42 protein-coding genes are annotated in these 43,461 nt (G+C 71.0%); 27 read left to right on the top strand and 15 right to left on the bottom strand.

The window, feature by feature from the left end; translation table 11 throughout:
* Window positions 1-240: 240 nt before the first annotated feature.
* The gene (locus tag ACVCAH_RS31495; protein ID WP_447139881.1) at window positions 241-675 is read left to right on the top strand and encodes a methyltransferase domain-containing protein; all 435 of its coding nucleotides are present in this window, start codon (window positions 241-243) and stop codon (window positions 673-675) included.
* Window positions 676-850: 175 nt separating this feature from the next.
* Window positions 851-2,428: an alkaline phosphatase D family protein gene (locus ACVCAH_RS31490; protein ID WP_447139880.1), complete on the top strand. Its 1,578-nt coding sequence runs from the start codon at window positions 851-853 to the stop codon at window positions 2,426-2,428.
* A gap of 161 nt (window positions 2,429-2,589) precedes the next feature.
* Here ACVCAH_RS31490 and ACVCAH_RS31485 read toward each other — a convergent pair whose 3' ends face one another.
* From ACVCAH_RS31485 to ACVCAH_RS31450, 8 genes are all read right to left on the bottom strand, one after another.
* Window positions 2,590-3,735: an IniB N-terminal domain-containing protein gene (locus tag ACVCAH_RS31485; RefSeq protein ID WP_447139879.1), complete on the bottom strand. Its 1,146-nt coding sequence runs from the start codon at window positions 3,733-3,735 to the stop codon at window positions 2,590-2,592.
* Between the two features lie 186 nt (window positions 3,736-3,921).
* Window positions 3,922-4,980, bottom strand: coding sequence for a S8 family serine peptidase (locus ACVCAH_RS31480; protein ID WP_447139878.1), 1,059 nt, complete (start codon window positions 4,978-4,980; stop codon window positions 3,922-3,924).
* 191 nt (window positions 4,981-5,171) lie between these two features.
* Complete coding sequence (locus ACVCAH_RS31475) at window positions 5,172-6,185, bottom strand: radical SAM/SPASM domain-containing protein (RefSeq protein ID WP_447139877.1); 1,014 nt, start codon at window positions 6,183-6,185, stop codon at window positions 5,172-5,174.
* Window positions 6,186-6,299: 114 nt separating this feature from the next.
* Window positions 6,300-7,199 (bottom strand): Gfo/Idh/MocA family protein, encoded by a 900-nt coding sequence (locus ACVCAH_RS31470; RefSeq protein ID WP_447139876.1) that lies wholly within the window; start codon window positions 7,197-7,199, stop codon window positions 6,300-6,302.
* Between the two features lie 64 nt (window positions 7,200-7,263).
* The gene (locus tag ACVCAH_RS31465; RefSeq protein WP_447139875.1) at window positions 7,264-8,430 is read right to left on the bottom strand and encodes an ROK family protein; all 1,167 of its coding nucleotides are present in this window, start codon (window positions 8,428-8,430) and stop codon (window positions 7,264-7,266) included.
* Window positions 8,431-8,434: 4 nt separating this feature from the next.
* Complete coding sequence (locus ACVCAH_RS31460) at window positions 8,435-9,301, bottom strand: carbohydrate ABC transporter permease (protein ID WP_447139874.1); 867 nt, start codon at window positions 9,299-9,301, stop codon at window positions 8,435-8,437.
* On the bottom strand, window positions 9,301-10,311 hold the full coding sequence (locus tag ACVCAH_RS31455) for a carbohydrate ABC transporter permease (RefSeq protein WP_447139873.1): 1,011 nt from the start codon (window positions 10,309-10,311) through the stop codon (window positions 9,301-9,303). Before ACVCAH_RS31455 ends, ACVCAH_RS31460 begins: the two co-directional genes overlap by 1 nt.
* Before the next feature lie 2 nt (window positions 10,312-10,313).
* On the bottom strand, window positions 10,314-11,720 hold the full coding sequence (locus ACVCAH_RS31450; RefSeq protein WP_447139872.1) for an ABC transporter substrate-binding protein: 1,407 nt from the start codon (window positions 11,718-11,720) through the stop codon (window positions 10,314-10,316).
* A gap of 208 nt (window positions 11,721-11,928) precedes the next feature.
* Between ACVCAH_RS31450 and ACVCAH_RS31445 the strand changes: the two genes are divergently transcribed.
* The 8 genes from ACVCAH_RS31445 to ACVCAH_RS31410 all read left to right on the top strand — a co-directional run bounded on the left by ACVCAH_RS31445 (window position 11,929) and on the right by ACVCAH_RS31410 (window position 22,045).
* Complete coding sequence (locus ACVCAH_RS31445; protein ID WP_447139871.1) at window positions 11,929-12,942, top strand: zinc-dependent alcohol dehydrogenase; 1,014 nt, start codon at window positions 11,929-11,931, stop codon at window positions 12,940-12,942.
* The gene (locus ACVCAH_RS31440) at window positions 12,939-13,757 is read left to right on the top strand and encodes a sugar phosphate isomerase/epimerase family protein (protein ID WP_447139870.1); all 819 of its coding nucleotides are present in this window, start codon (window positions 12,939-12,941) and stop codon (window positions 13,755-13,757) included. Before ACVCAH_RS31445 ends, ACVCAH_RS31440 begins: the two co-directional genes overlap by 4 nt.
* On the top strand, window positions 13,754-15,079 hold the full coding sequence (locus ACVCAH_RS31435; RefSeq protein ID WP_447139869.1) for an MGH1-like glycoside hydrolase domain-containing protein: 1,326 nt from the start codon (window positions 13,754-13,756) through the stop codon (window positions 15,077-15,079). Before ACVCAH_RS31440 ends, ACVCAH_RS31435 begins: the two co-directional genes overlap by 4 nt.
* Complete coding sequence (locus tag ACVCAH_RS31430) at window positions 15,076-16,884, top strand: amylo-alpha-1,6-glucosidase (RefSeq protein WP_447139868.1); 1,809 nt, start codon at window positions 15,076-15,078, stop codon at window positions 16,882-16,884. Before ACVCAH_RS31435 ends, ACVCAH_RS31430 begins: the two co-directional genes overlap by 4 nt.
* Before the next feature lie 62 nt (window positions 16,885-16,946).
* On the top strand, window positions 16,947-18,263 hold the full coding sequence (locus ACVCAH_RS31425; protein WP_447139867.1) for a family 43 glycosylhydrolase: 1,317 nt from the start codon (window positions 16,947-16,949) through the stop codon (window positions 18,261-18,263).
* A gap of 202 nt (window positions 18,264-18,465) precedes the next feature.
* Window positions 18,466-19,860, top strand: coding sequence for an N-acetylmuramoyl-L-alanine amidase (locus ACVCAH_RS31420; RefSeq protein ID WP_447139866.1), 1,395 nt, complete (start codon window positions 18,466-18,468; stop codon window positions 19,858-19,860).
* A 20-nt stretch (window positions 19,861-19,880) separates the two neighbouring features.
* Window positions 19,881-20,813: a golvesin C-terminal-like domain-containing protein gene (locus ACVCAH_RS31415; RefSeq protein ID WP_447139865.1), complete on the top strand. Its 933-nt coding sequence runs from the start codon at window positions 19,881-19,883 to the stop codon at window positions 20,811-20,813.
* A 158-nt stretch (window positions 20,814-20,971) separates the two neighbouring features.
* The gene (locus tag ACVCAH_RS31410; protein WP_447139864.1) at window positions 20,972-22,045 is read left to right on the top strand and encodes a hypothetical protein; all 1,074 of its coding nucleotides are present in this window, start codon (window positions 20,972-20,974) and stop codon (window positions 22,043-22,045) included.
* Between the two features lie 78 nt (window positions 22,046-22,123).
* Here ACVCAH_RS31410 and ACVCAH_RS31405 read toward each other — a convergent pair whose 3' ends face one another.
* Complete coding sequence (locus tag ACVCAH_RS31405; protein ID WP_447139863.1) at window positions 22,124-22,309, bottom strand: ribonuclease; 186 nt, start codon at window positions 22,307-22,309, stop codon at window positions 22,124-22,126.
* Window positions 22,310-22,429: 120 nt separating this feature from the next.
* On the opposite strand from ACVCAH_RS31405, the gene ACVCAH_RS31400 reads away from it, so the two are divergent.
* The 5 genes from ACVCAH_RS31400 to ACVCAH_RS31380 all read left to right on the top strand — a co-directional run bounded on the left by ACVCAH_RS31400 (window position 22,430) and on the right by ACVCAH_RS31380 (window position 27,668).
* Window positions 22,430-23,674, top strand: coding sequence for a MalY/PatB family protein (locus ACVCAH_RS31400; protein WP_447139862.1), 1,245 nt, complete (start codon window positions 22,430-22,432; stop codon window positions 23,672-23,674).
* 99 nt (window positions 23,675-23,773) lie between these two features.
* On the top strand, window positions 23,774-24,259 hold the full coding sequence (locus tag ACVCAH_RS31395) for a hypothetical protein (RefSeq protein ID WP_447139861.1): 486 nt from the start codon (window positions 23,774-23,776) through the stop codon (window positions 24,257-24,259).
* A gap of 714 nt (window positions 24,260-24,973) precedes the next feature.
* The gene (locus tag ACVCAH_RS31390) at window positions 24,974-26,404 is read left to right on the top strand and encodes a PQQ-dependent sugar dehydrogenase (RefSeq protein WP_447139860.1); all 1,431 of its coding nucleotides are present in this window, start codon (window positions 24,974-24,976) and stop codon (window positions 26,402-26,404) included.
* Window positions 26,401-26,964: a hypothetical protein gene (locus ACVCAH_RS31385; protein ID WP_447139859.1), complete on the top strand. Its 564-nt coding sequence runs from the start codon at window positions 26,401-26,403 to the stop codon at window positions 26,962-26,964. The genes ACVCAH_RS31390 and ACVCAH_RS31385 overlap by 4 nt, the downstream gene beginning before the upstream one ends.
* Entirely contained in the window at window positions 26,961-27,668 is a 708-nt protein-coding gene (locus ACVCAH_RS31380; protein ID WP_447139858.1) for a TVP38/TMEM64 family protein, read from the top strand. The genes ACVCAH_RS31385 and ACVCAH_RS31380 overlap by 4 nt, the downstream gene beginning before the upstream one ends.
* 37 nt (window positions 27,669-27,705) lie before the next feature.
* Here ACVCAH_RS31380 and ACVCAH_RS31375 read toward each other — a convergent pair whose 3' ends face one another.
* Both ACVCAH_RS31375 and nhaA read right to left on the bottom strand, forming a co-directional pair.
* Window positions 27,706-28,380 (bottom strand): alpha/beta fold hydrolase, encoded by a 675-nt coding sequence (locus tag ACVCAH_RS31375; protein WP_447139857.1) that lies wholly within the window; start codon window positions 28,378-28,380, stop codon window positions 27,706-27,708.
* A 74-nt stretch (window positions 28,381-28,454) separates the two neighbouring features.
* The gene (gene nhaA / locus ACVCAH_RS31370; protein WP_447139856.1) at window positions 28,455-30,398 is read right to left on the bottom strand and encodes a Na+/H+ antiporter NhaA; all 1,944 of its coding nucleotides are present in this window, start codon (window positions 30,396-30,398) and stop codon (window positions 28,455-28,457) included.
* Window positions 30,399-30,645: 247 nt separating this feature from the next.
* On the opposite strand from nhaA, the gene ACVCAH_RS31365 reads away from it, so the two are divergent.
* The gene (locus tag ACVCAH_RS31365) at window positions 30,646-31,065 is read left to right on the top strand and encodes a hypothetical protein (protein ID WP_447139855.1); all 420 of its coding nucleotides are present in this window, start codon (window positions 30,646-30,648) and stop codon (window positions 31,063-31,065) included.
* Here the strand turns inward: ACVCAH_RS31365 and ACVCAH_RS31360 are convergent, their stop codons facing one another.
* Window positions 31,066-31,326 carry a hypothetical protein gene (locus ACVCAH_RS31360; RefSeq protein WP_447139854.1) on the bottom strand — a complete coding sequence of 87 codons (261 nt, stop codon included), beginning with the start codon at window positions 31,324-31,326 and terminating at the stop codon, window positions 31,066-31,068.
* 458 nt (window positions 31,327-31,784) lie between these two features.
* Here ACVCAH_RS31360 and ACVCAH_RS31355 point away from each other — a divergent pair, with 458 nt between their 5' ends.
* The gene (locus ACVCAH_RS31355) at window positions 31,785-32,165 is read left to right on the top strand and encodes an MmcQ/YjbR family DNA-binding protein (protein WP_447139853.1); all 381 of its coding nucleotides are present in this window, start codon (window positions 31,785-31,787) and stop codon (window positions 32,163-32,165) included.
* A 42-nt stretch (window positions 32,166-32,207) separates the two neighbouring features.
* Here the strand turns inward: ACVCAH_RS31355 and ACVCAH_RS31350 are convergent, their stop codons facing one another.
* Entirely contained in the window at window positions 32,208-32,744 is a 537-nt protein-coding gene (locus tag ACVCAH_RS31350; protein WP_447139852.1) for a GNAT family N-acetyltransferase, read from the bottom strand.
* A 179-nt stretch (window positions 32,745-32,923) separates the two neighbouring features.
* On the opposite strand from ACVCAH_RS31350, the gene ACVCAH_RS31345 reads away from it, so the two are divergent.
* On the top strand, window positions 32,924-33,271 hold the full coding sequence (locus ACVCAH_RS31345) for a hypothetical protein (protein WP_447139851.1): 348 nt from the start codon (window positions 32,924-32,926) through the stop codon (window positions 33,269-33,271).
* Between the two features lie 76 nt (window positions 33,272-33,347).
* Here the strand turns inward: ACVCAH_RS31345 and ACVCAH_RS31340 are convergent, their stop codons facing one another.
* Window positions 33,348-34,313, bottom strand: a complete 966-nt coding sequence (locus ACVCAH_RS31340; RefSeq protein ID WP_447139850.1) for a GNAT family N-acetyltransferase — start codon at window positions 34,311-34,313, stop codon at window positions 33,348-33,350.
* A gap of 136 nt (window positions 34,314-34,449) precedes the next feature.
* On the opposite strand from ACVCAH_RS31340, the gene ACVCAH_RS31335 reads away from it, so the two are divergent.
* From ACVCAH_RS31335 to ACVCAH_RS31310, 6 genes are all read left to right on the top strand, one after another.
* On the top strand, window positions 34,450-35,433 hold the full coding sequence (locus tag ACVCAH_RS31335; RefSeq protein WP_447139849.1) for a hypothetical protein: 984 nt from the start codon (window positions 34,450-34,452) through the stop codon (window positions 35,431-35,433).
* 141 nt (window positions 35,434-35,574) lie between these two features.
* Window positions 35,575-36,618 carry a hypothetical protein gene (locus tag ACVCAH_RS31330; RefSeq protein ID WP_447139848.1) on the top strand — a complete coding sequence of 348 codons (1,044 nt, stop codon included), beginning with the start codon at window positions 35,575-35,577 and terminating at the stop codon, window positions 36,616-36,618.
* 316 nt (window positions 36,619-36,934) lie between these two features.
* The gene (locus ACVCAH_RS31325; RefSeq protein WP_447139847.1) at window positions 36,935-37,393 is read left to right on the top strand and encodes an SRPBCC domain-containing protein; all 459 of its coding nucleotides are present in this window, start codon (window positions 36,935-36,937) and stop codon (window positions 37,391-37,393) included.
* On the top strand, window positions 37,390-37,740 hold the full coding sequence (locus tag ACVCAH_RS31320; protein ID WP_447139846.1) for an ArsR/SmtB family transcription factor: 351 nt from the start codon (window positions 37,390-37,392) through the stop codon (window positions 37,738-37,740). The genes ACVCAH_RS31325 and ACVCAH_RS31320 overlap by 4 nt, the downstream gene beginning before the upstream one ends.
* Window position 37,741: 1 nt before the next feature.
* Window positions 37,742-38,185: an SRPBCC family protein gene (locus tag ACVCAH_RS31315; protein WP_447139845.1), complete on the top strand. Its 444-nt coding sequence runs from the start codon at window positions 37,742-37,744 to the stop codon at window positions 38,183-38,185.
* Window positions 38,186-38,344: 159 nt separating this feature from the next.
* On the top strand, window positions 38,345-38,485 hold the full coding sequence (locus tag ACVCAH_RS31310) for a hypothetical protein (RefSeq protein ID WP_447139844.1): 141 nt from the start codon (window positions 38,345-38,347) through the stop codon (window positions 38,483-38,485).
* A 558-nt stretch (window positions 38,486-39,043) separates the two neighbouring features.
* Here the strand turns inward: ACVCAH_RS31310 and ACVCAH_RS31305 are convergent.
* Window positions 39,044-39,337: a hypothetical protein gene (locus ACVCAH_RS31305; RefSeq protein WP_447139843.1), complete on the bottom strand. Its 294-nt coding sequence runs from the start codon at window positions 39,335-39,337 to the stop codon at window positions 39,044-39,046.
* Between the two features lie 1,266 nt (window positions 39,338-40,603).
* Here ACVCAH_RS31305 and ACVCAH_RS31300 point away from each other — a divergent pair.
* The 3 genes from ACVCAH_RS31300 to ACVCAH_RS31290 all read left to right on the top strand — a co-directional run bounded on the left by ACVCAH_RS31300 (window position 40,604) and on the right by ACVCAH_RS31290 (window position 43,435).
* Entirely contained in the window at window positions 40,604-40,846 is a 243-nt protein-coding gene (locus ACVCAH_RS31300; RefSeq protein ID WP_447139842.1) for an FIMAH domain-containing protein, read from the top strand.
* A gap of 86 nt (window positions 40,847-40,932) precedes the next feature.
* Window positions 40,933-42,507 (top strand): protein kinase domain-containing protein, encoded by a 1,575-nt coding sequence (locus ACVCAH_RS31295; RefSeq protein WP_447139841.1) that lies wholly within the window; start codon window positions 40,933-40,935, stop codon window positions 42,505-42,507.
* Window positions 42,508-42,865: 358 nt separating this feature from the next.
* On the top strand, window positions 42,866-43,435 hold the full coding sequence (locus tag ACVCAH_RS31290) for an SMI1/KNR4 family protein (RefSeq protein ID WP_447139840.1): 570 nt from the start codon (window positions 42,866-42,868) through the stop codon (window positions 43,433-43,435).
* Window positions 43,436-43,461 lie beyond the last annotated feature (26 nt).

Raw genomic sequence — 43,461 nt, 5'->3', positions numbered from 1 at the left:
TCCTGTGCCATGTGCGCGAACTGCCCGGGCAGCGAGAAGGTCTGGAACATGACCAGGATCCCGAACAGCAGGACGAGAAAAATCCGGAGAAGGGCTACCGCCCGATGCTCAACCACCACCCATCGACTATCACTCGGTACCTATCGAATGTCAATAGGTGGCGCAGGCGATGGCCGACACGTCCGACGATCCGCCCCTCCGCCCACCCAAAGACCGCCCGTCGTCCCTATCCTTCGCCTCATGCCGGCACGTCTCTCGCCCCGCCTCGCCGCGGTTGTGAACGCGCTCCCCCTCCGGCCGTACTCCCGCGTCCTGGAAATCGGCTGCGGGCCCGGGGCCGCCGCACGAGCGGTCGCGGCGCGACTCACCACCGGCCACATCCTGGCCATCGACAGATCCGCGACCGCCGTCGCCCAGGCGGAAGCCGCCGCGGTCGACGAGATCACGTCCGGCCGCATGAGCGTCCGCCAGGTCTCGGCCGAGGACCTCGTCCTCGGGGATCAGGAGGAGCCGTACGACATCGTCTTCGCCGTCCGCGTCGGCGCCCTCGACGGGCGGCATCCCGAGGTCGGTCAGCGCGTGCTGCGGCGTCTCGCCGTAGCGACCACGCCAGACGCCCGGCTCTTCGTCGACGGCGGCGATCCGCTGCGGGAACTACCCATCCCGCGACCCTGAGCCGGCGGGTGGTCCGCCGCCGAGTACAGGACGGCAGGCATTCGCATCGTCAGTGGAGCGAGTGCCCCGGCCACGAGCAGCCTTGTTCATCGCGTGTTCCAGCGGGTGTCAGGTCGGGCGGCTGGGATGAGGGAGCACGAAGGCACCACTGACCACTGTCCGGAAGGCATCCCCCATGTCGCAGTCCCCTCTGATGCTGCCCCGCCGTCACTTCCTCGCCCTGGGCGGTGTCGCCGCGGGCGCGGCGATCCTCGCCGCCGAACCGGCTTCGGCATCCGCCGTCTCGAACGACCGCGTCAGCCTGCCGGGCTACGTGTTCACGCTCGGCGTCGCGTCCGGCGATCCGACGCCCGACGGCGTCGTGCTCTGGACCCGCCTGGCGCCGGACCCGCTGGCCCTCGACGGGCGCGGGGGCATGCCTGGCCGTGCCGTCAACGTGCGGTGGGAGATGGCGGAGGACGAGAACTTCCGCCGGGTGGTACGTCGCGGCGTTCGACGTGCCACGGCCGAGTGGGCGCACTCGGTGCACGTCGAGGTGCACGGCCTGCGACCGGACCGCGCGTACTGGTACCGGTTCCGGATCGCGGACCAGGTCAGTCCGGTGGGGCGCACCCGCACGGCGCCCCGTCCCGGCACCGCGCTCGAGTCGCTGACCTTCGCGTTCGCGAGCTGCCAGGCCTACGCCGACGGCTACTTCACGGCTTTCGCGCACATGGCCCGCGAGGACCTGGACCTGGTCGTCCACCTCGGCGACTACATCTACGAGGGCAGCAACGCGGGGTCGATCGGCCGCGCGCACCTTCCGGCGGCCGAGACGTTCTCCCTGACGGACTACCGGATCCGGTACTCCCAGTACAAGCTCGACCCGGCGCTGCAGGCGGCGCACGCCGCCGCGCCCTGGGTGGTCGCCCCGGACGACCACGACGTGGAGAACAACTGGGCCGGTGACCACTCGCAACCGGACACCGAACCGGACCAGGACCCGGCCGTGTTCCGGCTCCGCCGGGCCGCCGCCTACCAGGCGTACTACGAGAACCTGCCGCTGCGCGCGTCGTCGATGCCCACGGGCCCGGAGATGCAGGTCTACCGGCGGCTGCGGTTCGGCGATCTGCTGCAGCTCGACGTGCTCGACACCCGGCGGTTCCGTGACCAGCAGCTCACCGACCAGTCGCTCCGCTGGGACCCGAACCGGCAGATGCTCGGCGCCGAGCAGGAGGCCTGGCTGCTGGCCGGGCTCGCCTCCTCCGCGGCGCGGTGGAACGTGCTCGGCAACCAGGTCTTCGCCATGGAGGCCGACCACACCGACGGCGAGCCCGAGAGGTTCGGCCTGGACACCTGGGACGGGTACGCCGCCGCGCGCCAGCGGCTCTTCGACGGCGTGGCCGAGCGAGGTGTCGAGAACTTCCTCATCATCACCGGCGACGCTCACCGCAGCGTCGCCGCCGACCTCAAGCTGGACTTCTCCGATCCGGGCTCCCGCACGATCGGCACGGAGTTCCTCGGGACATCGATCAGCTCGGGCGGCAACGGGGCGGACATGGACAAGCTCGGCGTCACCTGGCTGGCCGAGAACCCGCACATGAAGTTCCACAACTCCCAGCGCGGGTACCAGGTCTGCCACCTCGGCCGCGGCGAGATGCGTACCGACTACCGGGTCGTGCCGTTCGTCAACCTTCCGGGCGCCCCGGTCTCGACGCGGGCCAGCGTCCATGTGGAGAGCGGGACGCCCGGCGTGGCGCACGTGTCGGCGTGACCTGAAGGCCTTCCTCTCGGTCGGGCCGACCGATGCCTCCGGCGAAGGACATCGACGCGAGGCTGAGAGCGCGGCGCATGCGCAGGCAGGGGATCGCGCCGATGGCGCGCGATCCCCTGCCTGGGCCCCCGAGCCGACGACCGGCTCGACGTTGCCCGCGGTCAGGCTCCCAGGAAACCACTGTCCACGGCGGCGTGCGCGTCGCCGTGGACACCGACGTCACCCGTCACGCTGCCGATGCCGGGCACCGCACCGCCGAGGTCGGTCACGCCGCCAGCCAGGCCGGTGGCACCGTGCACGGTGCCGCCGACGTCCCCGGTCACGCCACCGACACCAAGCCCACCCACCGTGCCGTCCAGCGTGCCGCCGAGGTCGCCCGTCACGCCGCCCGCCAGGTCGCTGACACCATGCACCGTGCTGCCGAGGTCGCCGGTCACGCCGCCCGCCAGGTCGCTGACACCGTGCACCGTGCCGCCGAGGTCGCTGGTCACCCCGCCCGCGAGGCCGGCCACGCCGTGCACCGTGCCACCCACGGCTCCACTGACGCCACCGACCGCAAGCCCATTCACGGCGCCATCCACGGCGCCGCCGACGTCTCCCGTCACCCCGCCGGCGAAGCCGACGGCGCCGTGCACCGTGCCCCCGGCGTCCCCAGCGACGCCACCGATTCCGAGCCCACCGACGGCGCCATCCAGAGCGCCGGTCAGACCCACGCTGTCGAGGGTGACGGCCGGATCCGCGGCCACGCCGGTGAGGCCGAGCCCGCCGAGGGTGCTGGCGACGGTGCCGGTCACGCCGGTGGAGCCGAGTCCGTCAACGGCGGCGCCCGGGCTGACGCCGAGAGCTCCTCCGGTAGGCAGGGAGGTGAGGCCCTGCACAGTGAAGTCGTCGGCGACCAGCGGAAGGGCTTCCTGCACGTCAATCGGGGTGACGTCGGAAAGGCCCACGTTGTCCAGCGCGGCTTGCGGGTCCGCGTCGTACGCCGCGCGGGCCTCGACGTCCGTGAGCAGGCCGAGGACGAACTCCTGCAGGCTCAGCGGCGACACCAGGCCGGCGGTCACGCCCATGTCGGCGGTCCACCCTGCGCTGGCGGCGGGATCCACGCTGGTGGTCGCGGTCGTGTCGGCACTCACCTCCGCGTTGCTGGTCCGGTCGGCGGCGGAGGTCGAGTTCACCTCGGCGGTCACATTCGAGCTGGCACTTACGCTCATGTTGCCGGTCTCCTCGCTACGTGTGATTGGGACGTGGCCTGGACAAGTTCGACCGAGTCCGTGATCGACCGTAGGTTGGACAGCGGCGTCGGACATCGGGGCTGTGCCCCCGGCTTGTTCGCCCGGGTTAGGGCCCGGGTGGCGCCCGGCGTTAGGGGTTTACGGGGTCTCGCGCCGAAGCCCCCGTCAGCGCCGTGTTGAACCGGCCCGGACGGACAATGCGGGGCTGACGCGAAGCGGGGCGGCGCCCACCGGCCGCCGCCCCGCGTCGTCCGGCCGGTGTCAGGTGCGGGGCGCTGCCACGGCGGCCTCGGCGTCGACGACGCCCCAGCCGTAGAGCGGCGTGTAGACGCCGCGCAGCCCGACGACCGGGGTGCGCGCGGTGGACATCAGGACCGAGTACACGTTGTCAAGGCTGCGGTTCTGTGCGAAGAGCAGGGCCGCGACGCCTGACACGTACGGCGTGGCCATCGACGTGCCGGCGTAGGCGTCGTAGTCGCCCTGCCCGCAGGTGGCCGAGCCGGTGCCCCGCGGGACGCTGGACCACACATCGTCGTCGCAGTTGACCAGGCCGGCCCCGCCGGGAGCGGCGACCGCCCTCAGGTCCGCTTTCACGCCCAGGTTCGAGTACCACGCCTTCACCCCGTTCCGATCCGTCGCGGCGACGCAGAGGGCGCCGGGCTCCCAGGCCGGGGTGTCGCAGAGCGGAGCGGTCTCGTTGCCGGCGGCGGCGATCACGGCGACGCCCTTCCCCTGCGCATACGCGATCGCCTCGGTCGCCTCCGACTCGAGCCCGGTGAGGGTCAGGACCTGGGAGCCCGGCAGCGCACCGAGGCTCAGGTTGACGACCTTCGCGCCGTGGTCGGCCGCGTAGCGGATACCCGCGGCGATGTCGGCGAAGCTGCCGCTGCCCGCCTCCAACACCTTGATTGGCATGATCTTCGCGTCGGGGGCGACTCCGGCGACGCCAACCCCGTTGCCGGTGGCCGCCGCGGCGATGGCCGCCACATGGGTGCCGTGTTCGTCGCTGGCGTCGGGCTGGCCGTTCGGGCCCCGCCAGTCGCCGTTACCGCAGGAGGTCGGCCCGCAGTCGACGAAGGTGGCGCCGGGCACGAGCTTGGACGCCAGATCCGGGTGGTTGAGGTCGACGCCGGTGTCCACGACCGCGATCACCACACCGGCCCCCGTACTGGTCCGCCAGGCCTGCTCGGCGCGAATCTGCCCCAAGCCCCACTGCTTGTCGTACAACGGATCATTGACAGCCGCCTGCGCGGGCGTCGCGGCGACGGCCACGACAGCGGTGGCCACCGCGGCGCCGACGAGTATCCGGGCGATCGACATGAGACCTCTCCTCAAGATGCGACGACACTTCATCTATAGATCGGTCGTCATGCCCGAATCGCAACAGCGTCCGCACGCCGTCCTCAATGGACGCAGACCGCGCGGGTAGCACGGTGGGTACGCGGCACCGACGAGCACCTGCGGCAGCACGCGGCTGCCCGGTGAGAAAGGTCGGTGGGTCAGTCGGTGGGTCAGAAGGTGCGCCGGTACAGCGAGCAGCCGCGGCACACCTCGGGCGGGTCGTCACCGGAGAGGCGCCGGCGGAACTCGCGGTACGGCTCGCCGTACCAGATCTGCGGGAAGCTCTGCTCGGTCAGCCGGCCCATGGCCACCCGGTCGTCACCCATCACCATGCAGCACGGCTGGACCACCCCGGCGCTGGTGATGTACGTGGCGTCCCACGGCCAGGAACAGGCCCGCTCCGGTGGCCCTCCGGATGCGGTGAGCCCGCCGACACCCGGCAGCCGCAACCGCACCCCGTGTTCACGCGCCACCCGGCTCGCCTCGGCGAAGGCGGTGGCGGCTCGGCCGGCATCGCGGTCGGTCCACAGCGCCTGGTCCACGGTGAATCGTCGGATGTCGTCGTAGCGGCCGGCCGGGTCGGTGTCGGAGAAGCTGTGGGAGAGGTTCTGCACGTGCAGTTCGTCCACCCCGATCCGGGCGAGCAGGCGTACCAGGTCCGGCAGCTCGGCGACGTTGTCCCGCATCGCTACGAACACCACCCGGATCCACGGGGTGGCGCTGCCGGTGGCCCGTCTGACCTGGACCAGCCCGGCGAGATTCGCCACCACGGTGGCGAAGTCCGCACCGTCACGGACCGCCTCATAGGCGGCCGCACCGGCCCCGTCCAGCGAGACGTGCAGCCAGTCGACGCCGCTGTCCACCAGTTCCTTCGCCCGGCGCCGGCTGAGCAGGGTGGCGTTGGTGTTGAACCCGACCGTGATCCGCCGGGCGACCGCCGTCCGGATCATCTCCATCAGGTACGGCGACAGCAGCGGCTCCCCCAGCCCCTGCAGCGTCAACCGGCTCAGCCCGGGCACCTCGCCCACCAGCCGGTGGAACAGCTCCGGTCGCAGCGCGCCGGCCAGCTTGTTCACCGGCGGCCGGTACCGCACCAGACACATCACGCACCGCAGGTTGCAGGCCGACGTGACCTCCAGCTGCAGATGCGACGGCAGCGGAGGATCAGCGTTGTCAGCCGGCATGCCACCGGATGCCCCCAACGTTCCCGACGAAACCAGCGTGTCCGATCCCCTCACGCCGTGGTCAGGGCTTCGTCGACTGCAACCCCGCCCAGGTGGTGTGTCCGGCCACGTCGCTCACCCGGCCGCCGTGCGTGCCGCCGTTTCGAGCAGCTCCTGGAGCAGCAATCCGCGGCGCGCATCGAGCGGGTGCGGCGTTCTGCTGCGGACGGCGGCCGCGAACTCGGCGCGTACGATCGGCCAGCACTCTGCGTGGTCCACGGTGGCGAAGTCGAGGCTCATCGCCCCGGTGGCCCCGAAGAGCTCGATGCCGGCGCGGGACGACGGTACGCCCACCACGCCGGAGAGCGAGAGCTGGCTGACCGCCCCGCTCTCGTGTCGGCAGGTCAGCTCCACCCACCGCCGGGGATCGCCGCAGGCGCGCAGCTCGGTGATCCGGCCGAGCGCGGCGTCGGCGAGGTCGAGCAGGTGCGGACCGAGGTCGTGCAGGGCGCCGTACGTCATCCGCCAGCCGGTGGCGAACGGGCCACCGAGGAACGCGCCGTGCAGGTAGCCGGCGCGGGCGCCGATGGCCGGGAACTCTCGCGCGGCGGTGAGGAACGCGCGGGTGCGGGGGTGGTAGCGCTTGGTCAGTACGACCTGGCTGACCACGCCGGCGTTGTCGACGGCGTCGGCAAGTCGGCGGGCGTCGTCGAGGTCGAGTGCGAGGGGCTTCTCCAGCAGCAGCGCCTTGCCGGCCTTCGCGGCGCGGACGGCGAGCGCGGCCTGGACGTCGGGCGGCACGGCGAACGCGACCGCCTCGCATCGGTCGAGCAGGTCCTCGTAGGAGCTGGCGGCGACGGTGCCGAGTGTCGCGGCGAGCTCGGCCGCGGCCTCCGGCCGGCGCGTCCACACGGCGGCCAGCCGCGTCTCCGGCCCGGCGGCGAGGATCGGGCCGTGCATGGTCGCTGCCCAGGGCCCCGCCCCGACCAGCCCCACGGTGACCGGACCGACGTTCGGGGTCGTCTCGCGTTCCACGGCTCGTTTCCTTCGTGAGGGCGGCACGCCACGCTGCACCGGACGCGGTGGCGGACAGGATGGGTCAGGCTGGCGCGGCGCCGAGGGCGGCGTCGACGGTCTCGGGGGCGTACACCTGCTCGATGACCATCGCGTGCGCGCCGGTCAGCACCGCCCGGTCGCCGAGCTGACTGGTGGTGACCTCGAGGCGGCGGGTCGAGCGGGGCAGCGCGCTCTGGTAGAGCATCTCGCGCACACCGGTCACGAAATGCAGGTCGGCCAGGTCGCCGGCGATGACCAGCACACCGGGGTTGAGCAGGCAGACCACGGTCGCGAGCACCTCGCCGACCAGCTTGCCCGCGGTACGGGCCATGTGCACCGCCTCCGCGTGTCCGGAGCGGATCCGCTCGACCAACTCGGCCCCGGACGAGGTGGGCGTACCGGCGGCGGTGAGGCGCTGGGCCAGCGCGAGCCCGCTGGCCACCGCCGCGAGACAGCCGTAGAGGCCGCACTGGCAGCGGGCCTGCGGATAGTCGTGCAGTCGGATGTGGCCGATGTCGCCGGCGCCGCCGTCGATGCCGCGGTAGACCTGGCCGTCGACGACGACGCCCGCCCCGATCCCGGTCGCGACCTTGACCAGCACCAGCGTCGGGCAGTCGGGGTAGTGCACGGTCTGCTCCCCCAACGCCATCAGGTTGGCGTCGTTGTCGAGGTAGACCGGCCGGTTCCAGGTGTTGCGCAGTCGCTCGGCGACGGGGTAGCCGTCCCAGCCCGGCATGATCGGTGGTTGGGTCACCATGCCGGCCTCGAACTCGACCGGGCCGGGCACACCGACGCCGATCCCGCGCACCTGCGTGGGTTCCCAGCCGGCCTTCGGAAGCAGCCGGGCGAAGGCGGCGTCGACCCAGCCCAGCACCGCCTCCGGGCCGACGCCGATCTTGATCAGCTCGTGCTCCTCGGCGAGCACCTGCCCGCTGAGGTCGACGACGGCGGCCCGGGCGTGGTTGGCGCCGAGGTCGGCCACCATCAGCACGCCGTGGCCGGTGTCGAGTTCCAGTAGCTCCGCCGGCCGGCCGCCGGTCGACCCTTCCACGCCGGAGGCGCGTAGGTAACCGGCGGCCCGCAGCGCGTCGATGCGCTGCGTGACGGTCGAGCGGGACAGCCCGGTGTAGGTCTGCAGCTCCGACCGGGTGCGGGCGCGGCCCGTCCGGACCAGCCACAGCAGGTGGCCGGCGGAGCTCTGGTTACCCACCGGCCTAGCCCTTGTCGGCACCAGCGGTCAGTCCCTCCGTCAGCAGCCGCTCAGCAGCGAAGAAGATGATCACGATCGGCAGTGTCAGGACCACCGACCCGGCCATCAACACCGTCTTGCTCACCTCGATGCCACCGGAAAGCTGGGCGAGTCCGAGTGAGACTGTCCAGTCCGCCCGGTCCTCGACCAGGAAGAGCAGGGCAAACAGGAACTCGTTCCAAGCTATCATGAACACGTATAGGGCATTGGCCATCACCGCTGGCGCGGCCAGGGGCAGCACCACCTTGCGGATCGTCTGGAGCCGGGTGTAGCCGTCGACGGCGGCGGCCTCCTCGAGACTCTCCGGGATGGTCGCCAGGTAGTTGCGCAGCATGTAGATCGAGACTGGCACGGTCTGCGCGATGTAGACGATGGTCAGGCCGGCGAGCGAGCCGCGCAGCCCGAGCCGGGTGAAGAGCACGAACAGCGGAATCGCCAGCAGGATGGACGGGAACAGGTAGACCGCCAGAAACAAGAAGTGCACCTGACGCCGGCCGGTGAAGCGGAGCCGGCTGACCGCGTACGAGCCGGGGATCGACACGAGCAGGGTGAGCACGGTCGCGGCGGCCGACACCAGCGCCGAGTTGGCGAGGAAGCGCAGGAAGCCCTGGCCGCCGGCGCCGGCCGGGGTGAGCACCTCCCGGTACGTCTCGAACGTCCACTCCGACGGGCCGGCCCAGAGCTGGCCGGGGTTGGCCAGCACCTCCTCGATCGGCCGCACCGACAGCAGCAGCATGTAGCCGAACGGGAACAGGGTCACCACGACCAGCACGGCGATGACCACCCAGCGCAGGACGCCGAACAGTCGCTTCTCGAACGTGTGGCGGTCCATCACGCCTCCTCCCCCTCGATCCGCGGTGCGAAGAATCGCAGGTAGATCACGAGCACCACGACGAGTCCCGCGGCGAGCACCAGTGCCTGCGCGGCCGCCGCGCCGATGTCGAAGCGCGCGGTGAGGAACTCGTAGACCCGGACGCTGACCACCTCGGTGCCGGCGCCTCCGCCGGTGAGCAGGTAGACGTCGTCGAACTTGTTGAAGGTCATGACGAACCTCAGCACGCACAGCAACGCGATGACCGGCGCGAGCTGCGGCAGCAGGATGCGGCGGAACGTCTGGGTCGGCGCCGCCCCGTCGACCAGGGCAGCCTCCTCCAGCTCACCGGGTACCGCCTGGAGCCGGGCGAGCAGGAACAGGAACGCGAAGGGGAAGTAGCGCCACGCCTCGAACGCGATGACGGTCAGGAGCGCCATCGGCAGGTCGACGTCGAGCCCGAACAGCGAGAGGGTGTACTCCCGCTGGCTGAGGAACGCGATCGGCTGGTCCCAGCCGAGGAACCGGGTGCCCCAGTTGTTGGCCAGGCCGAACTGTGGGCTGAGCAGGATCTCCCAGACGAACGTCACGGCCACGACCGGCGCGACGTACGGGAGCAGGACCGACGCCCGCACGAGGGTGCGGCCCCGGAAGCGCCCGCGCAGCGCGAGCGCGGCGATCAGCCCGAAGAGGACGGACAGGGCAGTGCTGCCCACGGTGTAGACCAGCGTCGTCCACAGCGACGACCAGAAGCCCGGCGAGGTCAGCACCAGTTCGAGGTTGGCGAGGGTGTACTGGCCGAACACACCGGCGCGGCGCACGTTGATCAGCCGGATCCGCTGGAAGGCCAGCATGACCGTCCAGAGGATCGGCAGGATGACCACGGCGATGACGATGATCAGGGTCGGGGAGAGGTAGGCCAGGCCCGCGCGGTTCTCCCGCTGCCTGCGGGTCAGCGGTCGCCGGGGGCCGGTGGGCCGGCGGCGGCGCTCCCGCGCCTCCGCCGGCCTCGGCTCGTGGGTGGTGACCATCGCTATCCGACGGACTTCTGGATGGTACGGACGTCCTCGGCGGCCCGCTTGGCGGCCGCGGCGGCGTCGAACTCGCCGTTGGTGAGCGCGTTAACCGCCTTCGGCACGGGAAGCTCGCCGAGCGTGGCGCCGACCAGCGCTCCCTGCTTCTGGGGGAAGCCCCAGCGCTGGAAGGTGTCGGGGCTCTTCGACACCGCGGCCAGCACGTCGGCCGGGTAGACGTCGCCGAGCGGCTTCTTGGTGTCGACACCCGCGGGCAGAGCGTTCCACGCGGTGGTGAACTTCGCCGGATCGCTCTTGTCACCCTTGCGCACCGGGAACTTGCCCTCCGGAGCGATGCCGAGCCACTGCGCGTAGCCCTCGTTCATCATGAACTGGGTGAACCGGCGGGCGTTGGCGGTGTCCTTGCCGGTGTTGGTGATCGCCCAACTGGTGATCTCGCCGAAGCCCTGCGGCTGGCCGCTCGGGCCGCCGACCGCGGTCACGATGCCCGTGTTCTTCGCGAGGAAGGCCGGGTCCTGCTTGCACTGCGGGCACGTCGGCAGCGCGTCGTTGCGCAGCGCGGCCATCTCGTCGAGCAGGAACGAGGACCAGACGACCATCGCGGACTTACCGGAGAAGTAGGTGGCCCGGGTGGTGTCGACGTCCTGCGCGCCCGGCACCGACCAGTTCTTCACCAGGTCGCCGTAGAGCTGGAAGGTCTCGACGCACTGGGGTGAGTCGAGGGTGACGTTCTTCGCGTCGTCGACCAGTTGGCAGCCGTTGCCGAGCGCGAAGTTCTCGAAGGTCTGCGCGGTGAACGCGTCGTTGGGCACGGTCGCGATGGCCATGCCGGCCATCCCGCCGGTGTTGAGCTTCTGCGCCGCCTGGCGGATCTTGTCGAAGGTGTCCGGTGCCTGCAGGCCGGCCTTGTCGAACAGGTCCTTGCGGTAGAACAGCAGCTGCGCCCAGCCGTCGGACGGGACGGCGAGCTGCTTGCCGTCCTGGGTGGTGAGTTCGAGCGCCCGGGTGGAGAACGTCTCGCGGCCGAGCTCGTCGACGACCGACTTGGCCGCCGTGGTGTCGAGCAGGTCGTTGGAGGCCATCTGCGCCACGGAGGCCAGCGGCAGCGCGCCGACCACATCGGGCAGGGTGCCGGCTGCCGCCGCGGAGGTGACGAGGCTGGTGAACTGGTTCTCGTCGGTTGCGACGATCTTGACCTTGATCCCGGTCTGCTGGGTGAACTTGTCGGCGATCGCCTGGGTCGCCTGGACGCGGTCGGTCTGGTTCTCCAGGCTCCACACGGTCAGGGTGCCGTCGCCACCGCTGCCCTCGTCGTCGCCGCACCCCGCCAGCGCCGGCATGGCCAGCAGGCCCGCCGCGACGCCGCCCGCGAGCCATCGCCGGCTCCGAGCGTTTCTGATCTTCACGAGACTTCCCTCCGTGATGTGTCGATGACCATGCACTGTGAACTCGTTACGGCCAGATTTCAGCAGTACTTATACTTGATTGCAAGACATAACTCGGTAACATCCTCGGCTGAAGTGGCGCGTTCCGGCGCGCGTCCATACCCAACCGTTGGGGTGAAAGGCCAGAGTGTCGCAAATAGTCCAGTTCACTTCGCCGCGCCGCGTCGAGGTGATCGAACAGCCCAGCACGGAACTCAAGCCAGGCCAGGTCAGGGTTCGCACCAGCTTCTCCGGCATCTCCGCCGGCACCGAACTGACGGCCTACCGCGGCACCAATCCCTACCTGAACAGGACCTGGGACCCCGACCTCCGGCTGTTCGTCGAGGGAACCAGCGGCCTGACGTACCCGGTTGCCGGACTCGGCTACTCCGAGGTCGGCGAGGTCGTCGAGGTCGCACCCGACCTCGCCGCCGCCGACGATCCGGCGATCCCGCGAGTTGGCCAGCAGGTCTGGGGCATCTGGGGGCATCGCGGCGAGGCCGTGCTGCCGGTCGACCGGTTGCGCGGCTGCGTCCTGCCCGACGGCCTCGACCCGGTCGCGGCGACCTTCGCCCGGGTCGGCGCGGTCGCGCTCAACGCCGTGCTCGCCGCCGACATCCACCTCGGCGAGGTGGTCGCCGTCTTCGGTCAGGGCGTGCTCGGCCTGCTCACCACCCGGCTGGTCCAGCTGAGCGGCGCCACCGCGGTCGCCGTCGACACCGTGCCGTCGCGGTTGGACAAGGCGCGCGAGTACGGAGCCGCGGCCACCGTCAACGCCGCCACCGAAGCAGTCGCGCAGCAGCTGCGCCGGCTCACCGAGGGCCGCGGTGCCGACGTCGCGATCGAGATCAGCGGCTCCTACCACGCGTTGCACGACGCGATCCGCTCCGTCACCGTCGACGGCCGGGTCGTCTCCGCCGGCTTCTACCAGGGCGACGGGGTCGGCCTGCGGCTCGGCGACGAGTTTCACCACAACCGGGTGCGACTCGTGTCCTCCCAGATCGGCGGCGTGCCACCGCACCTGGCGGGCCGGTGGAACCAGGCCCGACTCAACCACACGTTCCTCCGGCTCGCCCTCGACCGCCAGGTCGACCCGGTCGGGCTGGTCACCCATGTCATCCCGGTGGAAGAGGCGGCGGAAGCCTTCGACATGCTCGACCGCCGGCCCGAAGAGGCACTCCAGGTGGTGTTGAAGTTCTCATGATCAAGATTTCCTGCCAGGAGCAGCTGTTGCCCGGCGCGACGCTCCAGCACAAGTGGGAGTTCGCCCAGCGGGCCGGCTACGACGCGATCGAGGTGCGGGGCCGGGGTGACTTCGCCTTCCGCGACCGGCTGCCCGAGCTGCGCGGCGCCGCCCGCGACGGGGTGCCGATGCCATCGGTTTGCGTGGAGATGCTGCACTTCTTCGGCGCCTTCGACGCGGACCTGCGCCGCGACGCGATCGCGCAGCTGAAGTCCCAGCTGTCGGTCATCGCGGAGATCGGTGGGCCGGGCGCGGTCGCGTGCACGCCGGCCTCGTACGGCATGTTCTCCCGCCGCCTGCCCCCGTTTGAGCCGCCCCGTAGCGAGCAGGACGACCGCGCGATCCTCGTCGAGGGTCTCACCGAGCTGGGTGAGCACGCCGCCCGCGAGGGAGTGGTGCTCGCCCTCGAACCGCTCAACCGCTACGAGGACCACATGGTCAACCGGCTCGAGCAGGCGGTCGAGCTGATCACCGCGGTCGGGCTCCCCTCGGTCAAGGTGCTCGCCGACACGTACCACATGAACATCGAGGAGGACGAGCCCACCTCCGCCCTGGTCATGGCCGCCCCCCACCTCGGGCACGTACAGGTCAGTGACTCCAACCGCTTCCAGCCCGGCGCCGGTCACCTGGACTGGGCGGCGCTGCTGGGCACCCTGGACGCGATCGGCTACGACGGTCACCTCGCCGTCGAGTGCCGGCTGCGCGGCGAGCCGGTCGCAGCCGTCGCCGGCATCCCCGGTTTCCTGCGCCGCAACGCGGTGGGCGTCGCCGTATGACCATCGCACCCACCATCGAGGCGGGCACCCGTCACGCGGCGTCCGACCACCGTGGCCTCGACCGGGCCGCCCGACGGGTCTTGGTGACGAACTGGCGGCTGCGCGCCACCGTGCCGGCCACCAAGCTCTATCCGCACCAGTGGAGCTGGGACTCGGCGTTCATCGCGATCGGGCTGCGCCACCTGTCCCCCACCCGCGCGCAACAGGAACTCGAGTCGCTGTTCGGCGCCCAGTGGCGCGACGGCCGGGTACCGCACATCGTCTTCGATCCCGACGTCCCGCGGGACGCCTACTTCCCCGGACCGGGCTTCTGGCGCTCGGGATCGGCGAACGCGGCGGGCGTGCCCACCTCCGGGATCGTGCAGCCGCCCGCGCACGCCCTCGCGACTTGGGCCACGTACCGCGCCGACCCGGCGGTCGCGCACATCCGCGGCTTCCTGCCGCGGATGTACCCGCGACTCGCCCGCTGGCACCACTACCTGCTCACCCGACGCGACCTGGGCGGCGCCGGCCTCGCCTCGATCGTGCACCCGTGGGAGTCCGGGATGGACAACAGCCCGGCATGGGACGGCCCGCTGTCGCGGATCGAGCCGGTGCCGCCCGGTTCGTTCACCCGGCGCGACCTGGCACACGCGCCGGCGGCCGAACGGCCGACCGACCTCGACTACGGCCGCTACATCAGGCTGGCGAGCGACTACCGTGACGCCGGGTATGCCGACTCGCCGTCGGTGCACGCCTTCGCGATCGAGGACCCGCTGTACAACGCGCTGCTGATCGCCGGCGAACACGCACTCGCCGACATCGCCGCGGCGATCGGGCGCGACCCGGCACCGCACCGCGCCACGGCCGAGCGTCTCACCTCCGCCCTGGTGTCCCGGCTTTACGACCCGGCCGCCGGCATGTTCTTCCCGCGCGACGTGCACACCGGCGAACTCGTCCGCTCCTGGTCGATCACGGGCCTGATGCCGATGATCGTGCCGGGACTGCCGGTGGCCCGGGAACTCGTCGACACCGCGCTGGGCAGCCGCTTCCGGCTCCGCGAGGCGTGCCCGTTGCCGTCCTACGACCTGACCGCACCCGACCACGCACCCGGCCAGTACTGGCGGGGACCGGGCTGGGTCAACACGAGCTGGCTGTTCTGGCACGGGCTGCGCCTGCACGGCGAGACGGCCCTCGCCGACGACCTGCGGGAGCGGCTCCTGCACCGGGTGCGCAAGACCGGGTTCCGCGAGTATCTCGACCCACTGACCGGCACCGGACACGGCAGCGACGGATTCAGCTGGACAGCCGCGCTGGCCCTCGACCTGATCCGCGCCGCATGAGCCCCTCGGTCACGGTTGCCGGGTCCACCTGCGTGCTGGCGGCGGCGCCCGGCGCCGATCTCGGAGCAGACCGGCTCGACGGGCTGTTCGTCGACGACTGCCGGCACCTGTCGGTACTGGCGCTGCGGGCGCAGGGCCAGCCACTGCGGACCCTGCGCTCCACCGGCACCATGGCGGTGGCCATCCCGGACACTCCGCGCGGATCCAACCCGCCGTTCGCCCTGCACCGGCGCCGCGAGGTGACCGCAGGCCGGCTGGTCGAGACCCTGACACTGCAGTCGTACGTCGACGAGCCGCAGACCGTACGCCTGGGATACCGCCTCGCCGCCGACTTCGCCGACCAGTTCGAGCTGCGCTCCGACCGGGTCTTCGACAAGTCCGACGCGGTGCGGAGCGCAACGGTCGACGGCGACCGCCTGATCCTCGGCTACGAGCGGCGCGGCTTCCGGCGCAGCACCACGGTGGCCGCGACGCCGCTGGCCCGGCTGAGCGCCGACGGCGCGCAGTGGACGCTGACGCTGGCGCCCCACGGCTCGACGTCCGTCACGCTCACCGTGGACGCCGGGCGGCCCGCGCCGCCCATGGACGCGCCCCCGCCGATGCCGCACGTGGCCCGCGACGACCTGGCCCGCGCCGTCCGACGCGGCCTCGCGGACCTCGACGCCCTCCGCGTCACGGTGCCCGGGCTGCCGGCCGGCGCCTACGTACCCGCCGCCGGCGCACCCTGGTTCCTCACCGTCTTCGGCCGCGACAGCCTCATCTCCTCGCTGTTCGCCCTGCCGTACCGGCCGGAGCTCGCCGCCGGCACGCTGCGGGCGCTCGGCGCCTGCCTCGGCAGCCGCACCGACCCGGCCCGGGTGGAGGAACCCGGCAAGGTGGTGCACGAACTGCGCTTCGGCGAGCTGGCGACACTCGGCGACGTGCCGTACGGCCGCTACTACGGCACCGTCGACGCGACCCCGTTGTTCCTGGCACTGCTGGCGGCCCACCACGAGCTGACCGGCGACGACGCCCTCAGCAAGGACCTGGAGGGCCCGGCCCGGGCCGCCGCCGGCTGGGTGTGCGGGCAGCTCGACGCGCGCGGCTACCTGACCTACCGCACGGACGGACCGGGTCTGGTGCACCAGTGCTGGAAGGACTCGGCCGACTCGATCGCCTTCCGGGACGGCACCCCGGCCGCCGGACCGATCGCCGTGTCGGAGGCGCAGGGGTACGCCTACCGCGGGTTGCTCGGCACCGCCCGGCTCGCCGAGCGGGTGTGGGGCGACGCCGGCTGGGCGGCGGAGCTGACCGCCCGCGCCCACACGCTGCGGGCGCGGTTCGCGGCCGACTTCCGGCTGCCCGACGGATTCGTGGCACTGGCCCTGGACGGCTCCGGCCGAGCCGTCGACGCGCTCGCCTCCAACGCCGGACACGTGCTGTGGTCGGGCATCCTCGCCGACGACTGGGCCACGGCGGTCGCCCGGCGGCTGGCCGAGGACGACTTCTTCTCCGGCTGGGGGGTGCGCACCCTCGCCGAGGGCCAGGCGCCGTACCACCCGCTGTCCTATCACCGCGGCGGAGTCTGGCCGCACGACACCGCGTTCGCCGTGGCCGGCCTGTCCGCCGCCGGCCGGCGGGACGACGCGGCGCGGATCGCCGACGGCCTGCTCGCCGCGGCCGCCCACTCCGACGACCGGCTGCCGGAGGTCCTCACCGGGCTGCCCCGCACCGGGCCGGACGGGCCCGTGCCGTACCCGCACTCCTGCTCGCCGCAGGCCTGGGCCGCCGCGTCGCCGCTGCTCCTGCTGACCGCGCTGGGCTGACCCCGACGCGCCCCGACGTTCATCCCTGACGCAGACATCGATGTCTGTGGTTAGACTTCGTCATGCGCCGAGTCCTCGCCTGCCTGGTCGCCGCGCTCGTGGCCAGCCCTGTCGTCCTCACCGCGGTGGCCGCCTCCGCCGCGACCGCGCCCGCGGCACTCGTCATCGCGAGCGACTTCCCCGATCCTGACGTGATCAAGGTGGGCGGCACGTACTACGCCTACTCGACCAACAACGGTCACGGCAACGTGCCGGTTGCCACGGCGACCTCGTTGACCGGGCCGTGGACGCGGCGGGCGGACGCCCTGCCCACCCTCGGCGCCTGGGCCAGCGGCGGGCTCACCTGGGCTCCCGATGTCTCCCCACTCGCCGACGGCAGGTACCTGCTCTACTACACCGCCCGGAGCCGGGCCGTCGGCCGGCAATGCCTCGGCGCGGCGGTCTCCGGCTCGCCGCTGGGTCCCTTCAGCGCGGTCGGCACCGGCCCGCTGGTCTGCAACGGCGGCGAGGGCGGCGACATCGACGCGTCCAGCTTCGTCGACAGCACGGGGTTGCGCTACCTGCTCTACAAGGACGACGGCAACGCCATCGGCCAACCCACCAGCCTCTGGCTGCAGCGGGTCGCCGCCGACGGCGTGACACTGCAGGGCGGCCGGGTGGAGTTGCTGCGCAACGACCGGCCGGAGGAGGCCGGCATCGTCGAGGCGCCGGTACTCACCAAGGTCGGATCCCGCTACGTACTGTTCTACTCGCTCGGTGGATACGGCGGCGACGGCTACCAGACCAGCTACGCGACCGCCACCTCGCTCACCGGGCCGTACGCCAAGGCCTACCGCTCGCTGCTGACCACCGCCACGACCGACGGCGCGGTCCGCGGCCCCGGCGGCGCCGACGTGATCCGCGAGGCCGGCGGCGACCACCTCGTCTTCCACGGCTGGATCAACAACTACACCGCCCGAGGGATGTACGTGGCCGCGCTCGGCTGGGCCGGCGAGTATCCCGTCGTGCGAGGCAGCCGGGTGCGGTACGAGGCGGAACGCGGAGTGCTCAACCACTGTTCGGCACGGAATGCGTCGACCGCGTCCCAGGGACAGGTGGTGGCCTACCTCGACCACGCCGACAGCTGGGTCGACGTCACCGTCTTCGCACCACGCGCCGGCGGTTACAGCGCGCACATCGCGTACGCCGCCGGCTACGGCGACGCCCAGCACACGCTGACCGTCAACGGCGGCGCGCCCCAGGTGGTCACCTACCCCAACTCCGGGTGGGAGAACTGGCGACAGGTGCGGGCCGACGTCACCTTGAACGCCGGCTTCAACACCCTTCGCCTGACCCACCTCAGCCGCTGGGCCGAGATCGACTTCGTCGAGATCGCCTGAGCGACGTCCCGCTCCCGCTCGGGGAAAGCGGAATCGCCAACCTGCCCGACACCGCCCCGCGGGCCGCCGTGCCCACTTGGTGAAAGTTTCCGCCGCGATACTTCAGCGAGCTGGAAGGCATTTACATCGACGTACATCGCGGTGTACGTTACCGCCACCCGCTGACCCATATCGGTGTTGGCGAATGTCCCGAGGGGTGAAGGTGACTGCTCGACACGCCTTGCGGCGTACGCGTCCACTGCTCAACGCCGCATTGGCGGCAACCCTGATCGTGTCCACCGGATCGGCCCTGGCGGCGTCACCGGTGTCCGCCGCGCCGGACCGGGGTTCACCGGCCTCCGGTCGGCTGGCCACCGCCTTCGACAACGCCGCAGCACGCTACGACGTACCCCGCGATCTGCTCGTCGCCCTCGGCCACGCCGAGACCCGGCTGGACGGCCATGGCGGTGCGCCGAGCGCGTCGGGCGGTCACGGCGTCATGCACCTGGTCAGCAACCCCGCGCTGCACACCGTGGACGAGGCGGCCAGGCTGACCGGGCTCAGCCCCGCCGCGCTGCGTGCCGACTCCACCGCGAACATCACCGGCGCCGCCGCAGTCCTGCGCTCCTATGCCGACCAGGCCGGCCTCACTCCCGCCGAACGCCGGGACGTCGACGAGTGGTACGGGTCGGTCGCCCGCTACGGCGGAGCGACCACGCCGTCGGTCGCCCGGCTCTACGCGGACGCCGTCTACGACCTGCTCGGCACCGGCTTCACCACCGGGCAGCAGGAGGTGCTGACGGTCTCCGGCCGTCCGGTCGCGCCGCAGCGGGGCGTGCTGACTCCGCGGCCGAACGAGGTCGGGGTTCTCAGCACCGACTACGGGCCGGCCGCGTGGGCGCCGGCGAGCACCAGCAACTACACCGTGGCCAGCCGGCCCGGCAGCCACCCGGTCAGGTACGTCGTCATCCACATCACGCAGGGCAGCTACGCCGGTTCGATCAGCTGGTTCCAGAACCCGGCCGCCAAGGTCAGCGCGCACTACACGTTCCGTTCGTCCGACGGGGCGGTCACCCAGTCGGTGCGCGAGAAGGACATCGCCTGGCACGCCGGCAACTGGACCTACAACACCCAGTCCATCGGCATCGAGCACGAGGGTTACGTCGACAACCCGGCCTGGTTCACCGACGCGATGTACCGGGCGTCGGCGGCCCTGACCCGCAGCCTTGCCGCCAAGTACGGCATCCCGAGGGACCGGGCGCACATCATCGGTCACAACGAGGTGCCCGGGGCCACCCACACCGACCCGGGTCCGAACTGGAACTGGACCTACTACATGCAGCTGGTGAGCGGCGTGACGGGTATCGGCTCCGGCACGGTGAACACCGAGGGGACGAACCTGAACGTCCGGTCCGGGCCCGGCACCGGCTACGCGATCGTGGGCTCCGTCGCCGACGGCGCGACCGTCAGCATCTACTGCCAGGCCACCGGCACCACGGTGACCGGCCCCTACGGCACGACCAACATCTGGAACCGGATCGGCACCAACCGGTACGTCTCAGACGCCTACCTGCTGACCGGCCACGACGGCTTCATCCCCAACGTGCCCCGCTGCTGACCCCCTGGAAGGACTCGAACATGAGGCGTAGCGTGCGCCGATTCGCCCTCGTCGCGGCAGCCGCCGTCGTCGCGACGATCCTGATCCCGTCCGCCCCGGCGGCCGCGGCCACGGTGACGGTCGACAACAGCACCGCGGGCCGGTTCACCGCCAGCGGCAACTGGGGCACGTCCACCTGGTCGACCCAGCGCTACGGCGCCGACTACCGGTTCGCCACCCCGGACACCTCGGCCAGCGACGCGGCCTGGCACAAGGTCAACGTGCCGAGTGCCGGCAGCTACCTGGTGGAGGTGTGGTACCCCGCCGACCCCGGCTACAACGACCGGACCCCGTTCGTCATCGCCACCACCAGCGGCAACCAGACCGTCTACGTCAACCAGCGCACCAACGGTGGCCGGTGGGTGAGCCTGGGCACCTTCTCCCTCGCCGCCGGCGACTACAACGCCGTCGGGGTCAGCCGCTGGACCAGCGGCACCGGGTACGTCATCGCCGACGCGGTCCGCGTCACCACGGCCTCCGGCGGGTCGGGCTTCTCCCTGCCCCTGCCGCGCGGCGCCCTGCCGCGCAGCGAGTACGACGACCCGCACCACGACTATCCGGCGATCGACCTGCCCGTGCCGACCGGCACCCCGGCGTACGCGGTGCGCGCTGGAACGGTCACCCGGATCAACGACAGCAGCTGCGGCATCGGCATCAACATGACCGGCACGGACGGCGCGATCTACACGTACTGCCACTTCTCCGCCTGGTCCGTGGCCGAAGGCGCGACCGTCTCGCCGGGTCAGCAGCTCGGGTTGACCGGCAACACCGGCAACTCCACCGGCCCGCACCTGCACTTCGGCATCCGGACCGGCAGCACCCGCCGGTGCCCACAGAACTTCCTGCTGGCCGTCTACGACGGCCTCACACCCCCGGCGGCCGCCAGCCTGCCCACCACGGGCTGCTCCTACTGACCCGGACAACCTGCACCCACGGTCGCCCTCTCCGGGTCGGCCGCGGTGCCCGGCTGTCGAGATGGATCTATCTGCCCTTCGCCCGGCGGACACCCGCCGGGCGCCCAGGACCACGATTATTCATATCGGTCGATTACCTCCGGACGCAGGAGCACATCATGCTCGACAGCAGCAGCAGGACCCGGCGATCCAGGATGGCGCGGGCGCTGACGGCCGCAGGCGCCGCGGCGACGCTGGCGGCGGCGCAACTGGCGGCGCCGCCGCCCGCGAGCGCGGCCGTCAGCCGGGCGGAACTCGCGCTTCGCTGGGCACCGATCCATCACCAGGATGTCGATGCCACCGGCAGCCACGCCCTGGGCGGCCAGTCCGACTACCTCGCCAAGGTGGACTTCGATGGTGACCTGAACGGACGCAACAACTGGGATCGGGCCGGCCAGGCCGGCACCTCGATGGCCGCGCACGTGTACTACTCCGTCGTCGAGACCAGCACGCACTGGTACATCACGTACCTGTTCTTCCACCCCCGGGACTGGACGGACCACCCGTTCTTCGAGACCGAGCACGAGAACGACGGCGAAGGCGTGCTGTTCGCGGTCGAGCGCGACGGCTCGACGTACGGCGTCCTGCGCGCGGCCGTCACCGTCGCGCACAGCGACTTCTACTCGTACACACCGGCCGGCAGCACCTGGACGGGCGGCCGCGAGAGCGTCGACGGCGCTCTGCAGTTCCAGCCGTCACCACACGACACGTTCCAGCACCCGGTGACCGCCCAGGAGGCGCAGGGCCACGGCCTGAAGGCCTACCCGCAGTACGCGATCAACGGCGACGGACTGATCTACTACCCGTCGACCATCGCCGAGACGCCGAGCAACGGCAACGACCGCGACGTGCGGTACCAGTTGGTCGACATCTTCGCCGCCAACGGCCTCTGGGCGCAGCGGTCCAACCCGAACCTGTTCGCGAACCTCGGCACGTTCGCCGGCGACACCTCCGGCGACTGCGGTTCCGGCACCTGGAGCTGCTCGAGCAACTCGGCCAACGCGCCCTGGGGCTGGGACGACAGCAACGACGTACCCGCCCGTGGAGAGATGGCCAGCGACCCGGCGAAACTGTCCGCCGAGTACTTCACGATCCCCGGTGGCCTGGCCCGCACCTACACGTACAACCCGTACGCCGGTGCGGCAGCGGCGCTCACGGAGGCGGCCAGGACGGCACCGCCGACCGTCGACTGACCGGCGGTAGGAGCGCTCGACGGCGTCGTCGTCGAGGACGCCCGCGACCGGGCCGGTCGCCCGCATTCGGGCCGGCGACTACTCCTCCGGGACGCCGGGACCGACCTCGCCCCGCCGCAGGTGCTCGGCGTTGCGGTCGGCTTCGCTGTCCGCGTGCGCAGCCCCGATGCGCGGGTCGGTCGTCCGGCGCCCCTCGGCGTCCTGGTACACCTCGCCGCTCTCGAGGGCGTCCTCCTGCTGCCGGCTCTGCTCAGGTGTGGTCACGATCCCCCAACTACCCGGCAGCCGCACCAGCAAAACGGTCGCGGCTGCACCGACCCACGACGCTGACGCGCTCGAGGTCGGCGCGGCGGTGACGTCGACGGACGGCCTAGGGTGGGCGGCATGGCAAGCCCCGCCCCCTCCGCCGACGGCCTTGCGGCGCAGAATCCGCTCACCCGGCTGACGCTGGACGAACTCCGGCAGCGCACCAGCGTGAAGTGGCAAATGCACCCGCCCGACGTGCTTCCCCTCTGGGTGGCGGAGATGGACGTACCCCTCGCGCCCGCCGTGGCCGGCGCGCTCCACCGCGCGATCGACCTCGGCGACACCGGCTACGCGCACGGGACGGCGTACGCCGAGGCGCTCGGCGACTTCGCCGCCCGGCGCTGGGGCTGGGACGACTTCCGCGTCGACCACACCACGGTCGTACCGGACGTGATGATGGGCATCGTCGAGGTGCTCCGGCTCGTCACCGACCCCGCGGACGCGGTGGTGGTCTGCTCCCCCGTGTACCCACCCTTCTACGCGTTCGTCAGCCACGCCGACCGGCGGGTGATCGAGGCCCCGCTCGGGCCCGACCTGCGCATGGACCTCGCCGCTCTCGACGAGGCCTTCCGCCGCGCGCGGGAGTACGGCCGCGGGCCGGCGTTCCTGATCTGCAACCCGCACAATCCGACCGGGGTCGTCCACCGCCGCGACGAGCTGGAGGCCGTCGCCGAGCTGGCCGACCGGCACGGCGTACGGGTGATCTCCGACGAGATCCACGCTCCCCTGGTGCTCCCCGGGGCGCACTTCACCCCGTACCTCACCGTCGCCGGCGCCGAGAACGCGTTCGCCCTCACCTCCGCCTCGAAGGCGTGGAACCTCGCCGGCCTCAAGGCGGCACTCGCGGTGGCCGGACCCCGGGCCGCCGCCGACCTGGCCCGCATGCCGGAGGAGGTCGGCCACGGACCCAGCCACCTCGGCGTCATCGCGCACACCGCCGCGCTCCGCGCCGGCGGGCAGTGGCTCGACCTCCTCCTCGACGGCCTCGACGCCAACCGCACGCTGCTGGAGACACTGCTGGCCAAGCACCTGCCGTCCGTCCGGTACCACCGCCCGGAGGGCACCTATCTCGCCTGGCTGGACTGCACCGGGCTGGGCATCGACGGCGGGCCGCCCGCCGGCGAACCCGGCGTGGCCAGCGCCATCGCCGGGCCCGCGAAGGTGTTCCTCGACCGGGCGCGGGTCGCGCTCAGCTCGGGGCACGTCTTCGGCACCGGCGGCACAGGCTTCGTACGACTGAATTTCGCCACCTCACCCGCGATCCTCACCGACGCCGTCACCCGCATGGGCCGGGCAGTCGCCGCGCACCCCTCGCCGAGTTGAGGCTCCGGTTCGAGGTGGCGGTGCCGCCACGACAGCGATCGACGCGCGTGAGCCAGCACCTCGCCCGACCGCTTGCCGTCGATCCGTACGCTGCGGCTCATGCCGACATGGGACCGGGCCTACCAGGCCGACCAGGACGATCTCCATACCCTGCGCTATGTCGTCGCCTGCGGAATGTCCGTGGTTGGCCTCTTGCCGCTCTGCGGCGGCCTCGCCGCGGGCGAGCTACCGTGGGCCGCGGCGCCCGCCGTCGGCCTCTTCGTGCTGATGTGGGAGGTCGTGCTGTGGCGGATAGTGCTGGTCGGTGTCTTCACCAGCGACCATGGCATCAAGATCCGCATGGTGCTCCGTACTCGCGTTATCCCCTGGTCGCAGGTGAACCGCGCCTGGGCCGGCCAGGCCGCCGGCTACGATGCCTGGCAGGTCTGGGTCTCCGCTCGGGATCCCGAGCGGGACTTCGAGACACCGATCTGGCGCCAAGGCTCCCGGGCCCGCCACAGAAACCGCATCGTCCTCCCACCCGAGGAATTCGCCGCGGTGCTGAGCACCCTCAATTCGCCCCGCTGGTCGCGCCAGCCCCGCTAGCGCGGCACCCCTTCGCCGCTCCGGTCGCCGTAACCGGTCCTGACGAGAGATCCACCCACTCCTCTACTTCGCCCGTCCGGGATCGCTCGCCTTCTCCTGCGGGATCCCACGCACGGAGGACAGCCCGACGGCTGCGGCGCCGGAACACCAGGGCCGCCAACGCGACGGTCAGCAGCGCAACCAGCAGCGGGCGGGCGGCGATCGGGGTGTCGGCTGCGGGATGCTTCCTGCTCCTCATCGCGGCTCTCATGTTCGGTCCTTTCCCTCTCCGACAGGCGTCGCGGCACTGTCGGCGCGGTAACGGTGCAGCGCCCGGCTGAAGCACGCGCTCGCGCGGGTCGGCCCGCACGACGGTACGCAGGATCTCCCCCGCCGTGCCGCGGCTCCTGGTGCAACGCCACCCGATCGAGACGTTGGTTGCCACCTGCGGAGCGCGCTGCGCACCGAGGGATGCGGGCGCGGCCTCGATGGCCGGCAGCCACAGCGGTCGACCGCCGCGTCCGGTCAGTGATCATGCCGCCCGCAGCTGGGTCACCCGTTCGGGCGCTCTGCCAGGACCGCCTGCGGACGCGGACGCGAGCGGGCAAACTCGTCCCGAGCTGACCTGTCCGGGCCTTGGAAGATCGCGGCAAGGGCGGCAGCAGCCGCGCCCGGGCACGCTGACCCAGACCGGATCATGAGGAAAATGGAATGACCTCACTATCGCCGTTGTCCGTGACAGTGGCGGAGCCCGAAGCTCTGAACCAGCTCCCGACCCCCGCACGCGCGCAGGTCGACCCGGCCGACATCCTCGTGCCGGACGGCTATCGCGTGGAGGTGGTGCTCGTCGGCCTGTCGATGCCGTGCGGAATGGGCTTTGCCGACGACGGCACCCTGTTCGTCCTGGAAGGCGGTAGCACCTGGCCGACGCGGCCGTACCTGCCGGCCCGGATCCTGCGGCTGGACCCCGACGGCCGCCTCGACGTCGTCACGGAGGAGGCGCTGGGCGGGCCGCGGCATGTGGCGGTGCACGACGGCGCACTGCTGGTGTCGTGCAAGGGTGGTCGCCACGCCCGCATCGACCGCATCGACCTGGCGACGGGCCGGAGCACGGTCCTCGTCGACGGGCTGCCCAACGGCGGCTGGCACGAGCCCGGCGGGCCGGTGTTCGGGCCCGACGGCCTGATGTATTTCGCGCAGGGTTCGGTGTCGCAGCAAGGGGTGATGCTGCCGCAGGGGTTCCAGGTCGACGTGGCGCGACACATCGGCGTGCATGACGTTCCTGGCGAGGATGTCGTGCTGACCGGCAACAACGTCCAGACCTACGATCCCACCGGGCCGTACCCGTACCTGGTGGAGACCGGGCCGTTCAAGCCGTTCGGCACCCCGGCGCGGCGGGGAGAAGTGGTGCGGGGCGAGCTCAAGTGCAGCTCCGGGCTGTGGCGCGCGCAGCCCGACGGGAGCGAGATGGAACTCGTGGCCTGGGGTCTCCGCAACCCCTACGGCATGGCCTTCGGTGAGGACGGCGACCTGTACGTCTCCGACAACGACTTCGAGGAGAGCGGGGACCGGGCGATCCGCGGCGACCCGGACCGCATCTGGCGCATCGACGCCGCCCGTACGCCGCACGGGTCCGTCGACCGGCCCGCCTGGTACGGCTTCCCCGACATCTGCGGCGACGGGCTGCCCGCCTGGCACGACTCACATCTGCCCCGTCGCGGACGGGCGGCCGAGCCGCTGATCGAGAACCCGCCGCCGTGGGCGGGTCCGGCGGCGTTCCTCGAGCAACCACACTCCGCGATGGCCGGAATGGACGTCTCCCGCAGTGCCGCCTTCGGCTACCGCGGCCGTCTTTTCGCCGGCGAGTGGGGCACGCTGGCGCCGATGAACTCGCCAGACCCGCGCGACCTCGAGCACGGATTCCGAGTGCTGGCGGTGAATCCGGCCGATGGCACGGCCGAGCCGTTCATGCGCAACTCGCGACCCGGACCGGCGTCGGCGCTGGGCACCGGCGGTCTGGAGCGCCCGGTGGACGCCAAGTTCGCCCCCGACGGAAGCCTGTACGTGCTCGATTTCGGCGTCTCGAGGGTGTTGGAGAAGACCCAGATGTCCTACGGCCACACCGGTGTGCTGTGGCGCGTCGTACGGGACGGAGGCCGCTCGTGACCCGCCCGCTGCTGCTGGACCTCGACAACGCCACCGTCAGCGCGCACCTGGACCGCGTCACACCATGGCTCACCACGACGCGGACGCTGCAGTCCGCGTACCGCAAGACCCTGGAGGACACCGCCGGCAAGGTCGGTGAACCGCACGTCCGCAGCTGGCTGCGCGAGATCGCCGTGCCGGCGAGGAAGCACGAGGAGGCGGTCGCGGACCTGCACCGCGCCTTCGGCCACGAGCCGACGGCCACCGGGCGGATGGGCAGCGCGGTCTCGCTGATCTCCACGCTGCTGGGCGCCGCGCGGGAACTGGTCGGCGAGGCGCAGGGCAGGCTGGCGGGCGCGGGCGGTGGCGCATGGCGGCAGATGCGCATGCTGCTGCTGAGCAACCTCGACGCGATCAGCGGGTTCGCCGTCGCCGAGCAGCTCGGCCTCGCCCTCGGCCGGCCGGCCGCGGTCGACATCGCCATGCCGATCGTGGCCGAGAAGACCCGCCACCAGCTGTTGATCCGCGAGTGCTACCTGGAAATGGCGGCGACATCGATCCTGTACCAGCGGGACGTATGAGGACGCTGCGCCGATGGGGATATCCCCTCGTCCTGGCCGGCGTGCCAGCCACGCTGCTGGGCGTTTTCGCCGTCGTGGAGGCGCTGGACGTGCCCCTGCTGACCGATCCGTCCCCGCTGCCCGGGACGGCAGGGCCGGCGGCCGCCGCAACGGGGGTCGGGCTGCTCCTCGTCGATGTCGCGCTGCCCGTGCCGTCCAGCCTGGTGATGGTGGCCCACGGGGTCCTGTTCGGTGTCGTCGCCGGCGCCGCGCTGTCCCTCGTCGGCGGGCTCGGGGCCACGCTGGCGGCCTTCGGCATCGGCCGGCGCAGCCGCCGCCGGCTCGCGCGCATCACCACACCGGCGCAGCGGGCTCGCGCCGACGAACTGCTCCGCCGTTACGGGCTGCTCGCCGTGCTGCTCTCCCGGCCGGTGCCGGTACTCGCCGAAACCGTCGCCCTCCTCGCCGGCACGTCCGGGATGGCATGGCACCGCGTCGCGCTGGCGGGGGCGGCAGGAACCCTGCCTCCCGCGGTGCTCTACGCGGCTGCCGGCGCCGCCGGGCAGACGACGGACAGCACGGTCGGCTATCTCGTCCTGTTCGGCCTGACGGCCCTCACCGGCTTGGCACTCCGGCACCTCGGAAGAGTCTCCCGTCGTGCGTCAGGCAACGGGGACATCCGGGCCCGTGGTGAGACGCGAGCCGAGCAGCCGACGAACTGCTGATCGGGCAACCTAGGTGCCTCGTCGGGTCGGCGTGATCTCACTCGAACTGTGCAGCGTGGGCCAGCAACTGGACGAAGCGCCTGGGATGGGAGTAGGGAAAGGCGTGCGCTCCCCCCGGGACGGTGACCGCCTGCCCTCGCGGCGCTGTCGCGGCCAGCCGGTCGACCCAGTCGGCGGCGGCGAGGTGGTCGTGCTCGCCCCTGGCCAGCAGCATCGGGCAACCGACGCTGCCGACCAGGTTCTCGGGACGGTCCGCCAGGCCGCTCCGCAGGTAACGGAGAAGGCTCCGAAGTCCACCTCGCCGGTAGTCGGGCAGGGTGGCCCACAGCGCAGAGCCCGGCTCGTGGCGCGAGGTGCGTGCCCAGGCGCGCACCAGGCCGGCCACTCGCCGAGCTTGCGGTGCGAAGGTGGGACCCGCGAGGACCAGGCCGCGGATCTGGCCGGGTAGCTCAGCAGCGACGCGCAACACGGCTTGTCCCCCGGTCGAGTGGCCGGCCAGCACCACCGGCCCCGGACGGTGATCGACGAACCACGCCGCCACCGTAGCGGCCACGGCCTGCACAGTCGGCTCGCAGGTGTTCGGCCCGCGGTAGCCGAAACCCGGCACGTCCAGCAGCACGCACTGCGTCCAGGCGCCGGTGGCTTCGACGGCCTCAGACAGGTAACGCACAGCGCCCAGGCCCGGAACGATGACCACGGCCGGAACGCCCACGCGCCCCGCTCCGGCCACCACGGCCCGCACAGGTCGGTCTTCGACCGAGTACCACCGCTCCTGCCGCCACGATCTCACTCGCGCCGCCTGTTTTGACCGCCCTCTTGGCGGTGGCCCGGTTTCCGGTGGTACTCGGGGCGAAGTTTCGCGCTGGCGAATGCCGCCTTGACCGCCGCGGAGAGCGCCTCGATGTCGTACGCGCCGTGGTGGCGGCGGCCGTTGATGAAGAAGGTCGGGGTTCCGGAGACGCTGCTGAGGTCGGCGGAGTCGACGTCCTCGGCGATCCGGTCGGCGCCTCTGCGCCCGGCGAGGTGCTCCCGGAACCGGTCGAGGTCCAGGCCGAGCTGCTCGGCGTAGCGGAGGATATCGGTGGGATTGAGCGCGTCCTGGTGCACCAGGAGCAGGTCGTGCATCTCCCAGAACGCGCCCTGCTCCCCCGCCGCCTCGGCGGCCTCGGCGGCGAGTTGGGCGTGCGGGTGGACGTCGGTCAGCGGCAGGTGCCGCCAGACGTACCGGATGTTGGCGAAGTCGGCCAGCAGTTCCCGGACCACCGGCTCGGCCTGCCCGCAGTAGGGGCACTCGAAGTCGCCGTACTCCACGACCGTCACGGGCGCTCTGCGTGGTCCGCGCATGTGGTCGCGTTCCGGGTCGACCGGGAGCACCAGGTCGACGATCCCCTCGGTGGCGCCCAGCAGGGCGCGCGCACGCCGCGCCGGGGGGAGGTGGGCGGCGAGGCGGAACACCAGCCAGGTGACGACGGACGAACCGATCGTCGCCACGAGGATGCCGAGCTTCGCCTCCTCCAGCGCGGGGCCGCTCAGTGCATGCGTGGCGATCAGGAGCGCGATGGTGAACCCGATACCGGAGACCGTGCCCACCCCGATGACGGCGCCCCAGCCGACGGGCGGTCGGAACCGGTTGCGGCTGAGCCGGGCCACCAGGTACGAGGTGACGACGACCCCGGCCGGCTTGCCGACGACGTACGCCGCGACGACACCCAGCGTGACCGGGGAGGTGACCGCGCGGGCCACGAGCTCGCCGTCGATCACGATCCCGACGTTCGCCAGCGCGAAGAGCGGCACGACCAGGTAGCTCGCCCACGGATGGTAGAGGTGCTGCAACCGGTCATTCGGCGACAGCGCCGAGGCGAGCCCGGCCCGGGCCGACCAGGCCAGCTCCGGGGTCGGCTGCTCCCGGAACAACCGGAACCGGTCGGCCGCCTGCTGCAGTTGGGCACGCCCGGGGGCGTAGGCGTAGGTGAGCAGCCCCATCACCAGGCCCACCACGACCGGGTCGACACCGGATTCCGAGACCGCAACCCAGGCCGCCACGCCCAGCAGCGCGTACACCGGCCCCCACCGCACGCCGATCGCCCGGACGAGCAGGACGACGCCGAAGATCCCCGCCGCGACGAGCAACGCCGCCGGCGCCGGATGTTCCGGGTAGGCGATCGCCAACACCGCGATCACGATCAGGTCGTCGACGACCGAGACCGTCAGCAGGAAGCCCCGCAACCGGTCCGAGAAGCGCGGCCCGAGGACGGCGAGCATACCCAGCGCGAGCGCGGTGTCCGTCGCCATCACCACGCCCCAGCCCACAGCGGTGGTTCGCCCCGTGTTGAATGCCAGATAGATCGCGACCGGCACGAGCATGCCGCCGATCCCGGCCAGCAGCGGCAACGTCAGCCGACGCCGCTCCCGCAGCTCGCCGATGTCGAAGTCGCGGCGCATCTCCAACCCGATCACCAGGAAGAAGAACGTCATCAGACCGCTGTTGACCCAGGTGCGCAGATCGTGCGACACCCGCCAGTCGCCGAGCTGGACCGAGAACGGGACGTCCCACAGCGACTCGTACGACGACGCGGCAAAATTGGCCCAGATGAGCGCCGCCACCGCGGCGCCCAGGACCACCCGTGCACTGCCGGTCTCGGTGCGCAGGAACGTGCGCAGCGGGTTGTTGAACCGGCCGACCCAGGTGGTCCGGCCGGACCACCCTCCACGCGGAGTGTCCCCCGTCACGTAGAGATCCTCCCCCACCGGCTCGCCAGCGGGCTCGGATTCCGGCAGCCGGACCTGTACGAACGGCGTCGGGCCGGTGAGCCTTGGCACCCCGCCCCGGGCTCGGACCCGCGCACGCCAACTCGTTGCAGACCCGTGTGTGTTAGTCGCCGCCGACAACGGGCAGACGTGCGAGGGCATGAGGTTCTGCCGACATTCGTGCCGGTATCCGACCCGAAGCGAGGGCGGTGTAGGTGAGGGAGTATGTATGGGGTCGAGGTGGGGTCGATACCTGCTGATCACCAGTGCCGCGGCGATGACCGTGGCACCGTGGCTGGCCGACTGGAACCGGCGCCACACCTTCGGGCCGGGTTACGGGCCGCACGCCCGCTGGCACGGCACCGCGGAGGTGGTCGGAGTGAGCTGCTCCGGCCTGGCGATGCTGTGGCTCCTCACTCACGGCGTACGGCAGGACCGGCAGTTGGCGACCATGGTGGCCGCGCTGCTGCCGCTGCTCCGCTATGGCGCCTTCAACCTGACCCTCGCCGTGCCCGGTACCTCCCCTTACGAGGAGGGCGGCCCCGCACTGCGGCTGCTCAGACTGCCCGCCTCGCTGGTCACCCAGGACGCCCTGATAGCGCTCGCGCTCGGCGGCTACCTGCTGGAGCGGCGCGCCGAACGGCGGTAGTCAGTCGCGGCGGTCCTCGTCGCCCAGCTCGACCGGTTGTCGCTGCTCCAAGGCATCCGCCGCCGTCGCGTCCTCGGGCAGCGGCGTGGCCGGCAGGTCGCGCTCACCTGGCACGGCGGCGCCCTGCTCGGCCAGGTCAGCTTCGGTGGCATCGGCCGGTTGGGGCGGCGGTGGCTGGTCGGGCTGGCCCTCGTCGAGCAGCGGCTGGCGCTGCTCGATCGCGTCGGCCTCCGGTGGCACGTCCAATGGTCCATCAGTCATCCCGATCCCCTCTCCCACTGCTGGTCGTATCCCGGCCGGTCATGACCGCAGCTCATTCCGCAGCTCGATGTGCAGGCGCCCATCGGCCTGAGATCACCACTCGGCGCTGGGGCGGAAGGGGCTCGTGGGGCAGGGGTGACGATCTTTCGTTACCGGTCCCGAACGTCGCGCGGCCCCTCCGTCATCGGATCCCCCTTCCCGGTGCTGTCGGGCCGGGTACCCCCCGCGGCGCTCCCGACACGCGAATTCTCGGCGCGCGCACAGCAGTAGACCCGGCGGGAGCCGTGACGGTCCTCGTTGCCGGCTCCGGACGCCCCCGCGACCGCCCGCAGCTCGTCTTGTCGGTGGGCGCTGGCACACGCCGCGCCGGCAGCTCCTGCTCATGGGCGGCGCAGATCACGTGCGGCGCGGCGGTTAGCCTGTGCGTATGCAGGAGGCGGTGCCCTGGAGCAACCTCGATGGCTGACGCCGACGATGTCTGTCGCCTGGCGCTGGGGCTGCCGCACGTGGTCGAGATCGACAGCGAAGGCTTCGACTTCCGGGTCGCTGGCAAAGGGTTCGTCTGGTCCTACCCCGAACGCAGACCCGGTACGTCGCGCGTCATCCGGACCGACATCGCGGTGCTGTACGTCGGCGACGAGGCGGAGAAGCAGGCGTTACTCCTCGGCGAGCCCGAGGTCTTCTTCACCACGCCCGCGTACGACGGGCTGCCCCTGGTCATGCTGCGGCTGGCGCAGGTGGACGTCGATCGCCTGCAGGAGCTCGTCACCGACGCTTGGCGCATGCGTGCCCCGGACTCGCTCGTCGGCGACCTTGATGACGGCTCACTGACTGGTTGATGGGCAGAGCGAACTGCGACCGGCCCACCGACGTGCGTGCCGTCAGCTGAGCTTGCGGGTCAGCGTCTCGAACGCCAGGTCGGGCCTGCGCGGCACGCCGAACCGCTCGTCGCCGTACGGGAACGGGGTCAGCTCACCGGTGCGGGTGTAGCCGCGCCGCAGGTACCAGTCGATCAGGTCCGCCCGCTGCCTGATGACCGACATACGTATCTCGACGGCGCCCCACTCCTGTCTGGCGAACCGCTCCGCCTCCGCGAGCAGTTGCCGTCCCAGCCCGTCGCGCTGCCGCGGCGGCGAGACCGCGAACATGCCGAAGGAGACGTGGTCGTCGTGGCGCTCCAGGTGGCAGCAGGCGACGATGCCCGTCCCGTCCTCGGTGACCAGCACGGTCCCGCCCGGGTTGGTCACCGCGGCGGCCACCATGTCCGCGTCGGCGCGCTGGCCGTCGAGCAGGTCCGCCTCGGTGGTCCAGCCGGACCGACTGCGCTCTCCCCGGTACGCCGACTCGACGAGGTCGACGAGCGCGTCGACGTCGGGGGTGCGTGCGGTCCGGATGGTGCGGGCTCCAGAGCTGATCATCGGCGGGGCTCCAAGGTCGCGGAAGGTCGCCGACCAGCGTACGCACCCGGGCCTGCGCTCACCGCCCGTGAAACTTTTCGACACATCAGGCTCATGTGTTGAAACCGCTTTTCCTATCCGGCTACCCTCCAGGAAGTGATCCACGTCCATCTTGGAGGTACCGGACCATGCGCAAGCTGATGTCAGCGATCGGAGCGGGGGCTTTGCTGACGGCCGGGCTGTTCGTCGGCGCCGCACCCGCACAGGCCGCCACCTGCACCCTGGTGCAGTCCGAGATCTACAACGGGGCGAACATCATCGCCTGGTCACAGGGCCTGGAAGGCTGCGCCGGCGACGTCTACTGGGAGATCCAGTCCGCCGACAGCGGCACCTGGCAGGTCGCGGACAGCGGCACGACGTACTACGACAACGAGGTCCGGAGCTACTACGGCGACATCGAGCTGCCGTGCTACCTGCGGCTCTACGCGAAGTTCGGCACCCAGGAGAAGCTGACCCAGCCGGCGCACAACAACAACTGCGCCGGCTGATGTGGGACGCCGGGCGGGGCGACGTGACGTCCCGCCCGGCTCGGTCCCGCCGCACCAGGGCCGAACCTCGATGCCGTTATTCGGCCATCGGATCGGCCCAGGTCATGTTGATCGCGCGCTGGTAGTTGAGGTAGCCCGCACGTGCGAAGGCCATGGCCATCGGGACGTTACCGACATCCGTGGCCGCGCGGATGCGGGTCGCGTTCTGCGCCGCGAGGATGCGGGTCCCCTCCGCGAGGATGTCATCGATGTAGCCGTTACCACGGTGCTGTGGCAGGACGCCCAGGTAACCGATGATCGGGTTGTAGTCGTTGCGTGCTGGCGTGACGAACCCGACGGGCTCGCCGTCCGGCAGTGTGGCGATTCGCCACCAGTCCCGGGGGCTGCGGTAGTTCGCCAACTCGCGGTGGTAGTGCTCCGCCGCGGCTCTGTCGGCGGGCATCCGGGACAGGTCGTCACGGCTGTGGGCGTCCAGGGTGCCGTGCAGGACCAGGGTCATGAGGTCGAGGATTTCGCCGGTGTCCCGGACCTGCCGGAACATCAGCCGCCCGGTTGGTTCGGGTATCGACGTGCCCGCCCGCCACTCCAGTCTGAGCCGCTCGACGAACAGGCGCGCGCCGGTCCGCTCCAGGATGGCCATGCGATCCTCGACAACGCGTCGAGTGGCTGCCGAGTCCCGCCAGTCGGACGGGACGCAGCGGCCGTACTCGGAAGGCCTCGCCCCGGGTGGGATGACCTGAGCCATGGCGGTCTGCAACAGCCGGACGCCCACCTCCAGGCGGTCCGGGTCCTCGGCGTCGTCATCGATGTCGAAGACGTCAAGGAGCACCGGCGCATCGCTGTCTCGCCGGCCCCACCACGCCGCCCTCGCCACGACACGGTCGCCCCGTAGGGCCACCCACAACCATTCAGGTCGTCGACGGCCCGCGTCGAGGTCGTCCGCCAGTTCGTCATCGAGCACGTACGGCAGACGGCGGAAGAGGGTGAGTTCGTCACGGCCGGTGATCGGCCGTACGGTCAGGTCTTGCTGGTTGGCAGTCAAGGCACTCTCCACGGGGAAGCGCCCGATCCGTTCCAAGGTCAGATGCGGCCAGTACCCTGGGAGAACACGGGCGCGATGATCACGAGTTGGCCAGGCGGGTAGGCGGTGCGGTCGTGTCGATCTTTATGATCGCCGGATGTTCGGACTCTTCCGCAAGCCACCCAGCCCAGACACCGACTACAGCCAGGCCGATCTGGAGTTGCGCACCGCGCGCGACCGGGCGCTCACGGGTCACTGGGCAGCAGCCCGGGACCTGATCGAGGCCACTGGCCGGGACTGGGAGCTGCGCGGCCGCCGGCTCTCGGTGCTCGCTGGCGCTGCCGGGCAGTCCCCACAGTGGCTGGACGCGTGGGAAGCCGCTCTGCCCGACGACCCGACGGTCGCCATCCTGCGAGCTGACGCCCTGATGGACCAGGCTGGTGAGGCCCGGGGCTACGCGTCTGCGCGCAACACCAGCCGGGAGCAGTTCCAGGAGTTCCACCGGCTCTCCGCCCTCGCCGCCCAGGCCAGCCAGCGCGCGGTGGACCTCAACCCCGACGACCCCTACCCCTGGGTGACCCGCATGGCCTCGACGCTCGCCAACGGCCACCGGCAGCGCGACGAGTTCCTCGCGGCGATGGGCGAGGCGGTCAAGCGCGACCCGTACAACTTCGAGTCCCACCTCATGGCGGTGACCTTCCTCTGCGAGAAGTGGTACGGCTCGCACGAGCAGATGTTCGCCGCGGCCCGCGAGCCCGCCGCCGCCGCGCCCGTCGGCTCATCGGTGGCGATGCTGCCGCTGCTCGCCCACTTCGAGTACGCACTGCGCGAATACGGCTTTGACACGCGGGCGGAGTCGCTGGCCGCGAAAGCGGACTACTTCCACCGGCCCGAGGTTGTCCGGGAGATCGACGCGTGCGCTGCCAAGTGGCGCGGGGCCGGCGAGCCTCGCCTGATCGGCCGGGGCATCACCCTTCGGCACTGGCTGGCGCTGGCCAACTACCTGGCCGAGCACGACCGGAAGGGCACCAAGGCCCTGCTCGCGCAGATCGGCCCCTACCTCGGAAGCACCGCGACGTACGGCTACTTCTGGACCCGGCAGACCGAGGGCTTCCACGCCGTCTGGAAGTGGGCCAGATGAATGAGGAGGCAGGGGCTGGGCGCTCGTGGTCGAGGCGGCTGCCGACCGCCTGCGCCGCTGACCTCTGCCCCCTGCACGACTGTCGGGATTGTTAGGCTCCGCGCCATGTTTTCGGGCGATGCGGATGCTGACCTGCGGCATATGGCTGACGACCCCACCTTCCCGCACCGTGACGCCGCCCGGCACGCGGTGCGGTTCCGGGCCTCCGGCGACGTGGCGGACCTGGTCGCCGTACACGACGATCCGCACCCGTGCGGGATGACCGACGTGGTGTTCGCCATGGCGGGATCGAAGCGGCCCTGGCTCAACTGGGTGCCGATGCCGAGCGAGGCGATCAGCAACGTCGCCAACGAGATCGGTGGCCGCCGGGCGCGCGGCGAGCAGCTCGAGGTCACCGGCCTCGGGCTGTCGGCGGCGGAGCCGGCCAGCGCCATGACCGCTTGCCGCAGGATCGCCGGCCCGGTCGAGATCGGCATCAACGAGTTCCCGCACCCCGACATCCGGACGCCCGTACGGCCCGGCCGGTACGCGGTCTGGCGGTACGACGGCACCGAGCCACTGCCCGCCGGGCCGGCGCCGTCGGCCGCCGCGGTCGGGCTGTTGCGGGAGGTCGCGGGGGAACCGTGGCAGTCGCCGCTCTCGGGGTACGTGAAGGCCGCCCCGCTCGGCGAGCTGCCGCTGGACGACCTGCTCGGACTGCTCGCCCACCTGCCCGGCCCGCCGGAGACCGCGCGCTGGCAGCACCTGGCCACGTCGACGCCGACGTACTGGTACCGGCTCATGCAGCCGTGGGTGTGCCTCGGCATCCTGCACCACGCGAAGGACGAGCCGTGGCCGACCTCGACCCGACGCGAGGTGCTGGTGGACCTCGCCTTCGGCGTCGAGGACTGGGTCGCCGACTCGGCGCTGTTCGCGCTCGTCACCGCCGCCTACCGGGAACCGGACCTGCGGCCGGAGGTACGCCAGCTCGTCCGGGCCCGGCTCGACGCGGCGGTGGCGGCGAACCGGCTGGTCACCATCGAGGAATCACTGGCGCAGCTGATGATCGTCACGCCCGGCTGCACAGCGGACGACCGGGCGCTGGCGACGGCCGTGCTGGCCCGTGCGGCGCAGGACGACGAAGAGCACGAGGAACCGGCGCCGGCGCCGGTGGCGAAACGTCGCTGGTGGCAGCGGGGCAGGTAGTGACCGCGGTGCGCTGCCGCCGGTGGGCCTGACTAATCCGTTGCCGCAATTGCCTATCTGATCGGGAAGAGGGTCGCGCGGCTGCGCGGGCACTGCCAGCTGGCAACGCCGTCGCCGGGCGAAGTCCCGCGCCACCCGCTGCACCGCCCGCCCGTAACACTCCAGCGCGCCGAGCACCAGCGCGTCGTACTCGTCGCCACCCGGCACCGGGCGTGGCCCGGCCGCGAACCAGGACATCGACGCGCAACCAAAGGTTGCGCAAGAAGAGGCAGCTGTTGTAGGTTGACGCAACCAAAGGTTGCGAAAGGTTGTGGGCATGGAACACGGATCCATCGAGCGCGACATCCACGTCGACGCGTCGCCCGAGGTGGTCTTCGAGGTGATCAGCCGGCCCGAGCACATGCGGGAATGGTGGCCCGACGACGCACGGTTCGAGCCGCTCCCGGGCGCACCCGGCGAGCTCGTGTGGCGCGACGCGGATACCGGCGAGACGACGACCGTCGCACTCGCCGTCGTCGAGGTCGACCCCCCGAAGCGATTCTCCTTCCGGTGGTGCTTCTCGGACCCTGACCGGAGCGGGCACTCGCTGCTCGTCACCTTCGATCTGGTTCCGACCGGCGAGGGAACCCGGATCCGCATGACGGAGACCGGGTTCCGGGAAATGGGATGGGAGATCGCCGTCCTCGAGGAGCAGTACCGCGACCACGAGAGCGGGTGGGACCACTACATCCCCGCGCTGGGCACGTACGTTGCGCGGCTGGTCTCCACGTCATGAGCACGGCGGTCGATGATGCCCTGTGGTCGGCGATCGGCGACCCCATCCGGCGCACGATGATCGACCTTCTTCTCGCCGGCGGACCAGGCACGGCGACGTCACTGAGCGACCGACTACCCATCACCCGCCAGGCCGTCTCGAAGCACCTGGCCGTCCTGGACCGGGTCGGACTGATTCACGCCGCGCCGGCCGGTCGCGAGCGTCACTACCAGGTCGACGAGGCGCAGCTCGCCCGAGCTGTCGCCCAGTTGTCGGCAGTCGGCGCCAGCTGGGACGCCCGACTCCGCCGGATCAAGCGGATCGCCGAGGCGATCGAACGCAACCGCGACAACAACCAAGGAGAATGAAATGGTCGACATCCTGCACCGGGTCGGCGTCGTCGCTCCGCTCGACGACGTCTACCGAGCAGTGGCAACTCCCGAGGGCATCGCCGGCTGGTGGACGACCGACACGAAGGGCAGGAGCGAGGTCGGCGGGCAGTTGGCTTTCCGGTTCGGCGACGTCGGTGGCTTCGACATGGAGGTACTGGAGCTCGATCCCTCCGGCCGCGTACGGTGGCGGGTCACCGACGGCCCCGAGGAATGGATCGGCACCGAGATCGGCTGGCGCCTCGACCAGCGCGGCGAGTACACGATCGTCCAGTTCACGCACGAGGGCTGGCGCGAGCCGGTGGAGTTCATGCACCACTGCAGCACCAAGTGGGCGACGTTCCTGTTGAGTCTCAAGGAGCTCGTGGAGACCGGGCGCGGCCGGCCGGCGCCGGACGACGTCAGAATCAGCGACTGGCACTGATCTCGACCACAAGGCTCCCGGGTCCGGCCGGGCTTGGGAGCCTTGGTGCGGGCTCGACATCCAGCGGCCCGCCAGAGGCTTGCCGACGACCTGGTCCCTGCGTCGCTCGGGTCGACCGGTTCGCGGCCGCCGTTGCTCGCGCGGTCCACAATTCGGGCCGTGTCTCCGTCGTTCCATCGTCCCACCACGGCACGAGGCGCACGACTTTCGCTGATCGCCTGCCTCACCGCGCCTGGCGCGGTGGCGGCGCTCGCCAGCCTCTTCGCCTGGCCGGAATGGGTGCCCTGGTTGCGCCGGTGATAGCGGTGATGGCGGCCAGCCAACTGGTCTTGCCCAACAGCGTATGGAGGGCCGCTTCACTCCCGGTGAAGGCCGTCGCAGTGATGGCATTCGTCGCGGCCGTCTTCTGGATGATCGCGATGATGTTCGGCCCTCGGCTCACCGTGCTCGCTGCCCGCGGGGAGCCGGTGGTGGCGACAGCGGTGACCACGAGGCGACCCGGTACCCGGGGGCCGCGGGGGCGGACACGACGTGCACTGCTACAACCTGCAGCGGGAGGACGGTACGCCGATTTTCGGCGACGTCTGCCGAGATCGGGCTGACGAGCTCGCCGTCGGCGCGACGGTCAGTGTGCTGGTCGACCCCAGCGGCTTCATCGCACCGGAGACACCGGACGAGGTGCCACCGCCCGCTTCTGGCAGATCTTGGCCCTCGCGAGTTCCGTCGCGACCCTCGCCCTGGGTTGGGTCACCGGCGGACTCACGGCCCGGCCCCCTTCGCGGAAGCGGCGCGGGCGCCACACCTTGTGAGAGCCCCTGTCACGCGTGTGTGGACCGGTCGGATGCCGCCGGGTCACGCCTACCGCTGATAGAACCACACCACCGCCTCCGGAAGCTCCTCGGCGACACGTGCCGCCAGCAGACGTCCCTCGCCGGCGAAGGCGGCCTCCTCCGCTGCGCTGACGGCTCTGCTGTCATGCGGATCGGCGAGGTTGACCATGGATTCGGCCCAGTGTTGCCAGGCGGCCAACCGTCCGACGAGGCTGGCGGAGAGCCCGAGCGTGGCAGGATCGCGCGGCTCGTAGACCTGGTCGCGCTCGTTGCGGACCCACAGGGGCCAGCATCCGTAGTCGTCCATGACCTTGATCAGCACCGGATCAGGCTACGTCGAGGAGTTGAAGCGGAACTTGGAGCGGCTGTCCCGCTGCCAGCGCGATCGGCCGGCGAACCTGCTCACACGGCGTCTCGCTGCCATCGTTGGTGGCTGGTTGACGACGTTTGACAGTGCCTTGTGCCCAACCGTCGCTTCGTCCGTCGCCGTTCGGGACGTCCGCAACCTCCGCGTCATCCGTCCGTCGGTGTTCGCCGACGGTCGATTCTGTTGATGTCAGCTGCGGATGTCAGGCGGAGCGTTGGCCCAGCGAGGGCGCGCTCAGGTCGCCGCATGGCTTGCCCATGTCCCCCAGGGTGCGATCAGGTTCTGGCCGTCGCGATGAAGCGGCCGTTCCCCCCGTGACGCCGCTTCGTCATGTCTCCCGGTACCGGCAAGTAGTCGTAGATTCGGCGGCTCTGCGACAGCGACTCGGATGTAACACTCGGCCCACTCGCCGCGCCGATGGGAGAGGGCGGTGGGGACGCGGCGCTGAAGGGGCAGGGGTTTAAGGGCTTTGACGGCCCGCGTCTGGATCGGCCTCGGACGCCTGCCCGGTACGCCCGTAGGGAGTTGCCTTGGCTCAGTCAGCGCCGCGTACGTCATCCTCTCAGCGGCCTTCCGTTCCCCGTTCCACGTCCTCTACATCGGCCGGTTGGAATCTGCCAACCCGTCCCATCCCGGTCCTGTCGAGGCGGTCTGACCCGTGGTCGTATGCCTTGTTCGCTGGAATCACCCTCGTGATCGGGTGCCTCGCCCTGGCTGTTGTGCTGTTGAGCCGGTGAGCCGACGCACTCCTTTGTCGGACAGGCTCGCGACTGGGCTGCCGGGAGGTGACCCAACGCCGGTCGTTGAGGGGATCGGGCTTGCCGTCGAACTTGCCCATCGGTTGACCTTTGGGGCTCTGGAATGATCTCCGGCATGTCGGCCCCGCCTACCCCGCCTGATTCCGGCTCGGTGTCGCCGACCGTGCGGCCGATGCGGGGCAGCGGTCACCGGCGCGCCGAGCCTGACCGAACTCGGTGGTTCATGTGAGCGGCCGTGGCTGGCGCTCTGGTCACGGTCCTTTCTTGCGGCGGTGGCTGTCATGTTCGCCAGCGGCGCACCCGAACAGTTCGACGTCGTGCCGCCACCTTCGGTGGGCACGGCGGCGGTCCCACCTGAGGTTGCCGAATCGGGGGTGACCGAGCCATCGGAGTCCCCCGTCGCCCTCGCTGACGCCGTCTTCCCGCCCCAGCCTGCGCCCCGCTCAGCTGATCGCGGGACTGCGTGCCACGGTTACCGAGCTCGTTCGGGCAGTTGGCTCCGGAGGCCGGCGAAGAGCTGACCAAGCGACTGCGGGAAGCCGAGGAGAAGTTCGCCGCCGGAGAAGGGGACAAGGCCCGGGAGAAGCTCGCTGAATGTGGTGAGAAGGTGGCCAACCTCCGGAAGGAGAACAAGCTCTCCGCCGCCGGCTATCAGGACCTCGCCGCCGGGCTCGCGCACCTCGCGCAGGTCGTGCCCAGCGGCTGACCGGCCCCTGATCGGAGCCGACCGCATCGCTCTGACACGCCGGAGCGGTTGTTTTGTCCGGCGCCTACGTGGGCACGACATTGCACATGGAGACCGGGCGGCTGCTCAACGGTCGCTACCGACTGGCCGACCGCCTGGGCGCGGGCGGCATGTCGGTGGTCTGGCGTGCCAACGACGAGGTGCTCGGACGGGACGTGGCGGTCAAGATGCTGTCGCCCGAGTTGGCCGCCGACCCGCACCTGCTTCAGCGCGTCCGGCTGGAGGCTCGTTCAGCGGCCCGGCTGCGCCACCCGAACATCGTCGAAGTCTACGACTACGGCGAGACGGCAGACGGCGACCGCCGGCTGCCCTACGTGGTCATGGAGTTGGTCGAGGGCCGCTCGCTGGCGCAACTGTTGACCGGCGGTGCCCTGCCGTGGCGGTTGACGGTGCTGATCTGCGCGCAGGTCGCCGCCGCGCTGGCGGCAGCCCATGACCGCGGCATCGTGCATCGTGATGTCAAACCCGGCAACGTGATGGTGACCGCGGCCGGGGTCAAGTTGGTCGACTTCGGGGTCTCTGCCGCTTCCGGTGACGCCGACGGTTCCGCCGGGCCGCTGCTCGGCACTCCCGCCTACCTGGCTCCCGAACGGCTGACCAAAGGCGTGGTGCAGCCGGCGACCGACGTGTACGCGCTGGGTCTGCTGCTGTACCGGGCAGTGGCCGGGTCGCTGCCCTGGCGCGCCTCCACCACCACACAGATGCTGACCGCGCACCGCTACCAGGAACCAGCCGCACTGCCGGCCATTGAGGGTCTCCCGGCCGAGGTGGCAGAGCTGTGTTGGCGGTGTCTGGGCAAAGAGCCCAGCCAGCGGCCCAAGGCGGCCGAGGTAGCGGGGATTCTCGGCGACCTCGCCGGACTCGCCCCAGCCACTCTCGTGCTGCCCCACCTGGATGCCAGCGCAGCGACAGGATCCGCCGAGGTCGCAGCACCGGTCCCGGCGACTACTCGCGGTCGAAGCCTGACCAGGGCGGCCGTCGGGTTCCTGGCCCCACGCCCGTACGAGCTGCTCCTTGGCCGGTGGAGACAACTGCCGCAGCGCAGACGTCGCCATGTCGCGGCGGCCGGTGCTGCGGCGCTACTCGTGCCGTCCCTACTCGGTGCCAACTGGCTGGCCGGAGGATCAAGTCCAAAGGACCACCAAGCGCTGGCCGATGCTCCCGCCGCTGTCACCGGCATGGGCGAACGGAAACCAGAGTGCACTGTTCACTACACCGTGCGGCGTGCCGTCGATGGCCGTTTTTCCAGCGCCATCACCATCTCCAACACCGGAACCACGTCCGTCAACGACTGGCGGTTGACCTTCGCCCTACCAGGGGAGCAGCGTCTGCTACGGGGCTCGCCAGGTGCGTGGAAACAGAGTGGCCGTTTGGTGCAGGTTCGCGGCGGCGGCCTGGCCGCCAAGGCCTCCTTTGCGGCCCGCGTCGACGGGACCTATCGAGGCACGAACGCCCTTCCCACCACCTTCACGCTCAATGACACCGCCTGCCAGTCCGTCCTCTCCGTGGCCGGCCAGACCGCCCTACCCGTCGCGCCCAAGCGCGACGACAAGGACGACAAGGAGAAGGACGAGGAGAAGAAGGATGAGGAAGAGAAGAAGGGGGAGGAGAAGGACGACTGAAGCCATGCGCAGACGGCGCCACCCAACAGGCCGGCACGAGGCCACTCCAACACCTGGCCCCACACCGCCAGGATGCGGCAGCGGCGGCGCTTGGTCGCTACGCCCGGCGCTGGTCGCCAGTCCCGCTGCTGTTCGTCCAGCCCGCCATGTTCGCTATGCGGAGCCGCATGGGTAGGCGTCTGGCTCAGCTCGTGCGCTGACGTCCGGAATCGGCCTTGATCGAGGTTGGTGCCGCTCCCCCGCTGTACTCAGTCCGACACCCGTGTGGGCTCGCCCGGTGCAAAATCCATCCGGACGACCCGCAGGATGTAGCGGGCGGGGGACCACATCGGCGGTCCTCCCTGTGGAGAATGTGGCCGTGACTTCGCAGGTTTCCCGGTCCTGGCACCTGATCGCTACGTGGTTGGCCGAGCACGCGCCGCTGACCGCATCCGAGATACGCCCCCCGGCCTCTCCCGCCGCCATCGAGGCCGTTCAACGCCAGCTACCGGTCAGGCTTCCGGCTGACCTTGTGGCCTGGTGGGAAGCCTGCGACGGCTTCACCGACGGCACGTGCTGTGTGTTGCTACCGGAGATCCATGTGCCTCTGGGCACCGCTCGCGTCATCGAGGCGCGGCAATCTCAGCTCGATCTGATGGCTAAGTTCGGGTCGCCCACATTGATGACCGGGCAAGCCGGAGAGTTCAGCTCCGCGTTCCAAGACGCGTTCGTGCCAATCGCAGAGGACGGATGTGGTCAGCTGCTATTCGTCGACCTGCGGCCCGGACCATTGCACGGCTGCGTCAGCGAGTGGGACCACGAACAAGACTTCCTCGACCTACCAATCTGGGAAAGCGTCGCTGCCATGCTCACCGACGTAGCTGGCGCCCTCCAAAGCGGCTCTTCGAAGTTGAGCGGGGTTACGTGGTTGGAGCCGACCCGAGCGTGAAGGGCTCGCAGCTCATCGGTGATCAT

This window comes from Micromonospora sp. LZ34, assembly GCF_052981855.1.
This window is presented reverse-complemented; position numbering and strand designations above follow the sequence as displayed.

What these genes read in the sequence shown, in the direction of transcription:
- ACVCAH_RS31495 (WP_447139881.1), top strand. Translation starts at nt 241, where the DNA reads ATGCCGGCACGTCTCTCGCCCCGCCTCGCCGCGGTTGTGAACGCGCTC.
- ACVCAH_RS31490 (WP_447139880.1), top strand. Translation starts at nt 851, where the DNA reads ATGTCGCAGTCCCCTCTGATGCTGCCCCGCCGTCACTTCCTCGCCCTG.
- ACVCAH_RS31485 (WP_447139879.1), bottom strand. Translation starts at nt 3,735, where the DNA reads ATGTCCGACGCCGCTGTCCAACCTACGGTCGATCACGGACTCGGTCGA.
- ACVCAH_RS31480 (WP_447139878.1), bottom strand. Translation starts at nt 4,980, where the DNA reads ATGTCGATCGCCCGGATACTCGTCGGCGCCGCGGTGGCCACCGCTGTC.
- ACVCAH_RS31475 (WP_447139877.1), bottom strand. Translation starts at nt 6,185, where the DNA reads ATGCCGGCTGACAACGCTGATCCTCCGCTGCCGTCGCATCTGCAGCTG.
- ACVCAH_RS31460 (WP_447139874.1), bottom strand. Translation starts at nt 9,301, where the DNA reads ATGGACCGCCACACGTTCGAGAAGCGACTGTTCGGCGTCCTGCGCTGG.
- ACVCAH_RS31455 (WP_447139873.1), bottom strand. Translation starts at nt 10,311, where the DNA reads ATGGTCACCACCCACGAGCCGAGGCCGGCGGAGGCGCGGGAGCGCCGC.
- ACVCAH_RS31440 (WP_447139870.1), top strand. Translation starts at nt 12,939, where the DNA reads ATGATCAAGATTTCCTGCCAGGAGCAGCTGTTGCCCGGCGCGACGCTC.
- ACVCAH_RS31435 (WP_447139869.1), top strand. Translation starts at nt 13,754, where the DNA reads ATGACCATCGCACCCACCATCGAGGCGGGCACCCGTCACGCGGCGTCC.
- ACVCAH_RS31430 (WP_447139868.1), top strand. Translation starts at nt 15,076, where the DNA reads ATGAGCCCCTCGGTCACGGTTGCCGGGTCCACCTGCGTGCTGGCGGCG.
- ACVCAH_RS31425 (WP_447139867.1), top strand. Translation starts at nt 16,947, where the DNA reads ATGCGCCGAGTCCTCGCCTGCCTGGTCGCCGCGCTCGTGGCCAGCCCT.
- ACVCAH_RS31415 (WP_447139865.1), top strand. Translation starts at nt 19,881, where the DNA reads ATGAGGCGTAGCGTGCGCCGATTCGCCCTCGTCGCGGCAGCCGCCGTC.
- ACVCAH_RS31410 (WP_447139864.1), top strand. Translation starts at nt 20,972, where the DNA reads ATGCTCGACAGCAGCAGCAGGACCCGGCGATCCAGGATGGCGCGGGCG.
- ACVCAH_RS31400 (WP_447139862.1), top strand. Translation starts at nt 22,430, where the DNA reads ATGGCAAGCCCCGCCCCCTCCGCCGACGGCCTTGCGGCGCAGAATCCG.
- ACVCAH_RS31395 (WP_447139861.1), top strand. Translation starts at nt 23,774, where the DNA reads ATGCCGACATGGGACCGGGCCTACCAGGCCGACCAGGACGATCTCCAT.
- ACVCAH_RS31380 (WP_447139858.1), top strand. Translation starts at nt 26,961, where the DNA reads ATGAGGACGCTGCGCCGATGGGGATATCCCCTCGTCCTGGCCGGCGTG.
- ACVCAH_RS31365 (WP_447139855.1), top strand. Translation starts at nt 30,646, where the DNA reads ATGGGGTCGAGGTGGGGTCGATACCTGCTGATCACCAGTGCCGCGGCG.
- ACVCAH_RS31360 (WP_447139854.1), bottom strand. Translation starts at nt 31,326, where the DNA reads ATGACTGATGGACCATTGGACGTGCCACCGGAGGCCGACGCGATCGAG.
- ACVCAH_RS31355 (WP_447139853.1), top strand. Translation starts at nt 31,785, where the DNA reads ATGGCTGACGCCGACGATGTCTGTCGCCTGGCGCTGGGGCTGCCGCAC.
- ACVCAH_RS31350 (WP_447139852.1), bottom strand. Translation starts at nt 32,744, where the DNA reads ATGATCAGCTCTGGAGCCCGCACCATCCGGACCGCACGCACCCCCGAC.
- ACVCAH_RS31345 (WP_447139851.1), top strand. Translation starts at nt 32,924, where the DNA reads ATGTCAGCGATCGGAGCGGGGGCTTTGCTGACGGCCGGGCTGTTCGTC.
- ACVCAH_RS31335 (WP_447139849.1), top strand. Translation starts at nt 34,450, where the DNA reads ATGTTCGGACTCTTCCGCAAGCCACCCAGCCCAGACACCGACTACAGC.
- ACVCAH_RS31330 (WP_447139848.1), top strand. Translation starts at nt 35,575, where the DNA reads ATGGCTGACGACCCCACCTTCCCGCACCGTGACGCCGCCCGGCACGCG.
- ACVCAH_RS31325 (WP_447139847.1), top strand. Translation starts at nt 36,935, where the DNA reads ATGGAACACGGATCCATCGAGCGCGACATCCACGTCGACGCGTCGCCC.
- ACVCAH_RS31320 (WP_447139846.1), top strand. Translation starts at nt 37,390, where the DNA reads ATGAGCACGGCGGTCGATGATGCCCTGTGGTCGGCGATCGGCGACCCC.
- ACVCAH_RS31315 (WP_447139845.1), top strand. Translation starts at nt 37,742, where the DNA reads ATGGTCGACATCCTGCACCGGGTCGGCGTCGTCGCTCCGCTCGACGAC.
- ACVCAH_RS31295 (WP_447139841.1), top strand. Translation starts at nt 40,933, where the DNA reads ATGGAGACCGGGCGGCTGCTCAACGGTCGCTACCGACTGGCCGACCGC.